55 protein-coding genes (2 of these 55 cut by a window edge) are annotated in these 57,107 nt (G+C 53.3%); 38 read left to right on the top strand and 17 right to left on the bottom strand.

All coding sequences use genetic code 11. The annotated features are described in order from the left end of the window. Together pgi and EYC87_RS15075 are read right to left on the bottom strand one after the other, a co-directional pair. Positions 1 to 626: the 5' end (the start) of a glucose-6-phosphate isomerase gene (pgi, locus tag EYC87_RS15070; protein WP_279253579.1), read on the bottom strand. The gene continues 1,009 nt to the left of window position 1, outside the view; only the first 626 of its 1,635 coding nucleotides appear in the window; it begins with the start codon at positions 624 to 626; the stop codon falls past the left edge of the window. Positions 627 to 770: 144 nt separating this feature from the next. Then, positions 771 to 1,733, bottom strand: a complete 963-nt coding sequence (locus EYC87_RS15075) for a polyprenyl synthetase family protein (protein ID WP_279253580.1) — start codon at positions 1,731 to 1,733, stop codon at positions 771 to 773. Positions 1,734 to 2,021: 288 nt separating this feature from the next. On the opposite strand from EYC87_RS15075, the gene rplU reads away from it, so the two are divergent. The 4 genes from rplU (at position 2,022) to proB (ending at position 5,046) form a co-directional block, all read left to right on the top strand. Further along, complete coding sequence (gene rplU / locus EYC87_RS15080; protein ID WP_040542694.1) at positions 2,022 to 2,333, top strand: 50S ribosomal protein L21; 312 nt, start codon at positions 2,022 to 2,024, stop codon at positions 2,331 to 2,333. A 15-nt stretch (positions 2,334 to 2,348) separates the two neighbouring features. Continuing rightward, positions 2,349 to 2,606, top strand: coding sequence for a 50S ribosomal protein L27 (rpmA, locus tag EYC87_RS15085; RefSeq protein ID WP_040542696.1), 258 nt, complete (start codon positions 2,349 to 2,351; stop codon positions 2,604 to 2,606). A 120-nt stretch (positions 2,607 to 2,726) separates the two neighbouring features. Beyond that, positions 2,727 to 3,923: an Obg family GTPase CgtA gene (gene cgtA, locus EYC87_RS15090; RefSeq protein WP_279253581.1), complete on the top strand. Its 1,197-nt coding sequence runs from the start codon at positions 2,727 to 2,729 to the stop codon at positions 3,921 to 3,923. A 1-nt stretch (position 3,924) separates the two neighbouring features. Further along, the gene (gene proB / locus EYC87_RS15095; RefSeq protein ID WP_279253582.1) at positions 3,925 to 5,046 is read left to right on the top strand and encodes a glutamate 5-kinase; all 1,122 of its coding nucleotides are present in this window, start codon (positions 3,925 to 3,927) and stop codon (positions 5,044 to 5,046) included. Between the two features lie 50 nt (positions 5,047 to 5,096). Here the strand turns inward: proB and EYC87_RS15100 are convergent, their stop codons facing one another. Continuing rightward, positions 5,097 to 6,638: an aldehyde dehydrogenase family protein gene (locus tag EYC87_RS15100; protein ID WP_279253583.1), complete on the bottom strand. Its 1,542-nt coding sequence runs from the start codon at positions 6,636 to 6,638 to the stop codon at positions 5,097 to 5,099. 179 nt (positions 6,639 to 6,817) lie between these two features. Between EYC87_RS15100 and EYC87_RS15105 the strand changes: the two genes are divergently transcribed. Continuing rightward, entirely contained in the window at positions 6,818 to 7,672 is an 855-nt protein-coding gene (locus EYC87_RS15105; RefSeq protein ID WP_279253584.1) for a ZIP family metal transporter, read from the top strand. Positions 7,673 to 7,683: 11 nt separating this feature from the next. Continuing rightward, entirely contained in the window at positions 7,684 to 8,139 is a 456-nt protein-coding gene (locus tag EYC87_RS15110; RefSeq protein ID WP_279253585.1) for a methyltransferase family protein, read from the top strand. Here the strand turns inward: EYC87_RS15110 and EYC87_RS15115 are convergent. Together EYC87_RS15115 and hemH are read right to left on the bottom strand one after the other, a co-directional pair. Then, positions 8,136 to 8,486, bottom strand: coding sequence for a rhodanese-like domain-containing protein (locus EYC87_RS15115; protein WP_279253586.1), 351 nt, complete (start codon positions 8,484 to 8,486; stop codon positions 8,136 to 8,138). The genes EYC87_RS15110 and EYC87_RS15115 overlap by 4 nt on opposite strands. Before the next feature lie 9 nt (positions 8,487 to 8,495). Continuing rightward, positions 8,496 to 9,530 (bottom strand): ferrochelatase, encoded by a 1,035-nt coding sequence (gene hemH / locus EYC87_RS15120; protein WP_279253587.1) that lies wholly within the window; start codon positions 9,528 to 9,530, stop codon positions 8,496 to 8,498. 404 nt (positions 9,531 to 9,934) lie between these two features. Between hemH and EYC87_RS15125 the strand changes: the two genes are divergently transcribed. The 3 genes from EYC87_RS15125 to EYC87_RS15135 are packed head-to-tail and all read left to right on the top strand — an operon-like array spanning position 9,935 to position 13,332. Then, positions 9,935 to 10,567, top strand: coding sequence for a glutathione S-transferase family protein (locus EYC87_RS15125; protein WP_007230706.1), 633 nt, complete (start codon positions 9,935 to 9,937; stop codon positions 10,565 to 10,567). Between the two features lie 40 nt (positions 10,568 to 10,607). Continuing rightward, positions 10,608 to 12,020, top strand: a complete 1,413-nt coding sequence (locus tag EYC87_RS15130) for an ABC1 kinase family protein (protein WP_279253588.1) — start codon at positions 10,608 to 10,610, stop codon at positions 12,018 to 12,020. Further along, complete coding sequence (locus tag EYC87_RS15135; RefSeq protein WP_279253589.1) at positions 12,007 to 13,332, top strand: ABC1 kinase family protein; 1,326 nt, start codon at positions 12,007 to 12,009, stop codon at positions 13,330 to 13,332. The genes EYC87_RS15130 and EYC87_RS15135 overlap by 14 nt, the downstream gene beginning before the upstream one ends. 8 nt (positions 13,333 to 13,340) lie before the next feature. On the opposite strand, the gene EYC87_RS15140 is transcribed toward EYC87_RS15135, so the two are convergent. Then, entirely contained in the window at positions 13,341 to 14,759 is a 1,419-nt protein-coding gene (locus tag EYC87_RS15140) for a WS/DGAT/MGAT family O-acyltransferase (protein ID WP_279253590.1), read from the bottom strand. Between the two features lie 274 nt (positions 14,760 to 15,033). On the opposite strand from EYC87_RS15140, the gene EYC87_RS15145 reads away from it, so the two are divergent. Then, positions 15,034 to 15,900: a glucosamine kinase nucleotide-binding domain-containing protein gene (locus EYC87_RS15145; RefSeq protein WP_279253591.1), complete on the top strand. Its 867-nt coding sequence runs from the start codon at positions 15,034 to 15,036 to the stop codon at positions 15,898 to 15,900. Here EYC87_RS15145 and nagB read toward each other — a convergent pair. From nagB to EYC87_RS15170, 5 genes are all read right to left on the bottom strand, one after another. Then, the gene (gene nagB / locus EYC87_RS15150) at positions 15,888 to 16,694 is read right to left on the bottom strand and encodes a glucosamine-6-phosphate deaminase (protein WP_279253592.1); all 807 of its coding nucleotides are present in this window, start codon (positions 16,692 to 16,694) and stop codon (positions 15,888 to 15,890) included. The two genes, EYC87_RS15145 and nagB, sit on opposite strands and share 13 nt — an antisense overlap. A gap of 18 nt (positions 16,695 to 16,712) precedes the next feature. Continuing rightward, positions 16,713 to 17,870: an N-acetylglucosamine-6-phosphate deacetylase gene (gene nagA, locus EYC87_RS15155; RefSeq protein ID WP_279253593.1), complete on the bottom strand. Its 1,158-nt coding sequence runs from the start codon at positions 17,868 to 17,870 to the stop codon at positions 16,713 to 16,715. Beyond that, a complete protein-coding gene (locus EYC87_RS15160) occupies positions 17,852 to 18,886 on the bottom strand; it encodes a LacI family DNA-binding transcriptional regulator (RefSeq protein ID WP_279253594.1) in 1,035 nt (344 codons plus the stop codon). Before EYC87_RS15160 ends, nagA begins: the two co-directional genes overlap by 19 nt. 75 nt (positions 18,887 to 18,961) lie before the next feature. Beyond that, on the bottom strand, positions 18,962 to 19,159 hold the full coding sequence (locus tag EYC87_RS15165) for a hypothetical protein (RefSeq protein WP_279253595.1): 198 nt from the start codon (positions 19,157 to 19,159) through the stop codon (positions 18,962 to 18,964). A 64-nt stretch (positions 19,160 to 19,223) separates the two neighbouring features. After that, positions 19,224 to 19,547: an MFS transporter gene (locus tag EYC87_RS15170; RefSeq protein ID WP_279253596.1), complete on the bottom strand. Its 324-nt coding sequence runs from the start codon at positions 19,545 to 19,547 to the stop codon at positions 19,224 to 19,226. Between the two features lie 409 nt (positions 19,548 to 19,956). Between EYC87_RS15170 and EYC87_RS15175 the strand changes: the two genes are divergently transcribed. From EYC87_RS15175 to EYC87_RS15210, 8 genes are all read left to right on the top strand, one after another. Further along, positions 19,957 to 21,630 (top strand): formate--tetrahydrofolate ligase, encoded by a 1,674-nt coding sequence (locus tag EYC87_RS15175; protein ID WP_279253597.1) that lies wholly within the window; start codon positions 19,957 to 19,959, stop codon positions 21,628 to 21,630. After that, a complete protein-coding gene (locus tag EYC87_RS15180) occupies positions 21,631 to 22,566 on the top strand; it encodes a winged helix-turn-helix transcriptional regulator (RefSeq protein ID WP_279253598.1) in 936 nt (311 codons plus the stop codon). 54 nt (positions 22,567 to 22,620) lie between these two features. Further along, positions 22,621 to 23,007, top strand: coding sequence for a hypothetical protein (locus tag EYC87_RS15185; RefSeq protein ID WP_007230812.1), 387 nt, complete (start codon positions 22,621 to 22,623; stop codon positions 23,005 to 23,007). Between the two features lies 1 nt (position 23,008). Beyond that, a complete protein-coding gene (locus tag EYC87_RS15190; RefSeq protein ID WP_279253599.1) occupies positions 23,009 to 23,974 on the top strand; it encodes a threonine dehydratase in 966 nt (321 codons plus the stop codon). Positions 23,975 to 24,083: 109 nt separating this feature from the next. Continuing rightward, positions 24,084 to 24,527, top strand: a complete 444-nt coding sequence (locus EYC87_RS15195) for an NfeD family protein (RefSeq protein WP_279253600.1) — start codon at positions 24,084 to 24,086, stop codon at positions 24,525 to 24,527. A 15-nt stretch (positions 24,528 to 24,542) separates the two neighbouring features. Continuing rightward, positions 24,543 to 25,538 (top strand): SPFH domain-containing protein, encoded by a 996-nt coding sequence (locus EYC87_RS15200; RefSeq protein WP_279253601.1) that lies wholly within the window; start codon positions 24,543 to 24,545, stop codon positions 25,536 to 25,538. Further along, positions 25,535 to 25,897, top strand: a complete 363-nt coding sequence (locus tag EYC87_RS15205; RefSeq protein ID WP_050756585.1) for a HigA family addiction module antitoxin — start codon at positions 25,535 to 25,537, stop codon at positions 25,895 to 25,897. Before EYC87_RS15200 ends, EYC87_RS15205 begins: the two co-directional genes overlap by 4 nt. Positions 25,898 to 26,262: 365 nt before the next feature. Further along, positions 26,263 to 27,756: an AsmA family protein gene (locus EYC87_RS15210; RefSeq protein ID WP_279253602.1), complete on the top strand. Its 1,494-nt coding sequence runs from the start codon at positions 26,263 to 26,265 to the stop codon at positions 27,754 to 27,756. A 108-nt stretch (positions 27,757 to 27,864) separates the two neighbouring features. Here the strand turns inward: EYC87_RS15210 and EYC87_RS15215 are convergent, their stop codons facing one another. After that, a complete protein-coding gene (locus tag EYC87_RS15215) occupies positions 27,865 to 28,311 on the bottom strand; it encodes an Lrp/AsnC family transcriptional regulator (protein ID WP_279253603.1) in 447 nt (148 codons plus the stop codon). Positions 28,312 to 28,475: 164 nt separating this feature from the next. Between EYC87_RS15215 and EYC87_RS15220 the strand changes: the two genes are divergently transcribed. The 4 genes from EYC87_RS15220 (at position 28,476) to EYC87_RS15235 (ending at position 33,691) form a co-directional block, all read left to right on the top strand. Next, positions 28,476 to 30,155 carry an aminotransferase class V-fold PLP-dependent enzyme gene (locus EYC87_RS15220; protein WP_279253604.1) on the top strand — a complete coding sequence of 560 codons (1,680 nt, stop codon included), beginning with the start codon at positions 28,476 to 28,478 and terminating at the stop codon, positions 30,153 to 30,155. Between the two features lie 52 nt (positions 30,156 to 30,207). Then, positions 30,208 to 31,701 (top strand): hypothetical protein, encoded by a 1,494-nt coding sequence (locus EYC87_RS15225; protein WP_279253605.1) that lies wholly within the window; start codon positions 30,208 to 30,210, stop codon positions 31,699 to 31,701. Between the two features lie 153 nt (positions 31,702 to 31,854). After that, positions 31,855 to 33,135: an aromatic ring-hydroxylating oxygenase subunit alpha gene (locus EYC87_RS15230; protein WP_279253606.1), complete on the top strand. Its 1,281-nt coding sequence runs from the start codon at positions 31,855 to 31,857 to the stop codon at positions 33,133 to 33,135. A gap of 1 nt (position 33,136) precedes the next feature. Continuing rightward, a complete protein-coding gene (locus EYC87_RS15235; RefSeq protein ID WP_279253607.1) occupies positions 33,137 to 33,691 on the top strand; it encodes an aromatic-ring-hydroxylating dioxygenase subunit beta in 555 nt (184 codons plus the stop codon). A gap of 39 nt (positions 33,692 to 33,730) precedes the next feature. Here the strand turns inward: EYC87_RS15235 and EYC87_RS15240 are convergent, their stop codons facing one another. Then, positions 33,731 to 34,900, bottom strand: a complete 1,170-nt coding sequence (locus EYC87_RS15240) for a MalY/PatB family protein (RefSeq protein WP_279253608.1) — start codon at positions 34,898 to 34,900, stop codon at positions 33,731 to 33,733. A 117-nt stretch (positions 34,901 to 35,017) separates the two neighbouring features. On the opposite strand from EYC87_RS15240, the gene EYC87_RS15245 reads away from it, so the two are divergent. Next, positions 35,018 to 35,713: a histidine phosphatase family protein gene (locus EYC87_RS15245; protein ID WP_279253609.1), complete on the top strand. Its 696-nt coding sequence runs from the start codon at positions 35,018 to 35,020 to the stop codon at positions 35,711 to 35,713. Between the two features lie 42 nt (positions 35,714 to 35,755). On the opposite strand, the gene EYC87_RS15250 is transcribed toward EYC87_RS15245, so the two are convergent. Next, complete coding sequence (locus EYC87_RS15250; RefSeq protein WP_279253610.1) at positions 35,756 to 38,020, bottom strand: TonB-dependent receptor; 2,265 nt, start codon at positions 38,018 to 38,020, stop codon at positions 35,756 to 35,758. Positions 38,021 to 38,147: 127 nt separating this feature from the next. Here EYC87_RS15250 and EYC87_RS15255 point away from each other — a divergent pair, with 127 nt between their 5' ends. From EYC87_RS15255 to EYC87_RS15300, 10 genes are all read left to right on the top strand, one after another. Then, on the top strand, positions 38,148 to 39,176 hold the full coding sequence (locus EYC87_RS15255; RefSeq protein WP_279253611.1) for a haloalkane dehalogenase: 1,029 nt from the start codon (positions 38,148 to 38,150) through the stop codon (positions 39,174 to 39,176). Positions 39,177 to 39,191: 15 nt separating this feature from the next. Then, a complete protein-coding gene (locus EYC87_RS15260; RefSeq protein WP_279253612.1) occupies positions 39,192 to 40,385 on the top strand; it encodes an acyl-CoA dehydrogenase family protein in 1,194 nt (397 codons plus the stop codon). Between the two features lie 22 nt (positions 40,386 to 40,407). Then, positions 40,408 to 41,571, top strand: a complete 1,164-nt coding sequence (locus EYC87_RS15265) for an acyl-CoA dehydrogenase family protein (protein ID WP_279253613.1) — start codon at positions 40,408 to 40,410, stop codon at positions 41,569 to 41,571. Positions 41,572 to 41,594: 23 nt separating this feature from the next. Next, entirely contained in the window at positions 41,595 to 42,257 is a 663-nt protein-coding gene (locus EYC87_RS15270) for an enoyl-CoA hydratase/isomerase family protein (protein WP_279253614.1), read from the top strand. Between the two features lie 72 nt (positions 42,258 to 42,329). Further along, positions 42,330 to 43,034, top strand: coding sequence for a hypothetical protein (locus EYC87_RS15275; RefSeq protein WP_279253615.1), 705 nt, complete (start codon positions 42,330 to 42,332; stop codon positions 43,032 to 43,034). Beyond that, complete coding sequence (locus tag EYC87_RS15280) at positions 43,034 to 44,068, top strand: phosphotransferase family protein (RefSeq protein WP_279253616.1); 1,035 nt, start codon at positions 43,034 to 43,036, stop codon at positions 44,066 to 44,068. Before EYC87_RS15275 ends, EYC87_RS15280 begins: the two co-directional genes overlap by 1 nt. A gap of 75 nt (positions 44,069 to 44,143) precedes the next feature. Beyond that, entirely contained in the window at positions 44,144 to 44,581 is a 438-nt protein-coding gene (locus EYC87_RS15285) for a DUF1330 domain-containing protein (RefSeq protein WP_279253617.1), read from the top strand. After that, the gene (locus tag EYC87_RS15290) at positions 44,578 to 46,254 is read left to right on the top strand and encodes a sulfatase (protein ID WP_279253618.1); all 1,677 of its coding nucleotides are present in this window, start codon (positions 44,578 to 44,580) and stop codon (positions 46,252 to 46,254) included. Before EYC87_RS15285 ends, EYC87_RS15290 begins: the two co-directional genes overlap by 4 nt. A 74-nt stretch (positions 46,255 to 46,328) precedes the next feature. Then, complete coding sequence (locus EYC87_RS15295) at positions 46,329 to 47,111, top strand: SDR family oxidoreductase (protein WP_279253619.1); 783 nt, start codon at positions 46,329 to 46,331, stop codon at positions 47,109 to 47,111. An 86-nt stretch (positions 47,112 to 47,197) separates the two neighbouring features. Beyond that, positions 47,198 to 47,995, top strand: a complete 798-nt coding sequence (locus EYC87_RS15300) for an SDR family NAD(P)-dependent oxidoreductase (RefSeq protein ID WP_279253620.1) — start codon at positions 47,198 to 47,200, stop codon at positions 47,993 to 47,995. A 4-nt stretch (positions 47,996 to 47,999) separates the two neighbouring features. On the opposite strand, the gene EYC87_RS15305 is transcribed toward EYC87_RS15300, so the two are convergent. Further along, a complete protein-coding gene (locus EYC87_RS15305; protein WP_279253621.1) occupies positions 48,000 to 48,638 on the bottom strand; it encodes a hypothetical protein in 639 nt (212 codons plus the stop codon). A 42-nt stretch (positions 48,639 to 48,680) separates the two neighbouring features. Further along, positions 48,681 to 49,724 (bottom strand): glutathione S-transferase C-terminal domain-containing protein, encoded by a 1,044-nt coding sequence (locus EYC87_RS15310; protein ID WP_279253622.1) that lies wholly within the window; start codon positions 49,722 to 49,724, stop codon positions 48,681 to 48,683. Positions 49,725 to 49,877: 153 nt separating this feature from the next. Here EYC87_RS15310 and EYC87_RS15315 point away from each other — a divergent pair, with 153 nt between their 5' ends. The 3 genes from EYC87_RS15315 (at position 49,878) to EYC87_RS15325 (ending at position 52,656) form a co-directional block, all read left to right on the top strand. Further along, positions 49,878 to 50,918 (top strand): glutathione S-transferase N-terminal domain-containing protein, encoded by a 1,041-nt coding sequence (locus tag EYC87_RS15315; RefSeq protein WP_279253623.1) that lies wholly within the window; start codon positions 49,878 to 49,880, stop codon positions 50,916 to 50,918. Positions 50,919 to 51,049: 131 nt separating this feature from the next. Then, positions 51,050 to 52,264 carry an acyl-CoA dehydrogenase family protein gene (locus tag EYC87_RS15320; protein ID WP_279253624.1) on the top strand — a complete coding sequence of 405 codons (1,215 nt, stop codon included), beginning with the start codon at positions 51,050 to 51,052 and terminating at the stop codon, positions 52,262 to 52,264. Between the two features lie 20 nt (positions 52,265 to 52,284). Continuing rightward, entirely contained in the window at positions 52,285 to 52,656 is a 372-nt protein-coding gene (locus EYC87_RS15325) for a DUF2147 domain-containing protein (protein ID WP_279253625.1), read from the top strand. On the opposite strand, the gene EYC87_RS15330 is transcribed toward EYC87_RS15325, so the two are convergent. After that, positions 52,653 to 53,747, bottom strand: coding sequence for a glutathione S-transferase family protein (locus EYC87_RS15330; RefSeq protein ID WP_279253626.1), 1,095 nt, complete (start codon positions 53,745 to 53,747; stop codon positions 52,653 to 52,655). The genes EYC87_RS15325 and EYC87_RS15330 overlap by 4 nt on opposite strands. 294 nt (positions 53,748 to 54,041) lie before the next feature. Between EYC87_RS15330 and EYC87_RS15335 the strand changes: the two genes are divergently transcribed. Together EYC87_RS15335 and EYC87_RS15340 are read left to right on the top strand one after the other, a co-directional pair. Next, positions 54,042 to 56,417: a TonB-dependent receptor gene (locus EYC87_RS15335; RefSeq protein WP_279253627.1), complete on the top strand. Its 2,376-nt coding sequence runs from the start codon at positions 54,042 to 54,044 to the stop codon at positions 56,415 to 56,417. A gap of 99 nt (positions 56,418 to 56,516) precedes the next feature. Next, on the top strand, positions 56,517 to 57,107 hold the start of the coding sequence (locus EYC87_RS15340; protein WP_279253628.1) for a tetratricopeptide repeat-containing sulfotransferase family protein. It continues 1,419 nt past the right edge of the window; 591 of the gene's 2,010 nt are visible here — the first part of the coding sequence; its start codon is at positions 56,517 to 56,519; its stop codon lies beyond the right edge, outside the window.

Genomic DNA, 57,107 nt, shown 5'->3' on the forward strand with positions numbered 1-57,107 from the left:
TCGGTGCGGAAGGATTTAGAACAGAGGATAAATAGCGTTGTTTCTGCCTGCAAGTTCAATAACGTGTTCTGCAGGTCGGCGGGATCTACATTGGCGACGTAGTGACAGGCGACACTGCCATGGAAGGGGCGGAGGGCCTCGGTCACCAGTCTGGGTCCGAGGTCGGAACCGCCTATACCAATATTGACGACATCGGTAATAACAGACCCGGAAAAGCCGCGCAGTTCGCCGGCGTTAAGCTGGTCGGCCCACTGGCGCATGCTGGCGCGAGCTGCGACGACTTCGTCGAACTTGCTTCCAAGAGAGCCCCCCGAGCTTGCGCGCAACAGTGTGTGCAGGGCAGGGCGCTGCTCTGTGTTGTTGAGCTCCTCCCCTGCCAACAAACCGGCAATGGCTGCAGGCAGTTTGGCCTCCTCAGCCAATTGCAATAGCGCCTGTCTCGCTTGAACGTCTAGCAGGTGCTTGCTGTAATCCAGTTGCAGGCCGGCTGCGGTGAGGGTGAATTCAGCAGCGCGGTTGGGTTCCTGCTCCAACATCCGAACGACCGAGACGGCCTTCAGAGATTGGGCGATTGTTTTAATAACCTCGTAAGAGGGCAGTTGTGATAACACAGGAGTGGCAGGCATTGCCGGTATCCTTCGAGTAACTGCAGTGAAAAAGTGGCAGCTAGCGCGCTGTGTTTTTGTAGTTACGCTAGCAGTGTGGTGCCGGGAAGGCACCGGTGAAGTATATTGACAGCTGACTGGTGGTGCAATCGCTGAAGGCTGGAATTAATGATCGCGGTTGATTGAAAGCGCAGTCACTGCCTGCAGAGATACCCTGGCGGGACTATCAGGTAGCGCGGCAAGCTCAGCCAACGCCAGGTTGTGATACTTGCGAGCCTGCTGCTTGGTATAATTTAAAGCACCACAGCGCTGCACCGCTGCCAGAACCTGCTCAATATCCTCGGCTGTTTTTTCGGTAATTGCCCTGTGCACCAGTGCTTGTTCTTCTTTAGTGCCGTGCTCCAGTGTGTAAATCAGCGGCAGGGTGGGTTTGCCCTCAGTGAGGTCGTCCCCCACATTTTTACCCATTGCTGCGGGGTCCCCCTCGTAATCCAGAATATCGTCGATCATCTGGAAGGCGATTCCCAGATTGAGGCCGAAGCTGTGCATGCCCTGGCACACGCTGCTCTCCTGGTCGCACAGCGTGGCGGCGCCGTAGCAGCCCGCGGCAAACAGAATCGCCGTTTTGCGGGTAATGACATCAAGGTATTGTTGTTCAGTGGTATCAGCATTGCCTGCTCGCACTAATTGCAAGACTTCCCCCTCGGCAATAGTATTGGTTGTATTGGCCATGTGCGTGAGAATGTCCATGTCACCGAGTTGTACCATTAGCTGGAAGGCGCGGGTATAGAGAAAGTCGCCCACCAGCACCGAAGGTGCATTGCCGAACTCGGCATTGGCAGTGGGCCTGCCGCGTCTCAGGCTCGAAATATCAACCACGTCATCGTGCAACAGGGTGGCGGTATGAATAAATTCTATGACCGCGGCAAATTTGATCTGGTCGGGCCCACAGCGACCAAAGGCAGCAGCGGTGAGCAACACCAAAAGAGGGCGTAAACGCTTGCCACCAGCGTCTACAATGTAGTGGCCAATATTTTCTACCATGTCCACGTCGGAGTGGAGTTGATCGATAATGAGGTGATTGACCTGCTCGAATTCGGCAGCAACAGCGGAACGTATATCTTGCATAGGAAGTCAGTAGTAGAGTGCCCCGGCATGCTATGGTCAGTCCTCGCAGCCTGTCAAGGCTTTGGGGTCTCAATCGTTAACCTCATGAATGCACGCAAGCTGTTGTTTTTAGGTAAAAATAATCCTTGCCGCTAGGGGGGGATTTGAGTAAAATCGCCGCCCTCTGACTCCTGCTGCACGTCTTGCAGGTGGCAGACACAATTAAATCAACTGTTTGTGCCTGGCTCTGCCCCCTTGATTTTAAAGGGCTTTTTAGAAAGCGAGCAGGCTAATTAAACGGAGAGAAAGATGTACGCAGTAATTGAAGCCGGTGGTAAGCAGCACCGCGTGATTGAGGGTGAAACCCTCAAGCTGGAAAAAATTGAGGCCGCGACCGGCGAGACCATCGAATTCGACAAGGTACTCCTGGTTGGCACTGGTGAAGACGTCAAAATCGGCAAGCCCGTTGTTGATGGCTCTAAGGTCACTGCCGAAGTGGTCGCTCACGGCCGCCACAAGAAAATCAAGATCGTTAAATTCAATCGCCGAAAGCACTATCGTAAAGAAACTGGCCATCGCCAGTGGTTTACTGAAGTCAAAATTACCGGTATTTCGGCGTAAAGGAGGAGTTGAAAAATGGCTCATAAAAAAGCTGGTGGTAGTACTCGTAACGGTCGCGATTCCGAAAGTAAACGCCTTGGCGTGAAGCGCTACGGCGGTCAGGAAGTCCTGGCAGGGAACATCCTCGTACGTCAGCGCGGAACCAGGTTCCACGCCGGTGAAAACGTAGGTATCGGCAAGGATCATACCTTGTTCGCAAAAGCAGACGGCAAGGTTGAGTTCGTTGTGCGCGGACCCAAGAGCCGCAAGTACGTTCAGGTGGTGAGCGCCTGATCGCACTTCTCGCGACTAGAAACTAAAAGCCTCGTCATTGGACGGGGCTTTTTTTTGTATACTGTTTTTAGGTGGTCCCCAGCACCGACCCTTAACGGCGCAGTCCGAAGGCAGATAAAGATGAAGTTCGTAGACGAAGCAAGCATCACCGTGTACGCGGGTAAGGGAGGCAACGGCGCTCTCAGTTTCCGGCGGGAAAAGTATGTTGCAAGAGGCGGTCCCGATGGCGGCGATGGCGGTGATGGCGGCAGTGTTTTTCTTGAGGGTGACGTCAATCTCAATACCATGGTTGATTATCGGTTTGTGCGCAGTTATCGCGCCGATATCGGCGAAGGCGGCAGCGGCAAAAACTGCACCGGCAGAAGCGGTGAGGACCTCATCCTGAAGGTGCCTATAGGCACAACTGTACTGGACGAGGATACCGGCGAGATTCTCGGAGATATTCAAGCTAGCGGGCAGCAACTTAAAGTTGCTCAAGGCGGTTTTCATGGCCTTGGAAATACCCGTTTTAAATCCAGTACCAACAGGGCCCCCCGGCAAATCACGCCTGGCTCGGAGGGTGAAGTCCGTTCGCTCAAGCTTGAACTGAAGGTTCTGGCAGACGTTGGGCTTCTGGGTTTGCCTAACGCCGGGAAGTCTACCTTGATCAGGGCAGTGTCTTCTGCCAAGCCGAAGGTAGCAGATTATCCATTTACTACTCTGGTGCCGAACCTGGGTGTAGTTAAGGTTGAAGCGCATCGCAGTTTCGTCATCGCTGATATCCCCGGTTTGATTGAAGGAGCGTCGGAAGGTGCGGGTCTGGGTATTCGCTTCCTAAAGCACCTCACCCGCAATCGGATACTGTTACACATTGTCGATATGGCGCCCTTTGACGGAACTGAACCGGCGGACTCGGCCGTCGCAATCGCGGGTGAACTGGGACGCTTTAGCGCCACCCTTGCAGAGCGCGAGCGCTGGCTGGTGCTCAACAAAACTGATCTTATAGACGCAGATATTTTCGCTGAACGCAAGACTGCCGTGCTGGCGGCTCTGGACTGGCAAGGGCCGGTCTATGAAGTCTCTGCGATCAAGGGTGAGGGCACGGATGCGTTGTGCGGTGACCTGATGAATTATCTGGAGGAGTTGCGAGAGCAAGAGAAAGCCGACCCGGAACTGGCCAATGCAGATGCCGAACTGCAGCAACGCATGCAGGAAGAGGCCAGGGAGCGGATTGCCGAATTGCGTTCCCAGCACAAACGCCGTGCTGATCAAGAGGCTGAGGACGACGATGACTGGGATGATGATGAATACGATGTCGACGTAGAGTATGTGCCCTGACATGGCTGAGCGAAGCGAAATAGCTGCCAGTCGTCGCTGGGTCGTTAAGGTTGGCAGTGCAATGCTGACCGACGACGGGCGTGGCCTGAACGAAGCGATTATTAACGATCTGGTGAACCAATTATCACGGTTGCGTGAAGCGGGCTGTGAGGTGGTGCTGGTCTCCAGTGGAGCAGTGGCTGCGGGTATTGTGCGTCTCGGGATGAATGCGAGACCTCATCTGCTACACGAGTTGCAAGCTGCAGCTGCCGTCGGACAGTCGGTTCTGGTGCAGAGCTATGAGAATGCTTTCAAGGCACACGGCATCGTTTCTGCGCAGGTTCTTTTGGGGCACGATGATGTCATCGCTCGGGATCGGTATTTGAACGCTCGCGGCACGCTCAATACTTTGTTGAAACTTGGCGTCGTTCCGGTGATCAATGAAAACGACACCGTGGTGACCGATGAAATTCGTTTCGGTGATAACGATACACTGGGTGCGCTGGTAGCGAACTTGATTGATGCCGATGCACTGCTCCTGCTGACCGACCAGCAAGGTCTGTATGAGGAGGATCCTCGGCAGAATCCTGCGGCGAAGTTGGTAGCAGCCGCTGATGTCAATCTGCCTGCGCTGGACGCCATGGCTGGAGAGGGCGGTACTTTGGGGCGCGGTGGTATGGTCACCAAGCTGCGCGCGGCCCGCCTGGCAGCACGCTCGGGGACCGAGACTATTATTGCCAATGGTCGAGAAGAAGATATCGTGGCGCTGGTAGCCGGTGGCGCCAATGTCGGCACTTGGTTGCGTACGGGCAAGGAGCCGCAGAATGCCCGTAAGCAGTGGCTTGCCAGTATGGTGCAAATTCAAGGCAGTGTAGATCTGGATCAGGGCGCTGTTCGAGTCTTGCGGGAATCGGGGCGCAGTCTGCTGCCCGTAGGTGTGAGCGGGGTGCATGGCGCCTTTTCTCGCGGCGACATGGTCGCCTGCCGGGATAGCGATGGGCGGGAAGTTGCTCGCGGCCTGGTCAACTATTCCGCTGATGAAACCCGTCGTATTATGGGTTCAGCCTCAACGGAAATTGAACAGACGCTGGGCTACGCCGGAGACGTAGAATTAATACACCGGGATAACCTGGTGCTGTCCTAGCAACGTAAGCCTTGCAGCGCGGGCGCGGATCGCCTAAGCCGCCGGTCTGGTCAGCTCAGCCATTTTCCGATCGGGGTTTTTAGCCACAGGAAATCCATCAGCTTTTTCATTCCTTCTGCACTTTTGGCGCTGTACGGGTAACCGTTCTGCATTTTGCCGCCAAAACGATCGATCACAATGGGCATCTCATGGCAGTAGCCGCGAAGGCCTTTTTTGCCGTTAACCTGTCCCAGACCAGAATTCTTCTTTCCGCCAAAAGGTGCGGCAGGAATGCCGTAGCTCACTGCCATATCGTTGACTGAACAAGCGCCTGTGTCGATTGCTCGGGCGAGCTCATAGCCTTTGGTTTTATCCTCAGTCCAGACATTACCGTTGAGTCCGAATTCAGAATCATTGGCCAGGCGCAGTGCTTCTTCTTCCGATTCTACTTTCTGAATACACAAAATGGGTCCGAAGGTTTCCAGTATCATGATGTCCATGCTGTTTTCTACTTCGGTGATGACGGTCGGCTCATAATACAAGCCCTCCAGGTCCGGGTTGCGGCGCCCGCCCATTAAAATGTTAGCGCCTTTAGCTCTGGCGTCTCCGACATGGGCTTCGATAATAGCCATTTGGCGATCCCAAAAGACGGCGCCCACATCTTCATCCCAGCCGTGCTGTGGACCCTGGCGTAAGCCTTTTCCTTTCTCCAGTATCAGGCCCAGAAATTCGTCATAAATCTCTTTAACCACGTAAATGCGTTCGGTGCCGCAGCAGTAATGCCCGGTATTCATGCATGAGCCCACCCACGCGCCATCGGCAGCCCGGTCAAGGTCAGCGTCGGCACAGACAATCATGGCGTCGTTACCACCGAGTTCCAGTGTGCAGGGAATAAGTTGTTCTGCCGCTGCTACCGCCACCTTTTTGCCGGTCGCCACGCTGCCGGTAAAAGACACTTTATCGACACCACCGCTAACGATTGCCGCGCCAGTTTCTCCATCGCCCAGCAGCACCTGCAGTACACCTTCGGGCAGGCCGGCTTCGCAAAAAATATCTTCAGCTAATTTGGCAGAAAATGGCGTGACCTCGGAGCCCTTGGCGACCACAGTGTTTCCAGCCAGCACGGCCTGACAAGCCTGATTCATGACCAATACGAAAGGGCCGTTCCAGGGTGTGATTAAGCCGACCACACCCAGTGGTTTGTAAACGATGCGAACCTGTTTCATTAGGCCCAGTAAGCCGTGTGCCTTGCGCTTGCGTGGCGCCAAAAATTTGCCTGCATTCTTGGCGTAGTAACAGAGTTGGTCGGCGACGGAAAAAACTTCCATGCTCATCGCATCTGTTCGCGCCTTGCCGGTCTCCTTCACCACGGTATCGATGACTTCGTCCTGTCGCTGTAGCAGTATCTCCAGGGCGCGCTCGACGATAGCGGCGCGCTCTTTCATGCTAGTGGCGGCCCAGGCAGGTTGCGCCTGGCGAGCTTTGGCAATTGCCTCGGCAACATCCTCCTTATTGGCGCAGATTAGTTCACCGATAGGTTGCAGGGTCACTGGGCTGCGCAGTTGCAGATGACGGCGTGAATCGCTGGACTCGAGGGGCTCATAAAGTGACATGCTGGACTCCGTGTTATTGCTTGCAGTGGGCTTAAACTAATGGTCATTAGTCTTGGCGTCAATGACACTTATCGCCAGTGGGCACTGACCAAATCAATCATTGGACTCAGGCTTTGCTAGTCCTTGGTGTACTGAGTGTGAAATAATTGGCCGCTTTGCCATCGGGACACTACCTCGTCATGTCTGCGTCACCCACGCTTACCCTGTTAGCCTATTCAGTCGCTATAGCCTGCTTTTCACTGGTGGGAGGGCTGCTGCCTAACTGGGTACGTATGACTCATACCCGCACCCAGTTGGTGATGAGCCTGGTCTCTGGGTTGATGCTGGGCGTTGCTTTTTATCACTTGCTGCCCCACAGCATTGCTATCTCGGGGCAGGCGGGTGCAGTGGACAATAGTGTCTGGTGGTTGATGGTTGGTCTGATCACCATGTTGCTGTTGCTACGCATGTTCCACTTCCATCAGCACGACTTCAGTGGCTCGACGGACGAGCATCATGACCACGGTCATCATCACTCCCATGACCATCAATCGGCCGCTCACAGCCTGAGTTGGGTGGGTATTGCAATGGGTTTGGCCTTACACACCCTGATTGACGGCGTAGCCCTTGGGGCGGTGATGCTGGGCGAGAGTGCTGAGGGCAGTACCGCAGCGCTGGCCGGTTTTGGTGTTTTCCTGGCTATATTGCTGCATAAGCCGTTGGATGCCATGTCTATTACCACGGTTATGGAGGCAGGGGGATGGGACAGGGGAGCTAGGGCGACTACCAATCTTTTGTTTGCCTTCATGTGTCCGCTGGGTGCCTTACTGTTTTTCTTTGGCGTGGATCTTGTCGGTTCCGCTCGTGACGCTATTGTCGGCGGAGCTCTGGCATTTTCAGCCGGCGCGTTTATTTGCATTGCTTTATCCGACCTTTTACCAGAGGTGCACTTTCACAGCCACGACAGGGGGAAATTGACCCTGGCGTTTCTGCTGGGTATTGTCATTGCCTATGGCATCGGCGCTCTGGAGCCCGCTGCAATCCACCACGGTTAGGGACATATCTAATGGCCAGCGTTAAGCGTGTAATCTATCCACCCATGTGGTTGGCGTTCGGTATCGTCACCCAATTTGTTTGCAACGAGTATCTGCCCGGCGCGAGATTCACCAGCACGGCCGGACAAGTGGCGGGAAGTGTGATTTTACTGGCTGGACTGGCAATGCTGGTGGTCGCGGGCGGTTTGTTCAAGCAGGCCGACACCGACTTGATACCTTTCAAGGATGTGCGTGCCCTGGTGACCTCGGGCGTCTATCGATTCACCCGCAACCCGATGTATCTCGGGATGGCGCTGGTGCTGCTAGGCTGCGCAGTTGTCGTTGGAGCTGCCACTGCATTTCTGGTGCCAGTAGTGTTTGCGGTGATTATTCAGTTCCGCTTTATTCTCCCCGAAGAGCAGATGCTGATAGCGCTATTTCCTGAGGAGTTTCCCGCATACTGTCGGCGAGTTCGGCGCTGGATTTAAGGCTGCTCTTCAACTGGGGCGAAAAACGCTTGTGCATCGCTCATGCCTCCCAAATTGATGACCTTGGTGTAGCCGCGGTATTCTAACCTCTCGCGGGCGACCTCAGCGCGCCTGCCACTCCCGCAATAAAGATAAACTGGTGTGTCCTTTGATGCCGACAATTTCAGGACGCCCGCTTCGATCGTGTCGTAGGGAATTAACAACGCGCCTTGTATATGTCCTTCCTCGTACTCTGCGGGTGAACGGGTATCGATTAGCAAGACGTTGTTTTGCGCCTGCGCCCAGGTGCTAGCGATGAAAAGTGTCCCAAACCAGAAGCTGAGTGAATAGATACGGCTTTTAAACATGTACGAACCTCAACTGGCTCTTTCCAGCCAGCCCCGGAGGTTTTCAACGGCAAGTTGGGTCAGTGCTTCAATGTGCCCTTGTTCGTCGTTCAAACAGGGGATGTAGTGAAAGCTTTCACCACCGGCTTCGATAAAGTAGTCGCGGTTTTCAATTCCGATCTCTTCTATGGTTTCCAGGCAATCAGCGCTGAAACCCGGGCAGATGACCTGAACGGACTTGGTCCCGTTGCCGGCCAACTCCTTCAGGGTGGCATCTGTATAGGGTTTTAACCATTCTTCACGGCCAAATCGTGACTGAAAGCAGCTCAGGTACTCATCGTCTGCTAATCCCAGTATTTCAGCGACCAGTCTTGTCGTTTTGAGGCACTGGCAATGGTAGGGATCTCCCTGCTCCAGATAGCGCATGGGTTCACCGTGGTACGAAAATACAAGCTTTTCGGCTTCACCGTGTTCCGCCCTGTAAGTCTGTATGCTCGCCGCCAGCGCCGCAATATAACCGGGATGGTCACAGTACTGACTAATGAAACGAAGCTGCGGTAGCCAGCGCCTGTGCTTAAAGTCTGCTGCTATGGCGTCGAAGGTAGAGCCAGTGGTGGGTCCGGAATACTGCGGGTAGAGGGGCAGTACCAAGAGTTTGCGAACGCCGCGCTCCAACATCGACTGCAGCACGCTATCAATAGAAGGCGAGCCATAACGCATCGCAAAATCGACAACAATGTCCTCGCCGTAAAGCCCTTCCAGCGAATGCTTGAGTTTTGTCGCCTGCGCTTGGGTGTGCACCATCAGGGGTGAACCTTGTTCAGTCCAGACGCTAGCGTACGCCTTGGCAGAGCGGGCCGGTCGCAGGTTGAGGATGATGCCGTTGAGGATAAACCACCAGATCAGTCGCGGAACTTCCACTACCCTGGGGTCTGCAAGAAACTGTTTTAGATAGGTGCGCAGGGCTGCCCTCGTTGGCGCTTGGGGAGTCCCGAGGTTGGTAACCAGTACGCCCACCCGAGCAGGCTGGTCGTGGTCAAAGTTTTCGCTGCCGATATATTTCATGGTCCGCCAATATACGGAGATATACGCAACGAACCAAGCGTTGGATGGGATTTTTGCGAGATAGCAGAAACTCTTTACGGCGCGGCCCTACGATTAGTTTCGATATTGAGATAGGGTTGTTTATCGCCAAAACCTGAGCATTGCGCCCTGCTTGAGTCTGAGTGCACAGTTTGAGCTGCCTGCTTAACTAGCCCTGCATTTGGTAAGTTTTTATTGTGTGCAGGAGTACCGATTAACTAGCAGCGATCTGGTTGTTTTGATGGGGCTTGTTCGTCATTGCGGCTTCCAGCGCACAAATATAGCCCAGTAGCATGAAAATATTGACTAGTCACACTGTACTCACAGTGAAGCACTCCGGTAGTATCCGCTCCCCTTAATTTTGTTTTTTTGAGCGGAGACTTTAAATGAAGCTTTGGCACTGCGCTGGGTCGCGTTCGCTGCGGCCACTCTGGGCACTGGAAGAAATGGGGCTGGATTACGATCTTGAAATCCTGCCGTTTCCGCCACGGGTATTTAAGCGAGATTACCTCGACGTGAACTCATTGGGCACCGTACCGTATTTTGTGGATGGTGACGTGCACATGACTGAGTCCTCGGCCATCTGCCAGTATCTCGTGGACCGGTATCAACAGCATGATTTTGGTCTGCAACCAGACCATCCTGAATACGGTGCATATCTCAACTGGCTGCACCACGCTGACGCTACCCTTACTTTTCCGCAAACCATCTCCATGCGTTATTACTACCTCGAGCCAACGCCTGAAAAACAGGCGGTAGCTGATGATTACGCCAAGTGGTTTATTGCACGTTTGCGGCGCCTCAATGCACACCTTGAAAATCATGAGTATTTGGTAGACAACCGATTTACTGTTGCGGATATCGCCATTTGTTATGCACTGATATTTGCCAAAGCTCTGAAGTTGGATGATCGCATCAAGCCGCAAACACTGGCATATATGGAGCGACTTATCGAGCGGCCTGGTTATGTCCGAGCTCATGAGTTGGGTGAAGCTCATCAAATGCCTGAGCAGGGTTGAGCTTGCGCTGACTCTGGGTCGACAGTTGTAGAGGTAATTCGTGGCCAAGACGACAAAAACATTGTTTCCCACCAAGGCCCTGGGTAGGGGTCTCTCCGTTTCCATGGCGGGCTTGCGAGCTGGTGGTGCCCTGGCGGTGGATTCTGCCGTTTCACGAGTGATGGGGCGCACCGATGAGGACCCGCAGTCCGAATTTGCCCGACGCGAGGCGCAGCGCTTTACTGCTGAGCTTGGCAGGTTGAAAGGAACCTATGTCAAAATTGGCCAGATGCTGGCTTTGTTTGGCGAGCATTTTCTTCCACCTGTGTTAGTGGACGCGCTACGCGATCTGTCAGACCAGACCGAGCCCCTGCATTGGGATGCGCTGGAATCTTTTGTGCGCGACTCACTGGGGGAACGTTTTCGCGAGTTGGAAATTGAGCCGGAGGCAATAGCGGCGGCCTCACTTGCCCAGGTGCATCTGGCCAAAGTTCGGACCACTGGCGAATGGATTTGCATCAAAGTGCAGTACCCTGGCCTGGCGGACATGATCGACAGTGACTTCGATGCTGTTGTGAAGATGCTGGTATTGGCCCGCTGGGTGAAATCTGGACGCGACCTGGATAACTGGATGCAATCCCTGCGGTCGCATCTGCACAACGAAATCGACTACCAGCGCGAAGCGCGACTGACCGAAGAAATGGCAGGCCTTGTGTCTAGCCTAAATTCCAAAGGCGTTCACTACCATGTGCCCGACCTGCACCGTGACTACTGTTCTGTGAATGTGCTGGCTATGGAGTATATCGACGGTTGCTCAGTGCTTGACCCGAATGTGACCGGCTTGTCCCAGCAACGTCGAAATGCGCTGGCCAAGGCAATGCTGGAGCTGTTTTTCCGTGAGCTCTATGACTGGGGTTTGATGCAGACTGACCCCAATTTTGGCAATTACCTTTTGCGACTTGATGACCGACGAAAGAAGGAGGCCGAGGACGATCTCACACTGCTGGACTTCGGTTCTGTAATGGAGTGCACCGATGACTTTCTTTACTACCTGCGAGAAACTATCGCTGCCAGTCAGCAGCAGGATGTGTCACGCATTGTTGACGGCCTGATGGGGCTTGGTTGCCTGCAACCCGATGCCAGCGACGAGGCTAAGCAGTTATTTGCCGACTTTTGCGTGCATCTGTTGGAGCCTCTTCGCCCCGCCCATTTACTGCCTCAAGAGTACCTCAACGAGGATGGCCAGTATTGTTGGGGGCGGTCGCGGTTGATGAAACGTGCGGGTAAACAGGCCGCCGTTTCAGCTGCCAGCCGACACTTCACTCCGCCATCTCGTGATTTTGCACTGATCGCTCGCAAGCTAACCGGCGTATTTAACTTCATCGCGGCGCTGGATGCGCAGTTCAATGCCTGCGAGATGATAGATGCCCACGTAGCAGCATGGCAGGAGCGGGAAAAAATTGGCAAAGCGTGACAACTCGAATGACGACCACAAGGCGATACCAACTTCTCGGGTAGGACGTTTTGCCCGGGTGGCTCGCATGGCGGGAGGCGTGGCAGGGGGTATGCTGGCCGAGGGTACCCGGCAACTTCGTGCCGGCAAGCGACCCAAAGCCCGGGACATGTTGCTCACCCCGGCCAATGCCCGCCGTGTGGCCGATCAGCTGGCGACCATGCGAGGGGCGGCGATGAAAGTCGGGCAAATCCTGTCCATGGATACCGGCGATTTTTTGCCCCGTGAACTGGCTGATATTCTCGCGCGCCTAAGATCTGACGCTCGTTATATGCCCCCTGGTCAATTGGACCAGGTCATGTCGGAAGCCTATGGCGATAACTGGGAAAGCCAATTCTATGGCTTCGAGCACAAGCCCCTGGCAGCCGCTTCCATTGGTCAGGTTCATCGGACACTCTCTCCCGATGGCAGGGAGATTGTGCTCAAGGTGCAGTACCCTGGCGTTGCGGGCAGTATTGATGCCGATGTGGACAATATAGCCTCGCTACTTAAAATTTCTGGTTTGCTGCCTTCGGAGTTTGATATCGCGCCATTGCTGGATGATGCCAAAGCGCAATTGCAGGATGAAGCTGACTACAACAAAGAGGCCGAGTTTCTCGCGGCTTTTGGCGACCTACTCGCGGGTGATGAACGGTTTTTAGTGCCGGAGGTCCTGCCGGAACTGACGTGCAAAACTGTTCTGGCTATGACTTACGTCAACGGGCAGCCTATCGAGTCCATAGGAGCTCTGCCGCAGGTGGAACGCGATGCGGTAATGACGGCGTTAATCGAACTGATGTTCAGAGAGTTGTTCGAGCTGCGGATGGTTCAAACCGACCCTAACTTTGCCAATTACCAGTACGACCGCTCCAGTGGCAAGATCGTATTACTGGATTTCGGTGCCACTCGTCGCTTCAAAGCCAGTTTTGTTAACGGTTATCGAAGTCTGGCCAAGGCCGCGATCGCGGGGAACCGAAAGCGACTGATAGCGGCGGCTGAACGCGTTGGCTATGCGATGGGGGATGAGGACAGCGAATACCGGGAACTGGTGCTGGAGCTGTTTCTAATGGCCCTTGAGCCTTTGCAGCAGGATGAGTTATACGATTTCGCGGCTTCGGATATGTCCAGACGGATGTCGGAGCGCGCAGAGGAAGTCACTGCTTTTAGAGACTTCTGGCAGGCTCCCCCCACTGACGCAGTTTACTTTCACCGCAAGCTGGGTGGAATGTTCCTGTTGGCCACTCGGTTGAAGGCAAGAGTGAATGTACATCAACTGATTTCCAAATTTCTCTAGAGCGAGCCTCAGCCGACGGTTGCGGCATAAAGCTCGTCAAACGACTGTTGCAGGCACTCGGCATAGAAGCCCGGGTCGGGCATCATGTCACGACAGGCGGTGAAAGAAAGCGTGACTGTACCTTTTTTGTCTTGCACGGAACTGTAAACAATCTGGAATAGTCCCACGTTGGGCAACAGTGGGCCCAGACTTATGGAATCAATTAGCTTGGCGCCGCACATGTAGAGTTGGAAGGGCGCGCCGGGTACGTTGGTGACGATGGTGTTGGACATCACGCTCGCTTCAGCGAGTCCTGTTGCAGAGGCAGTGCGCACCGCCAGTGACAATACATTGCCCGGAAGCACATCGGTAAGGTCCACTGCGAACCGGGGGCCGAGAGCTTCGGCATAGGCTTTTGCTGATTTTGATTCTTCGTGTATCGCGGCCAGGCGTTCAGCGGGGTCCTCAATATCCGAGCGCAAACCCAAATTCATGAAGCCGACCATATTGCCACCCGCTGCCCGCTCCTCTGGCGAGCGAACGTCAACGGGGCAACCGGTGACCAGGGTTTCGTCGGGCAACTCGTCCTTGTCTTTGAGGTATTTGCGCATGCCGCCCGACACAATGGCGAGCATAGCGTCATTGATGGTTGCGCCCGGACATGAGTTCTTGATGGCGCGTATTGCCTCAAAGTCGAACTTGCGTGCCCCGACCACCCGGTGGCGAGAAATCTTACCCTGGAAGCGAGTCGATTGCTTACCCTCCAGGAATTTTACATCACCGATTTTGCGGGCTTCCCTGATTCGCAGGAATGCAGGTATAGAGTCTTTGATAAACCCCAGGGCCTGGCCGGGCTTGCGCCAGGCATCCAGGTAGGCTCTGCCAAGCATGCGGGTTCTGGAAGGGCGCTCAACCATCCAGGGAGGTGGTTCACCCGGGTCACTGGTCTCTGGCGTCATATCGTGCACGATGTTCATGAACTGGGTACCGGTGGCTCCGTCCATTGCGCAGTGATGAACCTTCAGTAACAGGGCAAAACAGCCATTCGGATAACCCTCCACGTTATTCAGGCCTTCGATGACGTACATTTCCCACATTGGCTTGTCGCGGCGCAGTGGTTGCGAGTGTATGCGTGCCGCCAGAATACACAGTTGGCGCCAGTCGCCGGGTTTGGGCAGGGCGATGTGGCGCACGTGATACTCTATATCAAAATCAGGGTCTTCGACCCAGTAGGGGCGGCCGAGATTGCCTGGCACGAAAGCCAGCTTGCGCCGGAAAATGGGCGAGAGATGCTGCCTGCGCTCCAGCATAGAGAGGATTTGTTTGAACCGGACCTCGCCGTCAGGGGCTGTCGACTGGTCGTAGATACTCACTCCACCGATGTGTTGGGGGAGCCCGTCTATTTCTGAGTGCAGGAACATAGCGTCCTGTCCGGAAAGTTGTTGCATGATTGAAGTCCGGGTTTTGTCTTAATTTCGCGAGATTACTCGAATCACGGGCTGGGTCAATCAACTTTTTTAATGAAGTCAATTGCTTATCGCCAGGTGACTAGGCAGGAATACCGAACGTAACAGGGTCGTGTCGAAAGAGTAATACAAAATCTTTGACAACCTTGTCCCAGGGTCACAGGGTGTATGGCGACAACGTTGTCATAGTTGCTCGAAAAATGCAACGTTGACGTAAAAATGCAGAGCCGAATGATGACCGAAGAGACAGAAAAAAATGTCGGGACCCATGTTCCTAGGTATCGATGGTGGCGGCAGTAAGTGCAAAGCACGATTGGCCAATGGCAACGGTAAACTTCTTGGCGAAGGTGTTGCTGGCCCTGCAAATGTGTTCCAGGACCAGCTGCAGGCTCCTCGCTCTATCGTGGAATCAGCCCAGCGAGCCTTGGCTTCAGCGCACCTGCCCGACACAGACATCAAAAAACTGGTGGTGGGCGCTGGTCTCGCTGGAGCGAATATTCCCAGAGTTGCCCGCGAGACAGAGGAGTGGGATCACCCGTTCGCAAAGTTCTATGTGGGAACGGATATTCACATCGCATGTCTCGCTGCCCATGGGGCTGCTGACGGCGCTGTTATCGTTGCCGGCACTGGTTCAGTGGGTTATAGCACTATCAATGAAATCAGCTATGGAGGCCATGGCTTTCCCTTTGGTGACAAGGGCAGTGGTGCGTGGCTTGGCCTCGAAGCGGTAAAAGCTGTGTTACAGGCTGATGATAGTCTCGCTCCCGAAACTGCGTTATCCCGGGCTTCGGAGTCGCAACTGGCTGCCTCTGGCCTGGGCATTGCTGACGCCATGGTTGGAGCTTCTTCTAGGGATTATGGAGCGCTGGCTCCGCTGGTGCTTGAGTGTGCCCAGCGTGGTGATCCCGTGGCATTGGAAATCGTGCGTGAGGGAGCGGCTTACCTCAGTGATATGGCCGAGAAACTTCTGGGGACGAGCGAGGGCGGGCTCTGTCTGTTAGGCGGGCTGGGCGAGAGGCTACAGGCCTGGATGCGCCCGGAGATTGTTGCGCGCGTTGTTCCTGCGCTAGGCCAGCCTGATGAGGGAGCGGTGCGTTTCGCAATCCAGTGCTATGACGGGTAGCGCCGCGATTTGAGTCGGGCTAACAGGGCCTGGTTCTGCTGCTCGATGTGTTTGAAAAAATCTGGATCGCTGAGTTCGCTGGCCGCTTCCTCATCGACGATGACGACAGTAGACGGGTGCATCTGCAAAGCCGATGCAGGACACCATGCTGATACCGGTCCTTCCACCATGTCCTTTATGGCTTTGGCTTTACTCTTGCCTGTGGCTAGCAGCATGACTAACTTCGCCTCCATAATTGTGCCTATACCCATGGTAATAGACAGTTGTGGCTGGAACTCGCCTGCGTCGAAGAACCGGGCGTTATCGTCGATAGTTTGCCGCGTAAGGGTTTTCACCCGGGTCCGCGATGCCAGGCAGGAGGTGGGTTCATTAAAGCCGATATGGCCGTTGCGACCTATACCCAGCAACTGAATGTCGATGCCGCCAGCCGCTGCAATGGCATTTTCATATTCGCTGCAGGCAGTCAGCGGATTGGCCGCATCACCCGGTGGAACCATGGTGTTCGCTGTGTCGATATCGATCTGGTTAAAGAACTCCCGGTCCATGAACGCTCTATAGCTCTGGGGGTGCTGCGGTGCCAGATCCATGTACTCGTCGAGATTGAAGCTGCGCACTTGGGAGAAAGAAATTTCTCCCCGCCGGGTACTGTTGATCAGTTCCCGGTAAAGGCTCAGTGGTGTCGAACCGGTTGCCAAGCCGAATACCGAGGCCGGCTGTTTTTGTAGCTGTTCGCGGAATATGTAAGCGCCATAGCGGGCGACAGCGGGCGAATCATCCTGTATTACAACCTTCATGGGTAGTTGTTTCTCTCTTCAGGCGCAGCGCTGGTGTTGCCCTGCAACCCAGGTGTCACTCACGCAGTACTTTTTATCAAAGGCAAGCATATCTGCACGATACCCCGGCTGCAGCCGTCCCAGTTGCTCATCCATGCCCAGGAAAGTGGCGGGATAAAGTGAAGCCATACGCAGGCATTCCCCCAGTGCTATCCCGGCCTCCTCGTGCGCGATGCGCACCGCATCAATAAGAGCTATAGCGCTGCCCGCCAACTTACCCTCGGCGTTGACCAGGCGGCCATTTTTTGCGCTGATTTGCTCGCCATAGATTTCGAAGTGTGCAGGTCCGCCGACCGTGGACATTGCATCGCTGACCAGTAGAAGTTTACCCGGGGCCTTGGTGCGATGTGCAAGCCGAATGCTGGTCGGATGAACGTGGTGTCCATCGGCGATGATTCCAGCCCAGGTCGAGTCGCTCTCAAGAGCGGCCCCAACCGTGCCCGGCGCACGCGCTTCTAGCGGGCTCATGGCGTTGAACAGATGTGTGAAGCCACGCAGGCCATCGTCAATCGAAGTCTGTATCTGCTCATAGGTGGCATTGGTATGTCCGGCACAAACTATTAAGCCAGCAGCGGCCAGTGCGTGTATCTGTCCGGGAGCGGCATGCTCGGGAGCGAGCGTCACAATAACCGGGAAGTCTTGCAAGCTGGTCAGCCAGGACAAGTCACTGTCAGAAATGGGACGAATCATTTCCGCCTTGTGGGTGCCGCGTCGTTGCGGCTCAAAATGAGGGCCCTCAATATGCAGTGCCAGCACACTCATTTCGCCAGCCTCCCGAGCCTGGGCGACGGCTGCCGCTGCGGCACGCTGGACCTTTGGGGTATCACTTATCACAGTGGGAGCGAGCCCGGTAGTGCCGAACTGGCGATGAGCTTGCACCATGCAAGCTACGCCCTCCGCAGAGGGATTGTTGTTCAGCATGACCCCTCCGCCTCCGTTGACCTGAATGTCGATCAATCCGGGGGCCAGGCTCAAGTCGCCCAGATTATTGTGGGGGATGTCTCTGGGAATGTCTGCCCGGGGGAGGAGTGCCTGAATGTTTCCGCCTTCTAGTAACAGGCCATAGTTGTCCAGCCAGATTTTTCCATCGAACACATGCCCCGCCGAAACAGCGCTGCTCATGTCGCGGCCGGGCATGTGGAGTCTCTAACCACTATCTCTGGTTGAAAGCCCATTCTGGCGGGGTCCTTGTCGGTGTTGCCCTGACGTGAAGAACGGATGCTTTCGATAAGAATTCTTGCAGCGTTGGCGGCAATTTCGCTATTGGGTTGATGTGCTGTGGTCAGCTTGGGCCAACTTTGGCGAGAGAATGGACTGTCCTCGAAGCCAGCAATAGAGAGCTGTTGCGGAACTGCTACCTGCTTTATACGTGCAGCAAACAGCGCACCGGAAGCGATCTCGTCATTGCATGCGAAGATCGCAGTGGGCGGCGGTTGTTGACCGAGAAGCGTTGAGGTTCTCTCGCTACCTGAGTTGAATGTATATTCCCCGGGTACGACTAAAGATGCCTGCGGCTTAATATCGGCATCCGTCAGTGCAGCGTGGTAGCCTCGCTGGCGATTTTCGCTGGATGTGTCGTGTTCGTGGCTGCCTGCCAGAAAGGCAATGTCCCTGTGCCCCAGGCACACCAGGTAACGGGTGATTTCGTAAGCCGCGCGGTAGTCATCAATTAAAATGCAGGGGCCAGGGCTATCGGATTCCATATCGCCCGAGAGAATCCGAACGTGACGTATGTCTCGGTCGTCCAGTGTCTCAATGAGTTCTTTTGACTCTGAAAATGGAGGTGTAAGAATCAGGCCGGCTATATGACCATTGCTAATCAGGCTGCGAAGCTCTTCCATATATGCACCATCGACAGAGTCGGCTGGGTGGATGAGAAGTTCAAAGCCCTGACGCTTGCACTCTTCGAGAATGCCATGTTGCATTTCTATCACATAGTCGCTGTTAGGATTGTCATAGATGAAGGCGAGAAAGCTGGGGGAGCCACGCAGTTGCCTGGCCGACAGGTTGGGCTGGTAGTTGAGCTCCTCGATTGCTGCCCACACTTTCGCTTGCAGCGCTTCACCCACTGATGGCTCTCGATTGATGACTCGAGATACAGTTTTGAAAGAGACGCCAGCGAGTTTTGCCACATCTTTAATAGTCGGTTTCATAGCGACCATCCTAACTGGATATCGAGTCATAGACAACGTTGTCATTGATTTCTCTCGTAAAAAAGATACCGCCCTTTAACAGGCGGCAGCTTGCGTCGAGGCTTGCAGGGCTTCCTCGGCTTTTTCCCGGCGAATACGAACCACCAGTGGAACCAAAACCAACCCCATTAATGGAGTGAAGATCGCCAGCAAGCCCAGTAGCGTTGCCTGCATGCCCTGTGTATCCAGGGCTATTCCAAGCAGTGGTCCGGTCACAATAAATGTGGATCGCACGCCAAGGCTCACCAGCGAATTGACGGTTGCGCGGAACTCGCCAGGTACTCTCTGGTTTAACGCCTCATAATCCCACACCCAGAATAAACTCGTAGATCAGGAAATCGACGAAGCTATCGGCCCATAAAAGGGAGAAGACCCCCAACGCGTTGCACGCACTGCCAACCAGAATAGCGTTACGTCGTCCCCATATGTCTGCGATGTAACCGGAGGGCACTTCACATAGTGCAATGGTGAGTGCGAAAAGTGCCTGGGTTTGCATTACCTGGCTCATGGAAAGTCCGTAGCCCTGCAAAAGAGGCACGAATACGGGCAACACTACTAAAAATCCGGTGAAGAATCCCAGCAGGTAAATTGCTCTGATGTTGTTTTCCAGTGACCTTTTCACGGTTCTATCCTTATTAGTAGAACCTTGAACCGGAAGTGCTTTTTGTTAGGAAATAAAAAAGGCCTCCGGAATCAGTGTTCTCGGAGGCCTTTATCTAAATCTTGATTATCTCAAGTGCTTCCTAAAATCACCTTGCGTGTCCATAGACATACAGCTGCGACGCTATACATAGCGTCACGCTTACTGATTGATGTCTGGTGCAGAGTGATCATGAGTCTTGCTCTCGAAAAAATGATGTCGCAATTTCTTAAATATGGGTCGCAACAAATGCTAAAAATACCCTTTGTGCCCGCAGGCGCCGAGCTATACTGCGCCTGCAGTGATAGCGGGTCAATGGATGAAGCGCGAACTGTGAAAAAGTTCACAGTGACTAAAGCAGTAACTAATAATTAATAGCTCGAGGATAGCCATGAAGTCCGATATTGAAATAGCGAGAGAAGCTTCCATGCGACCCATTGTTGAGGTCGCGAAGGAGTTGAATATCCCCCACGATGAACTCGTGCCTTATGGTCATAGCAAAGCCAAGGTAAACCTGGGTTATCTGGAATCCTTGTCCGATAAGCCCGACGGTAAGTTGATTCTCGTGACTGCCATTAGCCCTACCCCGGCAGGTGAGGGTAAAACCACGACTAGCATTGGATTGGCAGATGCGCTCAGACGCACTGGCCGGAATTCGTCTGTGTGTTTACGCGAACCTAGTTTGGGTCCCTGCTTTGGCATGAAGGGCGGTGCGGCGGGTGGCGGTTACTCGCAGGTGGTGCCTATGGAAGATATCAACCTGCATTTCACGGGTGATATGCATGCTATTGGAGCGGCGCACAATTTGCTGTCTGCCATGGTTGATAACTACATTCACTGGTCTAATGAGCTTCGTATTGACTTGCGTCGGATTACCTGGCCCCGAGTGGTCGACATTAATGACCGTCAACTCAGAGAGGTAATTACAGGCTGTGGCGCCCCGGGCAATGGCTTTCCCATGCAGAGTGGATTTGATATTACGGTGGCTTCAGAAGTCATGGCGATATTTTGCCTGGCGAATAGTTTGGAGGATTTACAGCAGCGCCTAGGGCGCATTGTGATCGGTTATACGAGGGGCGAGCTGAAGCCAGTTACCGCCGATCAGGTGAATGCGTCCGGAGCGATGACTGCGCTACTGCGCGATGCCCTTGCACCTAATCTGGTGCAGAGCCTGGAAAATACTCCTGCCTTCATTCATGGTGGTCCGTTTGCCAATATTGCTCACGGTTGCAATTCCGTCATCGCCACCAAGTCGGCACTTAAGCTGTCCGACTATGTAGTGACGGAAGCCGGCTTTGGTGCTGATCTGGGTGCAGAGAAGTTCTTCAATATTAAATGCCGTAAGTCTGGGCTGCGTCCCGATACGGTAGTCATTGTGGCGACGATTCGTGCCCTTAAAATGCACGGAGGGGTTAGTAAAGACCAACTGGCCACAGAGGATCTAGGTGCATTAGAAAAAGGACTGCAGAACCTGGGTCGTCACATTCGCAACGTGGGGCGGTTCGGGGTCCCCGTCACCGTTGCCATCAATCACTTTACCACTGATACAGACGCCGAAATTCAGGCGGTGAAAGCTTATGTGGATTCATGTGGCTTGCAAGCTCATCTTTGCACGCATTGGGCCGATGGTGGCGCTGGGGCTACGGATCTTGCTGAGGCGGTAGCAGATTTGGCTGATGCAGGAACTGCCCAGTTTCATACCTTATACGATGACGATGTCAGCTTATGGGACAAGGCGCGGACTGTGGCTCGGGAGATATATGGAGCCGACGACCTGCAGGCGGACAAAAAAGTCAGGGATCAGTTTCGCCAGTTTCAGGAGGAGGGCTATGGGCACTTCCCTGTTTGTATGGCGAAAACGCAATACAGTTTTTCCACTGACCCGCTGCTAATGGGGGCTCCGTCCAATCATTCGGTGAAGGTTCGAGAGCTGAAGCTTGCTGCCGGGGCAGAGTTTTTGGTCGTTGTTTGTGGCGATATCATGCGCATGCCGGGATTGCCTCGGACGCCAGCCGCGAATAATATTTACGTTAACGAGCGGGGTCAAATTGAAGGTTTGTTTTGAATGAGTGAATTGATCACCAAGGCCAGTTCCATTAACCGGGCCCTGGATCAAATTGGCGATAAGTGGTGCCTGCTAATTATCCAGGAAGTGTTTTGGGGTATTAATACGTTTAACGAAATGATGAAGGCAATGGGTGTTTCCAGAGGCGTTCTCTCGAATCGCCTCAAATGGCTGCAGGGAGTTGATTGCCTAAGGCGCGAAACGAGCCGCGGAAACAAGCGGCCTGTTTATCAGTTGACTTGCAAAGCAATAGGCCTTTATGACTGCGCGTTAATGGCCATCCGCTGGGAGAGAAACTGGTTTCAGAATACTGAACTGGATAGGGTTGAGTTAACCCATATGCTGTGTGGCGAGACGTTTCAGCCAATCATAGAGTGCGCAAATTGTGATGGAGAAGTGGCGTTCTCCAATGTGGCTTACAAGCCAGGTCCTGGTGCGGCTATTGATATTAGAGGAAAGAAGGTGCGTCGTCGCTCGTCTATCGCAGCCGCTAGCGTTCCCTCGCAGCATGCGCTGTATAAAAATTTGATTAATCTTGTCGGTGATCGTTGGACGGCGAATGTCATCGCTTTGGCCTTGCATGGGTTGACTCGCTTTGAGGAGTTTCACAGTGAGCTGCCTGTGGCGACAAATATTCTTTCGGACCGGCTCAGATTCCTCGTAAGAGAAGGGGTTTTTGAACAACTCGCTTATCAGCAAAAGCCTGTGCGTTATTCCTACCAGCTGACGCCCAAGGGAAAGGACTTGCTTCCGTGGTTTCTTGCCTTGTTGCATTGGGGGGATCTATGGTGCGCTCCGAATGCCCTCGGTCCACCGATGATTGTCATGCATGACGATTGTGGCCAGGAGCTTAAGGCTCCGGTCCGCTGTAGTCAGTGTCGACAGGAGCTGAAGGCTCATGAGGTAAACTTTGCTTTGGATGGCGCCGTTGCTTAGAGTCTGCCTGTACTGGAGTTATTTGTGTTAAATTCGGAGGCGCACTAGGGGAAAATGATGTTTACGAAAGTGAGAAACAAGCTGGCGTTAAGTGGGTTGCTTTTCTTCGTTGTCGGTAATGTGGTCGCCGGCGATCTGGACAGCGCTGCCTTTGATCTTTGTGAAAAGGTGAAGGCCTGCTCAATAGCGCAAATTGCAGAGGCTGATTTAACGCCTGAGCTTAAGCAAATGATGGAACCCATGCTAGAAAGCGTGTGTGACACTATGCGGGCAGGCGTGCAGGAAGTTCCGTCAGATCATCCACTGCACGGTCCCGCTGTGGATTGTATGCGCAGCATGGCTGCGCTGAGCTGTGAGGATTTTCAGGATGAGCAAAAAGTAGCTACGCCTGACTGCAGGGCGTACCAGGAAACTGCTGAACAGTTGGCACAGGACACCTGAGTTGCAAGCGCTTTCCCTGGCTGACCTGGAGTCGGCCGCCGACATCGCCTATCAGGTGCTGTCGCCTACACCTCAAATTAACTGGCCTCTGCTCAGTGCCCGCTGCGGTAATGAAGTGTGGGTAAAACACGAAAATCATAATCCTACCGGCGCGTTCAAGGTTCGCGGTGGGCTAGTCTATATGAGTCGCCTGGAGCAACGGGACCCTGATTGCCCCGGTGTTGTAACAGCGACTCGTGGTAATCACGGTCAGAGCGTTGCCCTGGCCGCCGCGCGCAGTGGAATCCCCGCTGTTGTGGTAGTGCCCCACGGTAATAGCGCTAGTAAGAATAGCGCGATGGAGGCCCTGGGGTGCGAGTTGGTGGTCTACGGCCGGGATTTCGATGAATCCGCGGCGCATGCAGGCAGGCTGGCTAAAAAGCGCAACTTGCATCGTATGCCATCGTTTCATCTAGATCTCGTTGCAGGTGTCGCTAGCTATGCCCTTGAATTTTTAAGGTCAAAACCGACGTTGGAGCGCGTTTACGTGCCTATTGGTCTGGGTTCTGGCATCTGCGGAATGATCAGTGCGCGTAACGCCCTGCAATTAAGCACCGAGATCATCGGCGTGGTATCGTCAGAGGCGCGCTGTTATCAAAAGTCGTTGGCAGCGGGACACTGTGTCAATACCGATTCAGCTAATACGCTGGCAGATGGGATGGCCGTGCGTGTACCTAATGCTGAGGCGTTGCAGATGATGTCAGGTAATGTTGCCGAAATCGTCGCTGTGAGTGACGAAGAAGTGCTCCAGGCCATGAGTTGTTTTTTTCACGATACCCATAACGTCGCAGAAGGAGCGGGCGCAGCTGCGTTGGCTGCGCTTCTGCAGCAGTGTGATCGCTATCGAGATAAAAAGCTGGGGGTGGTTTTGAGTGGTGGTAATGTGGACTCATGTGTCTACGCTCGAGCGCTGACTCTCCAGGCTTAACATTAAATTCTATTGTTAGCCGTGCTTCTACTGTACGTGCGATTGATCGATTTTTTGGAAAAAATATTGGATAATGCCTACACGAGTAATATGCAAGCGTGAGAAATTTATGGGGTCAATTGGACTGGAGTTTTGGCATCTTTGGCTGATCCTCGGAGCGATGTTGTTAACCGCAGAGATATTTGTTCCAGGCTTTGTTTTGGCCGGTCTTGGTGTTGCTGCGTTTGTTGCTGGCTTCGCTCACTTTGCTAGCGACAGTTTGGGTTGGGCCATGCTCGCATTTTCGGTGGCATCGCTGGTGTTTTTCTTCGGTATCCGGCCGCTCGCTGTGCGCACCTTTATGGATGATAAGCCCTCACCTTTTGGTGTTAACGCCATGATTGGCAAGCGCGTTGTTATCAGTGATAGCCCTGATCTCGGCGGCGGAATGCAAACACATTTTCGCGACACCCTGTGGTCGGTGCAATCAGATGATGATCTCATGGAAGGCGATGAAGCAGAGATCATCGAGGTTAAATCCACCGTGTTGGTAGTCAAGCGAATTAACCATTAATCAGGAGTAGGGAATATGACTGAAGCACTAATGATAGTGATAGCGACCATTGGGGTGTTTATTATCACCCTGCTCGTTAAAGGCATTCGTATCGTTCCGGAGCAGAGCGCCGTAATGATAGAGCGGCTTGGTAAGTTTCGCGGTCAACTGAATGCCGGGCTGAACATTATTATCCCGGTAATTGACAAGCCTCGCAGCGTTCCCTGGCGCGTTACCGTAAAGGAAGCAGGCCAGAAGTTTTATATGGTTTCCCAGATCACCAATCTGGATTTGCGTGAGCAGGTATATGATTTTCCCAGCCAATCTGTAATTACTCGCGATAACGTGGGAATTCAGGTCGACGCAGTTGTTTATTTTCAAATTATCAATCCGCAAAAGGCCGTCTATGAAATCTCCAATCTACCAATCGCCCTCGAAACCCTTACCCAGACAACTCTGCGTAATGTGATTGGTGAAATGGACCTTGATGACACCTTAACTTCGCGAGAGACAATCAATGCCAGCCTGGTTGAAACTATCGACAGTGCAGCTCAGGCCTGGGGCGTCAAGGTTAATCGGGTGGAGGTTCAGGACATCACGCCGCCTCAGGATGTACTGGCGTCAATGGAACAGCAAATGAAGGCCGAGCGAGAACGTCGCGCAAGAGTGACAGAAGCGGAGGGTTTTAAAAGCGCTGCTGTATTGAGGGCTGAGGGCGAGAGAGATGCACGAATTGCTGAAGCCGATGGCGAACGTGAGGCGCAAATTCGCGAGGCGGAAGGCCAGGCGCAGGCGATTGAACTGTTGGCAAATGCAGAAAAGTCAAAGCTGCTGCGGGTGCAGGAAGCGTTGGGAGGTGATACCGGTGATTATTTAATCGGCCTTCGCTATATGGAAACTCTCGACCAGATGGCAAGCAACCAGAATGTCGTGTGGATGCCGCACTCTGCAACCGATCTGGGTTCTTTTATCGGCGGCTACAAAACGCTTTTGGGGCAGTCCACTGCTAGCGAAGCTGAGACAACCCCGTGAGTAACGGCTTCATTCCGCATCCAGGCTCTTTGCTTGACCCTCTCATTCTGGTACCGGGTGAATTGTCGCAGTCTATGCTGGCCCGTCAATTAGGGTTTAATCAGCCCCAGCCGGTGAACGAACTGGTGAAGGGTAAGCGGGGCATCACACCAAAAATGGCCTTGCTGCTAGAGCGGGCCACCGAGGGAAAGTACCCTGCAGAATTCTGGTTGCTGGCTCAATTGCGTTGGGAGTTATCCCAGGCCCGACAAAGTACGCCGCCTGGGCGTCTTGCCATGGTGCAAACCGTAGAGGCGGGCCGCTTAGCCAATGGAGAGCTCGGTCAGTTACTCAAGTTGAGTAGCAAATTGCGCGTTTAATCAACGTGAAATTGTTAGCACCGATCTAAATTAGTTTAATAACGATTAGAGTTCTGAGACTCACGTTCTTTTAAGTATAGATGGGCCTGCCTCGTGTATGGTCCAGAGGAAAGCAGTCGTTTTCTGAGCTTGTAAAGTTACTCTGGAGTGGCGGATGTTTCGAACTTTTTGAATAAACCATGAAAAAATAGCCTTGGGTTGCACACTGATCGCGATTGATAAAGGAAAAGCGCATGGGTCAAAATTAAAAAAGTTGTTAGGCGAGTCGTAAAATTGGCTTACCTGCTTATTATTAACAGTGCGCTGCAGCTGAGCCTGACTCAGGATTTGGTGAACATGATTCGCCCTGCAAAGTTCCATGTCTCGTGGAGAACGCCTGGAGTTTTTATCCGTTTCGCGTGCACGCGCGGGGTATTTCGGTAAACGGGCAGAGCCGCTCTCAGCAGTGGGAGTTACAGGCAAGCTCTGGCGCTGGCTCGATTGCCCTGCTGCCGCTGATTTTCAAAGTTGTGCATGTGTCGGGGATTCGAGCCGAAGACGTTGATTATCGCCAACGTCCTCGCTTTAAGCCCGATCGCAACTACAGCGATAAACTGGCTTATTTTCCATCTATCACCGGTAGAGAGATTGTTCCAGTTGATACGTCAGTGCTCAAGAAGAGGCGCCCCTGGAAGGTGCGGTTACGCGATATGCGCGCTAGCGGACAACACAGTTTCTGGATATTCAACATCAAGGGCAGCGGCGCCGGTACTGCAATGGCGGACTTAAATATTGAGACCAGAGGTGGAGCTTTTAGCCTGGACGCCAGGGACATTAACCTGAGACTAGGGCCCGCTTACGTTAACAGCGACACCGAGCTCTTCAAAGGTGGCGATGTAAATGGAAAACTGGGTTTTGCACCGTTTGTGCCTCGTGAGAACAAGGGGCTGCAAATGCTGCCCTTTGCTCATGTCGATACACAGCTGGATCTGACAGTGGGTAGTTTGGGCTTTATCAACCTGTTCACTGCTAATCTGGGAAATGTAGTAATCAGTGGGGCGGGGCGGGTCAAAGGCCGTCTCGTTGCGAGTGAAGGTTACATGCATGCCGGTACAGACTTTAGCGCAACCACTGAAGACCTGAATGTGGTTATTCGGGAATTGGATGTTTCGGGTCGGGGGGTGATTGCTGTTCACACTCCAGACGACGCCGATAAGCCAATGGGTTTGGACATCAATTACGATTCCCTGGTGATCTCTCGCCTGGGAGAAAGTGAAGCTTTTCTGCAGGGGGATAGCCTTAAGCTGCAATATCGTGGGTCAAATCTTATTGCTCTCGACCCGGGTATGAGTATCAAAGAGCTGCTTAGCGATGAAAGGGCCATTGAGCGCCGTAAGAGCAGCGCGCTTAATCTGCTGGTAAAGGACGCATCGGTGCTGAATATGTCGGTACTGAATTATTATCTGCCGCCTGACATGCCCTTTAGTTTTACGGGAGGTTCGGCGAACCTTGATGCAGATGTATTCCTGGGCGCAACAGATATGAAAGGATCGATAAAGCTCGACTCCGGCGATGTCAAGGAGACGCTGGATGACCAGAATTTTGAGGCTGACCTGGCGGCTGATATCAATATTAAAGGGGGTATGCCGCTAGAGTTCAGGGCAGATATCAGTGGCTCAAGCTTGCTTATGGACAAGGTGAGTGTCGACGGGGAGCATGAGAGTTTTGACGGCGACTATTGGTCTGCGTTGCTTGAGTTGACCGAGGCCGAGGGCGTCTTTCAAAAGCCTTTAAAATTTTCTGCGAAAGCGGACCTGAGTGTTAGTGACACCAGGCCATTAGTGGCCATGTTTGACAATCGAGGCGATCCACCGCCGTGATTTAGACGTGATCAAAGTGCGTGACAAGTTTGATCGGTATCAACTGCCCTCTATAAACTGAGGGCTGAAATGTCAGAGTGCACCTTAACGCAATGAGTGCTCAGTGCGCTATAGAGGTAACTCTGTGGTCTGCTTAAGCGCTTCCATAACGAAGCTGGCACTGACATCAAAAAGGTCGGCTTTGATCAATTCCTGATAGAGGGCGTCATAGTCAGGCATGTCTTTGACAACGGCCTTTATCAGATAATCCACGTCGCCCCCCATACGGTGCACCTCCAGAACGCCAGGAATACTTTGTGTGACCTTGGTGAACTGGCGCACCCATGACTGATTATGCTGGTTAGTCTTGATTGCGATGAAAACGGTCAGGGAAAGATCTACCGCAGTCGGGTCCAAAAGGGTGACGCGGTTACGGATGACGCCCTGTTGTTCGAGCTTTTGAATGCGCCGCCAGCAGGCCGATTTGGATATGTCAGCTAATTCTGCAAGATCGGCCACAGACAGTGTGGCGTCGCGCTGCATGTGGCGCAAAATCTTTTTGTCGGTCGCATTCATTTTTACATTTGATCCGGTATTTAGCTAATTAATGAAAAAAAGTTTCGAAAATAACAACATATTCGAAATTATTTTACGATAAAAGACAAGATATAACTACAAATAGAAACAATGTTTCATCCTGAATGGCCTATTATCCTGTCATTGAATGAGGTGTCACAAGCATGAATCAACTGATTGAAAAAATTCGCGAAGCCGTTATTGGTTCCCAGCAGCTCTTTAACACTCCCTTTGGTGAAAAACCGCTGGTATATGCAGACTACACCGCTTCCGGACGCGGCCTCGCCTTTATCGAGGATTATATCCGCGAGCAAGTATTGCCGTGGTATGCGAACACCCATACAGAGACTTCGTTTACCGGAGCGCAGACCACCGCATTGCGTGAGCAGGCCAGGCAGCAAATTCGCAGTGCCGTAAACGGCAGCGCAGATGATCAGGTTATTTTTTGTGGCCCCGGCGCCACCGCTGCTATCAACAAAATTATTGATATTCTCAATTTACGTCTACCTCGTGATTTATCGGACCGCTACCAACTGGAGTCGCAGATTCCCAGCGCCCAGCGCCCGGTCATATTTATTGGTCCCTACGAGCATCACTCCAATGAACTACCCTGGCGCGAGTCCATTGCGGATGTAGTGTCTATACCGCTCACTGACTGTGGGCAAATTGATACAGCTGAGTTGGAATCGCAACTGCAGGCTCACGCGGAGCGACCCCTGCGCATTGGTAGCTTTTCGGCAGCTTCTAATGTGACCGGGATAAAGAGTAACGTCGAGAAAGTCACGCAAATATTGAAGCGTTATGACGCGCTGGCCTTTTGGGATTATGCCGCGGCAGCACCTTATGTCGGTATCGATATGCAGGGTGAGAATCCTTTGGATGCTGTCTTTATTTCACCGCACAAATTTGTTGGTGGCCCAGGCACACCCGGTGTGCTCGTGGTTAAAAAGAACGTACTTGGTAACAGCGTTCCCACCGTCGTTGGTGGCGGTACTGTCATGTATGTAACGCCCAAAGATCATCTTTACATCGAAGATCATGAGCGCCGGGAAGAGGGTGGAACCCCTGCGATTATTGAGTCAATTCGCGCAGGCCTGGTGTTCAAACTGCAACAGGAAGTGGGGACCGATGAAATAGAGCGTCGCGAGCAAAGCTTTGTCGAGCGTGCTATTAAAAGGTTTAATGCCGTTTCCAATATTGAAATTCTGGGCGGAGACACCGCTCCTCGCCTGTCGATTATGTCGTTGCGCTTCCGGCACGGCCACAGAGACCTCCACTACGGATTCGTCGTATCATTGCTCAATGATTTATTCGGTATTCAAGTCCGCGGAGGTTGCTCCTGTGCTGGACCCTATGGCCACAGCTTGCTGGGTATGGATATGAATTACAGTCGCGATATTGAGACAGAAATCCAAAACGGTGCCATAGTGCTCCGACCGGGTTGGGTGCGACTCAATTTTAACTACTTTATTGGGGAGCAAGAGTTTGAGTTCTTGTTAAGAGCCATAGAGTTGGTGGCTGAGCATGGCTGGCGCTTACTGCCTTATTATCAGTTCAATGATAAATCCGGCGTTTGGCAATTTCAGGGACAAGCAATGGGCTTAGTGAGTAGTCTTGAAGGTTGGCGTTTCGCCGAGTTCGTGTGTTGCAAAACAGCGTCGATCGACACCCTGCCCATACTGCAGGATATTTTTGATCAGGCTAAGGCCGAGTTGACCAGAGTCGATCGGCAGGAAAACAAGTATGAACTGCAATTAACCGAGGCAGGAGAGCGACTGCGCTGGTTCCTGTTGCCGCAGGAAGCTGCCGGGGACTTGTGCAAGACAATTGCTAGAGCCTCATAACTAATTAGAGGGCTGAGTTTCTCCCTCAACTGGAGTTAGAGAGCATGGCGGTATGAAGACTGTTATTACTCTATTCATTTTATTGCTGGGCCTGTGTGCCCTGGGCTGGACTTACCTGGAATCAGATCCTGCCAGACCGACGCCTTCTGGTGTGATTGACGTGCCCGCTTACATAGGTGTCCCAGCAAGCGCAAATCCGGTAACAGAAGCGTCGAACCGGTTTCAACATCCCTTCCTTGCTCCGGCAGGGTTGAACAGTATGCATAACGACGCAGCTCAAAGTGACAGTTATACCTGGGCCGGCCCTTTGGGGATAAATCCAAAGATTAGTACCTTGCAATTTCACCGCTTGCTCGGTAGTTGCGTCGCCCAGACATTTAACAGCAGTGGGCAAATGATCGGTACCTGCGTCACGCCCTTTGGCGTAACGCTGGTGGCTCGCGACCCAGAGACTCTGGAAATTCTTGCCAGGCAGGTCATCACGCGCTGGCTGCCGATAGGTCAGAAATTTAGCGGTGGCGTTTACTTCCATCTGGATAGTCAGGATAGGGTGCTGCTGGCCACCAACGACATGGCGATTCAGTTGTGGGAGTTGACGCAGGAGAGCGGCGATTACCAATGGTCGCTGCAAGAAAGCATTCCTCTGGCCAATTTGCTGGATTCTGCTGGCACCAGACCTCATCGGATAATCGATGTGGTGCCCGACTGGCAGGGTAACTACTGGTTTGTCACGCGAGCAGGTGTTGTTGGCCTGGTCGGTGCCGATGGCGAAGACGGTGCTGCTGTGTCCCTAAATATCGATGGCGAGCAGGAAGGCGTCGATAACGCTCTCGCTGTTGGTGAGAAGGGCGTATTCGTGGTGTCCAGTCACGCCATGTATAGTTTCCGGCGCAGTGATGAAGGTGAGTTGGTCACCCAATGGCGACAAGCATATGACCGTGGCAGTGCAGCCAAAGAGGGCACCATGGGTTTCGGTTCTGGCACCACTCCCACCTTGGTGGGGCGAGATTACGTAGCGATTACTGATAACGCCGATGGCCGTGTGAACATCATGGTCTATGATCAAGATGACGGGACAGTGGTCTGCAAGCATGGGATCTTTCCAGCTGATAAAGGCACTACTGAGAATTCTTTGGCGTCGGTAGGACGTTCACTCATCGCAGAAAATAATTTCGGCTACTATGGCCCCAGAAATGTGCCGACATCAGAGCCTGGGCTCGCCAGAGTTGACATTCTTGCAGACGGCAGTGGTTGTGAAACCGTGTGGGAGAATCTGGCGATAACGTCACCGTCAGCGGTTCCGAAAGTTTCTGAAGCCAACGGACTGATTTATCTTTACACACGCGATGAATCTAACCCTGCAGATTTGCATGCCTGGTACTTCACGGCAGTGAATGTTCACACGGGCACGCTGGTATACAAGTTACTCACGGGCACGGGTTGGTTGTTCAATAATCATTACGGCTCGATCTCAATTGGGCCCGATGGCACGGCCTATGTGGGAATTATGGGCGGTTTGGTAAAGATCAGCGATGGCGCTTTTTAACCATTTGAATAGCCTTCGTTGGGCAGTAAAACGGCGACAGCCTATGTCCAGCATGGAGCAGCTGTTAGCAGAGTTTGAAATTTAAATTAACGATGATAATTTTTGTGCTGGCAGAAAAATTACCGTTTGTAGGAAATCAAGGAGAGTCCAGCCGTGCTAGTTAACGTTTGTGAACTGGTGAACGATGATGCCACCCTGGTCAGCCGCCGCTGCTGGACTGACAGGGACGTATATGAGCTTGAGAAGAAGGGCATATTTGGTAAGGCCTGGTTGTTTCTTGGTCATGATAGCCAGATTAAGGAGCGGGGCGACTTTGTGCAGGCCTATATGTGCGAAACTCCTATAATTTTGGCCCGCGGCAGCGATAATGAAGTTCATGCCTCGATCAATAGTTGCACCCATCGCGGCTTACCGGTGTGCCGTGCCGATCACGGTAATACCAAGCGCTTTGTCTGCCCTTATCATAATTGGTCTTATACCGTTGAGGGCGAACTGGTCACCATCCCCCAGGAACGCGAACTTAAATCGCGACCGGATAAGAGCCTGCTGGGTTTGAAGCAGGTGCCCCGCCTCGAAAGCTGGCGCGGTTTTTATTTTGGCAGTTTCGATAAAGACATTATTCCATTGGAAGACTACCTGGGTGATCAACGCTACTACCTGGAGGCTTTTCTGGACCGTTTCGAGGGTGGAATAGAGTTTGTCGGTGCGCCCCATCGCTGGGTGATCGAGGCGAACTGGAAGTTGCCCATGGAGAACCAATTGGGGGATGTTAATCACGGCCCCTTCCTGCATGCCGCAGTAATACCTCTGGAGGCTAATCAGGAGATCATTGACTATGGCCTCAGCGCAGTGACAGAGGCGGGCCACGGTGCGACCTTTCGCCTGATGCCTGAAAATGCTCCCATCGACGATGTAGCATGGGGTATGGAGGCTCCCGGATCTATTCTGGGCGGCCCTGAGGTTCACGATTACTTGCGAGCCACGCAGGCAAAAGCTGAAGAGCGTGTTGGCGCATTGCGCGCACGAATGAAAGGTCTGACTTACGGTGTTTATCCTAACCTGTCTTTTCTTTGGTCGAACGCTTCCTTCAAGGTGTCGCATCCCAGGGGCCCGGGAAAAGTAGAGTACTGGAGTTGGTCGGTAGTGCCTGCAGACGCGCCGGAAGAGATCAAGAAAACTTTACGCACTAACTACACCTCCTTGTTTGGTCCGGGTGGAATTCTTGAACAAGAGGATTCTGAAGTTTGGTCACAGCAGTTCAGAGGCAGTAATTTTGATTTCGCCGACGACAGACCCTACTTTTATGGCCTGGGACTAAACGAAGAGAGGCCGCACCCCGACCTGCCCGGCATGGTTGATGTTACAGCGAATGAACACTATGCCCGTGCATTTTTCACCCGCTGGCGGGATGCACTGTTAGCGGTGGAAAAATAGTATGAGCGAATTCAGTTTAACGCCCCAACTACAGTTATCGGTGGAGCAATTTTATTATCTTGAAGCCCGCCTGCTTGACAGTCGTCAGTATCAGCAATGGTTTGAGCTCGTCAGCGAAGACCTACGCTATATTGTGCCTTCCCGGGTTAACGTGATGGTCAATAATCGCGACCGCGGAAATGAAGATATGATCAGCATAGAGCGTGAGCTTGAGGGTGCGGAATCGGAAGGTTGCCCTATCCGCGAAGAAGGCTACCTGCAAATGATGATCCGCGTAGAGCGGGCATACAAGATGAATTCCTGGTCGGAAAACCCTCCCGCCCGCACGCGGCGACTGGTGAGCAACGTTGAAATCCTTGCCGACGAAGACGAATCCTTAAAAATCATTAGTAATTTCCACCTGCATTATGCGCGCCCTGGTAATGACAATTACCTCTATGCCGGTCAGCGGCGCGACACCCTGCGTAAGGCTGAGGGCAGCTACAAGATTGCTCATCGTGAGGTGGTGCTGGATTACGCTAATATCGACTATCCAACAATCGGGCTATTTTTCTAAGTTGATAAATGTTCATCGTGTGATGCCTGGGTGCTGGTATCAGGCAGCTGCAACTGCTGTATCAATGCGCTTCAGTATTTCTTGCAGCGTGGCGCGAGTGCAGCCAAAGTTTAATCGCTGGTAGTTGGGATTACCCATCGGTGCGCCGTCTGACAAGGCCAAGCCATGTGCAAGAAAATGCTCAAATGGGCTTTCCAGTGCCAACTCCGACACGTCAATCCAGGCAAGAAAAGTGGCCTCCACATGAGTCATGGACAAACCGGCTGTGGCCGCTACTTTTGCCTCTAGGAGGTCGCGATTCTCGCGCAAATAGTCCAGTTGCTGTGCTAACCAGCCGTCACAATCGCGATAGGCAGCTAGACCCGCAGCATAAGCCAACGAGCCGGGCTCAGTGGCAATCCCATGAATTTTCGCTTTGAAATCCTCGCGCAGTTCAGAGTTAGGAATAACGGCGAAAGCGAATCCGCCGATGCCGGGTAAATTGAACGCCTTGCTGGGTGAAAGCAATGTAATAGTGTTATCCGCAACTTCCGGGCAAAGAGTTGCAATAGGAATATGCGACTTGCTTTCATCCAGAATAATTTCCGCATGAATTTCGTCCGAACAAATCATCAGGTTATTGCGTATGCATGTATCAGCAATCGTTTCCAGTTCTTTGCGCGTTAGTATTCGGCCCACTGGATTGTGCGGATTGCAAAGCAGTAGGCTTTTGGCGCCGGTCGCAGCGATTTCCTCTAGCTGATCAAAATCCATCTGCCACTGTCCGCAGACAATGTGGTTATCCAGTTTCAATAGGTGACGGTCAGAGAGCTGCGCAGCACCAAAGAAGTGGTGGTAGTTTGGACTCTGGGCTATCACCCCATCCCCCGGCCCGCTTGCTGTGCGCGCCGCGCCGAATAGGCCTGGTACAACGCCCGATAAAGGCACGATAGAAGAGGGTTCAATCTGCCAATTATAAAGGCGTTGCATGCGTTGCAAAAATACTTCAACAAGCTCGGGGGGAAGGTCGCAATAGCCCAATGGCCCGCCTTCTAGCCGTGCGCGAACAGCATCGATCACAGGCCCCGGCGTGAGGAAATCGGTATCGGCGACCCAAGCGGCGATCACCTCTTTGTGTTCACTGGCGTAGCGGTTCCATTTGAGGCTATCACCACCGCGTCGGCAGGGCGATCCGTCAAAGTCGATTATCGAGCTGGGTGCTTTGTTCAAAATTTTCCTTAATCATCAGGTTTGATCTTCTTAGAAAAGGTATAGCTAATACCTCGCTCAGTAAAGTATGGAGCTGTTCAGTTCACAGCCTGGGGGTTGATGCGCTAAGGTATCGGCATGAGTGAAACTAAAAGTTACCGTCAGCAAAAATTTGTTAGGCCAGTGGGCGCGACAGAGATACTACTAATACGCCATGGCGAATCCAAGGCTGCCACTGAAGGTGAGCCCTTTCCGCTAGTCAATGGTCAAGGCGACCCAGAGCTGGCTCAAACAGGACGCGAGCAGGCAGAAAAGTTAAGCCAACGTCTCGCTGATCAGGTTATTGACGCGGTATACGTGACCAATCTTCGGCGAACTCATGAAACGGCTGCTCCACTGTGTGCACGTAAGGGCATGACGCCTAAGGTGGTGGCGGACTTACGTGAAGTTCATCTGGGTGATTGGGAAGGCGGGCTCTTTCGAATAAAGGTTCATCAGGATCATCCGAAAATTATCGAGATGCGCGAACAGCAGGAATGGGGGAAAATTCCAGGCGGGGAGACCAATGCCGAGTTGGACGCGCGGGTCGCGCGGGGTCTCAATAGCATCATTGAAAAACACCCGGACCAGGTGGTTATGGTTGTTGTTCATGGCGGGGTTATTGGCAGCGTATTGTCACAAGCGACCAACTCTGAGCCCTTCGCATTTGTCGGTGCCGATAACGGATCTATCAGTCATCTGATTGCTTATCAGGGTCGCTTAAGTGTCAGGCGCTTTAACGACACCAGTCATTTGTCTGCAGCGATCAGTGCGGTAGATTCCCTGCCAACTTGAAATGTGACGGGCAACGCAAGAGTTGCCCGTCCTGCAGTTCCGTTAGAAGTCGTAGCGCAGTGTGGCTCCGTAGGTTTTGGGCGGCGCCAGGAAGTAGGCATCCATATTAGATATGGGGTAAGGGACCAGAGTCTGGGCGGCATACTCCTCGTCAGTGAGATTTTTGCCCCATAGGCTGACGTTCCAGTTATCGTTGCGCCAACCCAGAGCCACATTGAGGTTCTGGCGGTCCTGCTCGTCCTTGGCTTGCAGCTGCGCTGCGCTGGCGGTATTGGTGGTGTGGTCGCCCATGAAGCTGTAATCGCCACGCAGATAGACGCCCCCGTCTGCTATTGGAAAAACCAGAGTCGCGCCCAGGTTGCCGCTGAGCTCGGCCGCATAGGCCAGGTTCAGTCCCTTGTCGGGCCCTGCGGTAAACTCATACTTGTCCAGGTACTGCAGGCCCAGAGTCACAGTCAGATTAGGCATAGGCAGGGCATCCAGTTGAAAATCCAGCCCCGCTACTTCAGCCTCACCCTGGTTAGAGGTGAACTGGCCTAAGCCGCTGGTTGCCTGCTGGTTGGTCTGCATATCTGTGATTTCGGTTAAGAATAGCGTGGAGTTGATCCGCAGCCGTGAATCCAGCAGGGTAGTTTTGATGCCCAACTCATAGCTGGTAGTCTCTTCGTCATTAAATTCCCGATCCCCCGGTTCACCGGCCACGCCATTGAATCCCCCAGACTTGGTTCCCGTAGAGGCGCTAGCGAATAATAGGGTGTCGATGCTGAGGTCGTAACTGACGCTGCCGAGCCAGTCGACATTGTCGCTACTGCGGTTAAAGGAATCGTCGATCTCCGGGCGTGCTGATGACAGCAGTGAGAAGGGTGGAAAGATACCATTTTGAGCCAGCAGGGCAAGGATCGGCGGCGGGATATTTTCCGGGTTCTGGGCGGTGATTGCGGTAGATTCTACATCGACAAACAGGTCCGCGTCTTTCTCTTCGTCGCTCCATCGCAGGCCGCCCGTGAGGTGCCAATTGTCGCCTATATGCCAGGTAGCGCGGCCGAATAGGGCCATGGTTTCGGTTTCAAAGAGGCTGTCCTGGATCCCATAATCTCCCGCCGCAACGATCAACGGCAACTGTGCACCAAAGATCAGTCCCCCGATACTTATGTCAGAGCCGATTTCGGCGCTTATCTTGCCCTTGCCTTCAAATTCACTGGTCTCTTGCGTGAAGTAATAGAGGCCCGCCATGTAATCAATATTATCGGTACTGTTGCTGAATCGCAGCTCCTGGGAGAAGCTGTCGCCCGACTGGGGTTGGCTCAGGAAGGTTAGATCGAGTACCGATCGGCTGGCCTCTTGGGAAGATTCGAGGTCGTAATCATCCCAGGCCGAGATCGATTCGATGGTGCCCCAGCCGGCGTCATAATCAATGTGCACTGAAGCTGCCGTGGACTCTTGCTCGAACGGGCTTGGGATATTCTGAGAGGTCACGTGATCATAGGGGTCATTACCCAGGGGCGCCTGCCCGCGCGCGATTATCGCCTGGTCTGCGATCGGATCGTGAACGGAATCAGGCGAACAGCAATTCATGTCCCGCTCTACGCGGCTGGCCTTGAGCAAAACAGACAGTTCGTCATTCGGTTCCCATTGCAGCTTACCGACTACGTTCCATTCATCGGCATCATTGAGGTCAGGGCCTGCGAGATTCTCAAGATAGCCGTTGCGTTCGTGGTAACTACCCGCCACGCGGTAGGCGAAGGTATTTGCTATTGGGCCAGACAGAGAGCCGGTGACCCGCTGCATGGAATAGTTGCCGGCAGTGGCTTCCAGGTGGCCCTCGGTCTCTTCGAAATTGGGCCTCTTGGTGGTGATGCTAATGGCTCCGGCGTTGGTGTTCTTGCCATAGAGCGTCCCCTGGGGTCCCTGCAGTACCTCGATGCGCTCGATATCCAGCAGGTCAGACACAGCGAGGCCAGTGCGATTGAGATAGACACCATCGACAAAGGTACCAACAGACGGCTCAAGGAAGGTGGAGCCTGCCGTGCCGATGCCGCGTATGGTCATACGGGCGCTGAAGGGACTGATATTGGTATTGATATTGAGTGAAGGTGTCAGCACCGCCACATCGCCGGCATCGCGGATGTTGGCTTCCTGAATCGTATCTGCACTGAAGGCGGTTACGGTGACGGCGATATCCTGCAGGCTCTCAGCGCGTTTGGTTGCAGTTACGATAACTTCTTCCAGCATCGGTGTTTGGGCAAGAGCGCTTGCGCAATAGGCAGCCAGGGTTAGAGCGGATGCGAGCGGCTTCAACTTAATCATTGTATAAGTCCCTTAAAAATAATATCTTGTAATGGCATGATCTATGCCATAATGTAATGACACAAAATATGCGATATTAAGAAAAAAATCAAGCGACCTAACTAGCACAGGAAGAGCCTTTTAAACGATGGAGTTCAAACGAACACCCGACGAGCGATTCGACAAGCTACCCGATTATCCCTTCAAGCCTAATTACTTGGAGGTAGATGACACCGAGTGGGGAAAGCTGCGGATCCACTACCTGGACGAGGGTCCAGCCGATGGCGAGGTGGTTTTGTTACTGCACGGACAACCCGCCTGGAGCTACCTGTATCGCCACATGATTCCACCGCTGGTGGAGGCAGGCTTTCGGGTGATTGCGCCGGACCTGGTGGGCTTTGGCCGCTCAGACAAGCCCACGGAGATCGAGGACTACACTTACGCCCGCCACGTGGCCTGGATGAGTGACTGGCTGACCCAGTTGGATCTCAGTGGTATCACCGTATTTTTGCAAGACTGGGGCAGCCTGATTGGCCTGCGTCTCGTAGCAGCGTTCCCGGAGCGCTTTGCGGGGGTAGTGCTGGCTAATGGCGCGTTACCTGCCGGGATGGTTCCTGAGGAGTTCGCGGCCCTCGCGAAAGAAGCCTATAAAACGTTGCCGGTGGTAAAAGCATCGGAGCTGGATGCTTGCTTCCGCGGAACCTACGAGGGCGGTGCACCCGGCGTCCCCGGGTTTTTCTACTGGCGCAAGTTTTGCGCCGAAAGCGAGGAAATCCAGCGTCCTGGCGATGCGATCGATAGTATTGGTAATGCTTCGTCGCTGACGGATGCAGAGAAAGAGGCCTTCAATGCACCATATCCAGATGCCTCCTACGTGGCGGGCGCGCGTCGTTTTCCTTCGCTAGTGCCGGTGTTCCACGATGAGCCGGAAGTCGCGGAAAACAAGGCCGCCTGGGAGGTGCTAAAACAGTTTGATAAGCCCTTTATGTGTGCCTTTTCTGATGACGATCCGGTGAGTGCAGGCGGTGACAAGCCGTTTATTAAATTAGTGCCGGGCTGCGCGGGTGTAGAACACAGAACTATCGGCCCCGCTGGACATTTTGTGCAACAGGATCAGCCTGAACAGTGTGTTCGGGCAATTTTAAATATAACCGGCGGACGTGAGTCCGCGCCGTAGAATCAGGAGTTTTTTATGGACACGCGCTTTACTGAAGAGGAACTGGGCTTTCAGGCTGAGGTCCGCCAGTTTTTTGCAGATATATTGGATGAGGAATTATTGTCCAAACTGCATGGGGCAGAAGCTTCGGCGAATTTGAAAGATGGCATGATTGAATATCAGCACCGCCTGAATGAAAGGGGCTGGATGGCGCCCGGGTGGCCAGTGGAGTACGGAGGGCAGGACTGGAGCATGACCCAGCACTTTATTTTCAATGCGGAGCGGGGCAAGGTCGGCGCCCCTGCGCCAATCCCTTTTGGTGTGACCATGGTGGCGCCTGTTATTTACAGCTATGGCAGTGATGAGCAAAAGGCGCACTTTTTGCCTCGTATTCTCAACAGTGATGACTGGTGGTGTCAGGGTTATTCTGAGCCCGGCGCCGGGTCTGACCTTGCTTCTCTTGCGTGCAAGGCAGAGCTCGATAGCAGTGGTAGCAATTACGTGGTTAACGGTAGCAAGATCTGGACTAGCTTTGCGCAGGCAGCTGATTGGATTTTCTGCCTGGTGCGCACCGACAATAGCGGTCGTAAACAAGAGGGCATCAGCTTTTTGTTGATTGACATGAAAAGCCCCGGGGTAACGGTGCGTCCGATAAATACGATTGATGGCTTCCATCATCTCAATGAAGTGTTTTTTGAAGATGTGAAGGTTCCAGTGGAAAACCGCATTGGCGAGGAGGGCAAAGGTTGGACTTATGCCAAGTCGTTGCTGGTGCATGAGCGACTCTCCATTGCCGAGGTGGCGGAGTCTAAACGCAATCTGGAGCAGCTACGCGAACTGGCTCGTGCTGAGGTTAATGGCGGTACTTCGCTGTTGCAGGATCCGGCCTTTGAAAGGCGTTTGGCCGAGGTAGAAATTGACTTGATGGCTTTGGAATTTACTGAGCTGCGAGTACTGGCATCAGCTGCTGAAGGCAATATGCCCGGACCTGAGTCATCGCTGTTGAAACTTCAGGGCACCGATATTCAACAGGCGATTCAGGAGCTGCGTATGGATGTCGCTGGCTATTATAGCCAGACTTTGCAGGGTGAATTGAATGCTGCCCAGCTTGGTCATGATTTTGCCGATTTTGCACAGAAGCAGTATTTCCGGGGGCGCGCCTCATCGATTTACGGTGGCTCCGATGAAGTACAAAAGAATGTTACCGCCAAGCATGTGCTGGGCCTGTAGGTAGAACGCAAGGAGAAATGCAATGAATTTTAATCTTTCCGAAGAACAGATCATGATCCAGGACAGCGTTGCTCGCTTCGTTCAGGAAACCTACGCCTTCGACCAGCGCAATGAAACGGTAGCGCTGCAGCATGGGTTCAGTGCGGACAACTGGCAACAGTTTGCGGAACTGGGCTGGCTGTCCATTCCCTTTGCCGAGGAGTACGGCGGTTTTGGTGGTGGCCCGGTCGATACTATGGTTATTACGCAGGAATTTGGTCGCGGCCTGGTGGCGGAGCCTTTCCTACCGACAGTATTACTGTTTGGTGGATTGCTGCAGGCCGGCGCCAGCGAGGAACTGAAAAGCGAACTGATACCGCAGATCGTGGCCGGTGAGCTGCAGGGTGCTTTTGCCTTTGCCGAGCGACAAAGCCGCTATATGATCACCGACGTTAAAACCCGCGCACGTCAGGATGGTGTGAACTGGGTACTCAATGGAGAGAAAACAGTAGTACTCAACGGCGGCGCCGCGCAGAAGCTTATTGTACTTGCGCGCAGCTCCGGTGAGCAGTCAGATGAGAATGGCCTGAGCCTGTTCCTGGTTGATGCGTTCGCTGAAGGAGTTAACACTACTGCCTACCGCATGACTGACGGGCGCGAAGCGGCGAATGTTTCGCTGGATAATGTCACCGCAGACGCCGTTGTCGGTGGGCTCGGAGAGGGCTTCGCATTGATGAATCCCGTGTTAGACCAGGCCATGCTCGCGGTTGCTGCAGACGCCTTGGGTGCTATGGAATCACTCAATACCCAGACTTTGGAGTATCTGAAAACCCGTAAGCAGTTCGGCACCCATATTGGTTCGTTTCAGGCCCTGCAACATCGCATGGTTGATATGTTCGCCGCCTGTGAGAATACTAAGTCGCTGCTCTACCGCGCGGTATGCGCACTGGATGCCGGGGATGAGGACGCCCAGCGCAGCCTGCTGGCGCTGAAAGTCATGGTGGGCCGCGCAGGCCGCAAGATCGGCGGTGAGGGCATCCAGATGCATGGCGGCATGGGTATGACCGAGGAACTCTCGGTGGGCTCCTATGTCAAGCGCCTGATGATCGCCAACACGCTGTTCGGTGATGCCGATTATCAACAGCAACGCTTCTCCGCGTTGGTTAACGCCGAGGAACAAGAGCCGGCGGCTGTCGCCGCAGCCTAAACCTCTCTGCAGGAAATTCAACAATGATTGATTACACCAAAGATGGCGACCTTCACCTGGTGACCATGAACGCGGGTCCTAACGTGATTTGCCCAGAGTGGCAGCAGCGTATGCTGGATATTCTCGATACGGTGGAGACGGATTGTGGCAAGGGCGCTGCGCTGATTCTGACCGGAGAGGACAAGTTCTTCTGTAATGGCCTGAATCTTGAGGTCGTAACGCATTTGGCACCGCAAGAGATGGTCTTGTTCGGCAGTCGCATGGCCGAGATTCACCAGCGATTCCTGGTACTGCCATGCCCTACGGTTGCCGCGATTAATGGCCATGCTTTTGCCGGGGGTGCATTTATGGCGCTTTCCTGTGATTACCGCATCATGCGAGAGGACAGGGGTTGGTTTTGTGTGTCCGAGGTCGATGTGGGCGTGCCCATCCCGGCCCCCATGATGGGAATACTGCAGGGTAAACTGCCCGCCAATACCGCCCGCGATGCGCTGCTAACCGGCAAGCGTTATACAGCGGATGAGGCAATCGAGGCGGGCATAGCCGACGCTAAGGCACCTCTGGAACAGCTGCTGGAGCAGGCCAAGACCCTGGCCAGCCAACTGGGTACCAAGGAGCCGGGTATCTTCAAGACCCTAAAGCAAACCTGGTTCGGGCCCATGGCCGACGCCCTGGTGGCAAGCTAGCGTGCACGCATCTGCGTTATTCCCGCGAAGGCGGGAATCCAGTACAACTAGTCCGAGGGAAATCGTGACTCTATGATCAAGAAAATACTCGCCACCCTTGTCGTGATCCCACTCTGCCTGTTTCTCTTTCTGTTCTGGCTGGGATACTTTTCTTCTCGCCCGCCACTGACCACGGACCCCGCCACCCTGGCGGGTGACGGTAGTACTCTGGATTACTGTGATCTGCCGGAACTCGACGGTAGCGGCAAACTGGCCGCAGATATCCCCAAGGGTAATACCCCGGGCTGCGGCTACTCGCATTTTCCCCTGCCGGTCCTGGCCCAGTGTACCGAGCCATTACCAGAGGGCGCGGAAGATATCCGGGGCCTGTGGTTAGGGGTAAAGGGCGGCCATGTGGGACACGTGGAACGGGTGGAGCAGTGCGGCAGCCGTGTCGTGGTGACTACAAGCGGAGTTATTCACGACTATGGCCCCAACAGTACGGCGGGCTTTAATACTGACGATACCGATGGTTCTGTGCCGTTCACTATCGGCAACAACGAATACTGCATGCGCTCCTCGGCCAGCATGATCTGGAATAACGGGGTGCTGGATTTTCACGTCTTTGGCTGGGGGCCGGTCATCGTGAAGCGCTACATGGAGGGTGACCAACTGGTATGGGAGTATGCGGATGGCAGCACCACTCATATGGGCAGGCTCTGCAGGCTGCCCGAGGAGTACAAAGTGCCGAGCCCCAGGGGCAAGCGTATGGCATTTTTCAGCAGCGAGGATTCCTGATGTCTTCAGTAACAACACTTGATGAAGGAGTATTGGCCGCATACCTGCAAGCCAATGTGCCTGGCTTCAAGGGACCGCTGAGCGCCAGTAAATTCCCTGGCGGCCAGTCAAATCCAACCTTCAAGATCGACGCTGACTCCGGTACCTATGTGTTGCGTCGGCAGCCGCCTGGAAAGTTGCTCAAGTCGGCCCATGCGGTCGACCGTGAGTATCGTGTCCTTGCCGCGCTGCGGGACACCGATGTGCCCGTCGCCGAGGTCTATCACCTGTGTGAGGATCCTGCGGTAATCGGCTCCATGTTCTACCTGATGGAATATTGCGACGGCAACGTCTATTGGAATCCGGTACTCGGCGAGATAGACGATCCCAGCACCCGCGGGGCCATGTATGACCAGATGGCGCGCACCCTGGCGAGCATACACAGTGTCGATCTCGAAGCGGCAGGGCTGGCCGACTATGGCCGTCCGGGAAATTACTTTGAACGACAGGTGGGACGGTGGAGCAGCCAATACCGGGCGTCGGAGTTGGAAAAAATTGGTTCAATGGACCGGTTGATCAGCTACCTGGAGGCGAACCTGCCTGCGGATGATGGCCAGGTGACCCTGGTGCACGGTGACTTCAGGCTGGATAACGTGATGTACGCCCAGGACAACAGCCGGTTGATAGCGGTGCTGGACTGGGAGCTGTCAACTATCGGGCACCCCTGTGCTGACCTGGCCTACCAATGCATGGGTATGCGCCTGCCGGCGAGCGAACAGCAAAAAATGGCCCCCGGTGGCCTTGGAGGACTTGATCTGCAGTCGCTTGGCCTGCCGAGCGAACAGGAGTACATCGCAAGCTATTGCCAGTACAGAGGGATAGATCGCATCGACAACTGGAATTTCTTCCTGGCGTTTAGCTTCTTTCGGTTGGCGGCAATCGCCCAGGGCGTGGCCAAGCGTGCAAGCCAGGGTAATGCGTCCAATGCATCGGCGGGTGAAGTTGGTGACATGGTGGCTCCGCTGGCGGAGATGGGGCTTGAAATTATCGCCTGAGGAACTTGCAGGCACTGCGCTGTAGCGGCGAGCAGATGCCGCTGGCGAACACGAATATCATTAGAGGAAATCAAGATGGAAGTCGTCAACAAAGTGTACCCCAATGAAGAGCAGATAATGGGTTTTCTCGAACCCGGCGCCGAGGGTCCGATCTGTATGGTCAATCTGCTCAAGTTCAAGGAAAAAGCGGAGTATAAAGATGGGCGCGAAACCGATCTCACCGGACGGGAGGCTTACGAGCTATATGAAACTGGTGTAAAGAAATTACTGCAGGGCATTGGCGGTGGTATTGGTTTCAAGGGTGACGTGGAACGCCTGGCCCTGGGTGAGGTAGAGGAGTTGTGGGACTTGGTGGGGCTGGCGGTCTGGCCCTCGCGCCAGGTCATGCTCGAGGTGATGCAGTCACCTGAGATGCAGGAAATTGGGGTTCACCGCAGCGCCGGATTGGCGGGTCAGCTCAATATCGAAACCACTGGGTTCACCGGCCAATGGCTTGGGGATAAGCTCCAATGAAAAAGTTTCTGGCCTCTCTGCTGGTTGTCGTGCTGGTCGGTGTTGGAGTCGCCTGGTCAAAGAGAGCCGATATTATATTGGCGCTGGCCAAGTACAAGACCAGTCAAAAATACGCCGACGTTGCCCCTACTCGGGAAATTCCCTGGCAGCAAGGGCCTACCGAACAGACATTGGCAAGCGGTGAGCAGCCACCTAATATCATCCTGATTGTGGCCGATGATCTTGGCTATAACGACATCTCCACCTTCGGCGGGGGAGTTGGCGGCATGCAGACGCCGGGCATTGACCGGCTGGCTGCCGAAGGCGCGGTATTCACCCAATCCTATTCCGGTGCCAGTACTTGTGCTCCGTCGCGAGCAATGATGATGACCGGTCGCTATCCTACGCGTACCGGCTTTGAATTTACCCCTACGCCTGCAGGCATGGCTAAAATAGTCGGTGTGGTCGCCGCATCTATGGACAGCGGGCTTCCTGTCAGTGTTTATGATGAGGCGCTGGAGGAAAGCCAGCCGCCCTATGAGCGCAAGGGTTTACCGGCTTCCGAGGTGACCATCGCCGAAACCCTCAAGGAAAAGGGGTATTACACGGCACACATTGGCAAATGGCATCTGGGGCGCGAGAACGGCATGGCGCCACACGATCAGGGCTTTGACGACAGCCTGCTGATGCAAAGCGGTTTGTATTTGCCGGAGGACGACCCGAATGTCGTCAACGCCAAAGTTCCTTTTGACCCGATAGACAAATTTCTCTGGGCGGGCATGGGTTTTTCGGCTTCTTATAACTCTGGTGATGCGAATAAATTCAAACCCGCAAGTTATCTTACCGACTACTGGACTGACGAGTCTATCAAGGTCATCAAGGCCAACAAGAATCGCCCGTTCTTCCTCTATCTCGCTCATTGGGGACCGCATACTCCCTTGCAGTCGACGCGAGAAGATTATGACGCTCTCAGTGGCATTGAACCTCACCGCAAGCGAGTTTACGCGGGCATGATTCGCGCAGTTGATCGCAGTGTCAGCCGCATACTTGATACGCTGGAAGCAGAAGGCATCGCGGATAACACCGTAGTCGTTTTTACCAGTGATAACGGTGGCGCAGGCTACATCGGTATCAGGGATGTAAACAGTCCGTTCCGCGGCTGGAAAATCACTATGTTTGAAGGTGGGCTTCGCGTGCCGATGTTTGTTAAGTGGCCGGAGAGAATTGCCGCCGGTAGTTCTGTGGATACTCCCGTTGCGCATATTGATATGATGCCGACGCTCGCTGCTGCAGCTGGCGCTTCAAAGCCACAGGGAGTTGCAATTGACGGCGTGAGTTTACTGCCACTTGTTACCGGCGAGGGAGCGCAAAGCTGGGATCGTGACACCCTGTTTTGGCAGAACGGGCACTATCAGGTGGTGCGCCATGGCGACTGGAAATTACAGTTGAATGACCGCCCCACCGACGGTCTGCAGAAGTGGCTATACAATCTAGCGGATGACCCCACGGAGCAGAATAACCTTGCAGCTAGCTACCCTGATAAACTGAAAGAACTGGAGGCATTGCTTGCGGCACATCAGGCCGGTTCTCGAGGTCCGCTTTATGAGTCAGTCACGCAAATGCCGGTGATGGTCGACAAAACCCTGGCCGAGAAATTTGTGGAAGGCGACGAGTACGTCTATACCCCCAACTAAAAATATCGTGGGCAGGCAGTGTCTTTTGACGACTCGAGACAGACCTGCCCCCACTACTGAAGGGTGCGGTGAGCATGATTGAAAATCTTTTTTCGATGCAAGATAAAGTATGTCTGGTGACAGGTGGCTCACGCGGGCTGGGTGCTTTTATGGCTCAGGGTTTTCTAGAGGCTGGCGCCAAGCGAGTGTATATAACGGCAAGAAAAGCAGAGCCCTGTATTGAGGCTGCGAAGGAGCTGAGCCAATTTGGAGAATGTATTGCGCTACCGGGCGATGTATCGACTGCCGAGGGGCTCACCCAACTAGTGACCGAACTGAATCAGCGAGAAAGTTATCTTGATGTGCTCGTTAACAATGCAGGAACGGCCTGGGCAGCGCCTTTTGGTCAGGTCCCTGAGGTGGGGTGGGATAAAGTGATGGATGTAAACGTGAAGAGCCCGTTCTTTCTCACTCAGGCACTCGCGCCTTTGCTGAAAGCCAGGGCGAGTGCAGAACAAACCTCTGTGATTATTAATATTGGTTCTGTAGCAGGTATTGTGGGTAATGGCCTGGACACGTTTAGTTATGCGGCTTCAAAGTCTGCAATACACCAGCTAACCAGAATTACGGCAACTGAACTGGCGCCTTCACATGTTCGAGTTAACGCGATTGCGCCGGGTCGGTTTTATTCCAAGATGACGGAATTCCTTAGCCAGGACCAAGCTGCGTTTGAAGAGGAGCTTCAAACCATTCCAATGCGTCGTTGGGGCGAGCCCAGTGATATAGCGGGCGTGGCGCTCATGCTTGCTAGTCAGGCCGGTGCTTTTATCACCGGGCAAGTCATTCCCGTGGATGGCGGTACCACTCTGGTCAACTAAATTAGCTGAAACGGCGAAAGATGTTGCGACTGTTAGTATGATGGCAGGCGTTGAAAAATTTATTAAACGAGAAAGTTAAGGTATTTATGAAAAATCTATTTAATGTGTCGGGCAAGGTGGCAGTGATAACGGGCGGTTCTCGCGGCATTGGCGCAATGATGGCAAAAGGTTTGTTGGAAAATGGGGCCAAAGTTTACATAACGGCGCGTAAAGAAGCCGAGCTGCATGCCGCCGAGGAGACGTTGGCTGCATTTGGCCAGTGCATTGCTATTCAATCTGATTTATCCAGCTATGAGGGTGTGGTGGCATTTGCCGAACAGGTGAAAAATGCTGAGGGGAAAATTGACATATTGATCAACAATGCTGGAGCGTCCTGGGGAGCCAGCTTCGATGATTTCACCGAATCCGCCTGGGACAAGGTGATGGACTTGAATGTGAAATCCTTGTTTTTTCTGGCTCAGCAGTTAGCGCCTGCGTTAAGAGCAGCCGCTACAAATGACGACCCTGCCAGAGTGATCAATATCGCTTCGATCAATGGCTTTACCCACCCTGGAATGCCAACCTATTCCTATTCCTCCAGCAAAGCGGCAGTAGTTCATCTCACTAAGCATTTGGCCGTTGATCTGGCGCCCGAAAATATTAATGTGAATGGCATTGCGCCAGGATTTTTCCCCAGCAAGATGACCGCTGTCCTCGTCAATGATGAAAAAATCAGCGCTGGACTGAGGGAAGTTATTCCCCGTGGCAGGATGGGTGATGCCGAAGATGCGGCAGGTGCGGCGATTTATTTATCGTCTCGTGCAAGCGCATGGATGACAGGTCACACGCTGGTGCTGGATGGTGGTCAAGTGGCAGCCGCAGGCTCAAATGACGTTGCGATCTGAGCCTTTAGTTATTCAGCTGCCGTCGTGAAAGCCGCCAACCGTCAACCAGTGCGGTTAATGCCAGGAGAATAAGCCCCAGCAAAAGCCTGGGGTCGCCGAGATACAAGCTGGTTTCAATGGGATAAGCGATGGTCTTATCAAGCGCCGCGGTCTTAAAGTGATGTTTTCCGTTGAATGCGGGATTGGTGACGATTTCGAGTAAGGCACGGCGGCTGCGATAACGAAACAGTGCCGCCTGATCCCAATCTTCAGCGCCCTCGATACCGACCAGGTCCATGGTGGGGTAGACAGCAGAGCCCATAAGCACTGGGTGGCAGGCGCGGGCCAGCAGCGCAGGTATCATGTGTGCCATGTAGCGACCCATGAGCTTAGACGCGCTTTCGCCCGGTTCGGCGCCTTCCACGTTCGGCGGGCTCTCGTTCATGTCGATATTATTCACCATAAGGAACTGGCGCCCGCTGTCTTGCCGGGCGAACTTTTGAATGAAGGCTATGGTTTCTGGTTCGCTGCCGTTGGCTTTCATGGTGGCTACGAACTGATCGACCTCATTGTCGCTTAACGGGCCACTAAAATCGGTATACCAGAAAACGAAAATACCATAGAGAAGGGCCGGCACTAGCCAGAGTTTGGTTCGGGTGGACATGGTGAATTCCTGTCGTGTGGTAAAACCGTGATTGTTCCTGGTTTAAGCGAAGTAGTATTCCAGTATGCCGCGTTCGGAGAACAGGGCTTTTACTTGCCTATTATCGGCCGCTCCTGCTTTTAATAGTTCATCTTGCACGTGCATCCTCGCCACATTCAATCGTTTCTGGGTGCGGGCACGCGTGGTTCCGAACCCGTAGTTGTATTCGTAAAACTTCTCACCGGCGAGGCCAGCGGCAATGTTAGCAGGCGCTGATTGGTAGTAGCTGCCCTGCAGGTAGTCCAGTAAAGTCGATAGAGTCTTAGGCACCCGGTCATCAGCGGGCCAGGGCGCAAGTTCGCCCTGCCAGTCGCCGAAAAATTGATTCGTGTATTTGTAGAGCATATCGCGATGTTGCCCCAGCCAGCTTTCTGGTTCGGGGTCGCAGATGAAGTGAGCCTTGCTGGCGCCTGCCAGAGCGAAGTCGGCCAGACAGGGTCGGTCACCCAGTAGAAAATCGTTGTCAGCGAAATGAGTGGCAAGCGCGTCTAGCATGTTTTTGAAATCTCCCTGTACTGCCGCCGCCTGCTGCGGACCCACTCCATTGGCCTCGCAAACCGCTTTGCCAAATCCCTCGTACATCATGGGGCCAATGGGAGCCAGTTGCTCCAGTTCTGTGGCTGAAAGGCCTTCATCGATAGAACGGTCGAGCATCATATTGGCGCCAAAACGAGGGCCAGCCCAGGCTATGTTGTCGGGATAGCACCAACGGGAGTGCACGCAAACTCTGCCCAGCCAGTGATTAAAGGCATCCTCAAGAATAAAACAGCAGGCGCGCTGCAATGGTGTCGTGGGTATCACTGCTCTTTTTTTGAAACGCTCGCTGAGCATGGGTCCGATGGCGATGGTGTCATGGATCAGCCATTTATCAGGCGTCATCAACAGGGGGATGAAGTGGGTGCCGGCTTTCGCTTCCAGCTCTGCCTTGCGTTCTTCGGTCTTGAACAGGTAGCGCCACGATATCTGTTGACACCGTAATTGGGCTTCCAGTTTGCGGGTGAAAAAACTCAGCTCGCTGCCGATGAGTTGATAGTCGCCTCTGTACATGGGTACCTCTGTGCGCTTTTGCTGCCGCCGAGCATTCGCAATTTATTTATCACCTTGGTAGGCTTACATAATGGCAGTTTATGTGTCAATATGTTTCGGCAAAGGCTTAAGTCAGATTCGCTAATTTTTCTGGAGTGTAGAAGAGGAGTTCATATGAGCGCACAGGAACCAATCCGGTTGGTGGGGGGCACCGCCTCTCCCTACACTCAGAAGATGGTAGCTCTGCTGCGATATCGACGTGTGCCTTACTCAATGACCTGGGGTCAGCCAGACCAGATGTGTGACCTGCTGGGAGTAGAAAAACCCAAACCCATTTTCATGCCTACCTTCTTTTTTGAGGAGACGGGAGAGCTGAAGGCGATAACTGATTCCACTCCTATTATTCGCCGTCTTGAGGAGATGTACACAGAGCGCTCTGTGCTGCCCAATGATCCGTCACTGGCCTTTATCGATTACTTGATTGAGGATTTTGCCGACGAATGGTGCACCAAATACATGTTCCATTATCGCTGGTACCCCCAAGCGGATGCCGATAATGCGGGCACCCTGTTGCCGCTGGGTATGGATGTTAGCCTGCCACCGGATACGCTCGGGCAGTTCAAGCAATTCTTTACGGATCGTCAGGTCGGTCGGTTGTATGTTGTGGGCTCCAATGACATCACTGCGCCGGTGATCGATGCCAGCTATCGCCGCTTTCTTGCAGCTATGGAAAACCATTTGGCGAACCAGAAATTTATGTTGGGTAATCGGCCCGCCGCTGGCGACTTCGGCCTTCACGGTCAGTTGACCCAGCTAGTGGGTTTTGATCCGACCCCCCGGGCTATTGCCCATGAGGTGTCGCCGCGCACTGTGGCCTGGGTCGATCAGATGAATGATCAGAGCGGGCTTGACCCGCAAGAAGAAGACTGGATTGGGCTCGATAATCAACCGGAAAGCCTGCGCGGCCTGTTGCAGGAGATTGGAAAGGTATACGCCCCGGCACAGCTGGCCAATGCCCGCGCCGTGCAAGCGGGCGAGAAGGCCTGGGAGTCCGAGATCGATGGTGCGCCCTGGACCCAGCAGACCTTTCCCTATCAGGCGAAGTGTTTACAGTGGACCAATGAGCGTTACCGCGCCCTTGGTGATGATCACCGTGCGCGTGTTGATGCGCTGCTGCAGGGCACGGGTGTAGAGACAATGCTGTCATTGGCCTGATCGGAAATACGATTCAGGATGACTTCCATGGCCAGCCAAACAGAGCTGTGCATGTGTGAGTGAGTCAACGGTAAAAGTTTAAAGCGCGGTCATAAATACGACCGCATCGAATACACAGAGAGGTTTTGCATATGGGATATGAAGTCAGCGAAAGAGTCGCAGAAATAAAAGTCAGACTGGAAGCTTTTATGGAGGAGCACGTTTATCCCCGTGAGCACGACTGGAACGAATTTACTTTAAACCAGGATAATCTGTGGCAAACGCCGGACTGGTTTGATGAGCTGCGAGAGCTGGCAAAAGCAGAGGGTCTGTGGAACCTGTTCCTGCCCCATGAGTATGAGCCTTGGAGCCCCGGTCTTACGAATGTAGAGATTGCTCCATTGTTTGAAGTGATGAGCAAAGTGATTTGGGCCCAGGCGGTATTTAACTGCAATGCACCTGATCGCGGCAACATGGAAGTGCTGGCGAAATACGGTACCGAGGAGCAGCAGGAGCAGTGGTTGAAACCCCTACTGGCCGGCGAAATTCGCAGTGCCTACGCCATGACCGAGCCCCAGGTAGCGTCTTCCGATGCCACCAATATGGAACTTGAGATAACGCGCGATGGGGACGAGTACGTGCTCAATGGCCGCAAGTGGTGGACCACCAATGCGGTGAATCCACGCTGTAAAATTATGTTGGTGATGGGTAGGTCTAATCCGGAGAATGATCGCCACCGCCAACATTCTACGATTCTTGTACCCCGGGATACCCCTGGAGTGAAACTGGTTCGAGAGCTGCGCGTATTCGATAACCTTCACTCGCCTGGTGGCGAAGCGGAGTTTTTGTTCGACAATGTTCGTGTGCCCGCAAGCAATATGATTAAGGGTGAGGGCTGCGGCTTCGAAATTGCTCAGGGGCGCCTCGGCCCGGGCCGTTTCCAGTACGCCATGGGGTTGGTGGGTGCTGCGCAGCGTTGCCTTGAGCTGATGTGCGCGCGAGCTGATGAGCGTGAGGCCTTCGGCGAAAAGTTGATCAAGAAAACCAGCGTACAGCATGAAATTGCGCGCTGTCGCTGTGATATTGAGCAGGCTCGCTTACTGACCATGGAGGCTGCTCATGTGATGGACACGCAGGGCATGAAGGCAGCTATTCCTTACATCAGCATGGTGAAGATTGTTGCGCCGAACATGGCGCAGAATGTCGCTGACCGAGCCATGCAGGTATTCGGCGGTGCAGGCGTCTGCCAGGATACGCTAATTCCTGAGGTATTCACTCTCGCCCGGTTCTCGCGCATAGCCGATGGCCCGGATGAGGTGCACATGTCGCAGCTTGGGAAAATGACGGCTCGTGAACTGAACAGCTAAAGGCTGGAGGCTGGATAACGATGATTAGAATTATGCTGAGTGTCGCTGTCTTGTTGTTCGCTCAACAGGCTGCCGCTGATGATATTAATGGCGTTTGGAAGCATGCTGATGAACCGGGGTGGATCGAGATTCAGCTGGAAAGAGGCAGTGGCACAGTCGAGCGCAACGACAAGTTTCCAGAGCGCGTTGGCCGGGAAATTCTCAAGGACCTGGCGACAGGCGGCGAGGCTCAGACCTGGAGCGGGCTAATCTATGTTGAGAAGATGGGCGAATATAAAAATGCCGACATCATATTAGCGTCACCGGACCGTATGAAGATCACGGTTAAAGTGGGTTTTATGAGTCGCACTATAGAGTGGCAGCGAGTCGATGAGGTGCCTGCGGCGCCCTAGCGCGGCGGTATGCCGTCGCCAAAGACACAGATAGCTCTGTTGAAAGGAGCTTTTCTCTCGCTGTCATAATTCGATAGTTTGAAATTTTCCTGATTCCAGATGATGGCCGCTTCAGCTGCCGTTAACACTGCTTTAAGCTGAGCTTGATTGGCTGCATTCAGGCTCGCCCATGCCCGCTGCAGCTCTTCCAGGCACCACACCCGATATCGGGAAGAGGGCGCGTTACTATAAGTCGATCCCTGGATATTCAGTTCGAAACGATTCTTGCCGTCGCTCCATGCCTTGGCGTTCTGCTGTAACTGTGCCAGATGGGTTTCACTGATTTCCCGCAATAAACTGATCAGCATTGCGTCGGGCTCAGTTAATAAATCAGGCGTTTTATCGCCTGCCTTGGAATTCCACATGCGCGCCACCCATTCGAATACATTTGGAGCGGTTTCGCGCATTATTTCCGCAGGGACGGGATCCTGGCTAAAGTGTCTGAACATCGGACCCATCAAGCCTACGTCAGCGATGGTAGGAGTATTTCCCAGGATGAAAGGGCGCTGCTTGAAAATGGCTTCCAGGAGCTCTAATGATTTGGAATATGTAGAATCAGCGTGGCCTCTGCTCTGCTTGTTGACCCCGTCGCCCTGTACAAAACCAAAATACTGGCGTGCTTTTAGTATACGCAAGGCGATAAACCGTGGAATGTATCGATTGGGATTGTCCCTGATGAGTTCGTCATACAAAACTTCGGCCGCATACTGGCGACTCACGCGGTAGCTCCAACGAAAATGCATGGCCGGTCGCCATAGCCATTCATCGGCATAGTCCTCAATCAACAGCGCGATAATGTTCATGAGAGGGCACAAGGGGTAAATGCTGGCAGCGCTTTGTTCAGACTCTAACTGGGCAATGATCGGGGTGGTATCCGTCATCCACCTGCCGCGATTGTCCTGAACGACGGGCATTTGCACTACACCGGTTTCTGCAATCAGTGTTTGTTCATTGCCGACAGTGGGAAGGACCTGATAATCAATAGAACGATAGCGTAGGTAGGTCTCTAATTTTCCAGTGTAATACGAGATTTTGCAGCCGTAGACAATCACCTTGATTTGCTCTGTGGTAAAGGATTCTCAAAGTTACTTGATTACTCAGATGAGTAAAACCTTGGTTAGCCCTTTATTGTCAACCGAGCATCAATGACAACGTATATTGAGCGCCCTATTTTAGTGCGAGAAGCGACGCAAACGCCGACGTTTGGCCTTGTATTAGCCGTCTTCATTAACTACTATGACAAGGCGTGAAAATTATAAGAAGACCGCAATCGATTGATGATTAGAAGGGTAAATAAGAAAGCGTCTGCACACTATCAAAAAATAACCGATTTGAGGGAACGTGCCATGTTTAAAAAGAAAAGATTAAGCCACTCTATTGCCGCCGCTGTGGGCGCCAGTGCTATTGGTATGAGCGGTGTGCAAGCCGCGGTACTTGAAGAAGTCATTGTAACGGCGACCAAGCGTGCTGAGAGCGCGCAGGATATCCCGATCACCATTCAGGCTCTGGGCGAAGAAACCCTAGAAGACCTTGGTATTGGCAATTTTAAGGATTATATTCGTAATCTCGCCGGGGTCACCTCCGGTGGTCGAGGTCCGGGCCGAAACGAAATTTTCATCCGCGGAGTATCGGCGGGCAAAGGCGGCCTTAAAATCGCTGGCGCAGTCGGCCTTGAGCCCAATGTTGCCCTGTATCTCGATGAGGCGCCTATCTCTATGGGAGGTCGTAACATCGACCCCTACATGACCGATATGAATCGGGTAGAAGTACTCCCAGGCCCGCAGGGTACGTTATACGGAGCCAGTTCTCAGGCTGGTACGGTTCGACTGATCACTAACAAGCCAGAGTTCAATGACTTCAGTGCTGGCTTCGATGCGTCCATTTCCGATACCAAAGATGGCGACCAGAGCAATGCACTGGAAGCTCATGCCAACATCCCTCTGATCGACGATACCCTGGCAGCTCGCGTGGCCATTTATAACGTCAAGGAAGGCGGATACATTAACAACATCCGCAGCACCAAGCAGATTAGCCTGGCTAACCCTGGCTTTGGTGGCACTGTCCCGGATACTCGGGCTACTGCGCGCAATGACAGTCTCGTCAAGGATAACTTCAATGACGCAACCTATCAGGGCTACCGCATTGGCCTGCGCTGGGCGCCCAATGAGAACTGGGATCTGCAACTGCAGCACACCAATCAGGAGATAGAAACTGACGGTGTATGGGATTACGACCCACTTCTTGGCGACCTGAATTCAGAATCTTTCCAGCCAGACTATGCCGATGACGAGTTCGATCTCACCGCTTGGACTGTCAGTGGCAGGATCGCCAGCCTGGATCTTCTCTACACCGGTTCTTACCTGGATCGTACCGTAGAGGGTATCTCCGACTACTCAGGTTATGCCGACTCCGGCCCCTTCATTCCTTATTACATTTGTGATTATCCTGGCTATGCCAATTGCGGCGAGCCGGCGTTCTTCCTGGACCAGTACTACAACACGGAACGTACCACCCATGAGTTCCGCCTGAATACCGATGCGGAGAGGCGGCTGCGTGCACTGGTGGGTGTGTTCTACGACGATACTGAAAACGTTGAGCGTGGTGACTGGAACTATCCCGCCACAATTGAACAGGGCTTTGCGCCGAACGCGCCAATCACCGGATCTACAGCCAGTAATCCCAACGCCCGAAACCCGGGGGTAGCATTCTTTAACGACTTCACCCGCGCCAAGGAGGAGCTCTCCTTTTTCGGTGAGTTGTATTTCGATATTACTGATGACCTCACATTCACTGCGGGCGCCCGTCGCTATGACATTGAAATCGGTCTGAAGGGTAGCTCGAACTTTGCCAACCGTGATTACGGAAGCGGTGATGCTGATTGGGGCAGAAATGTTGACGAAGTTCTCAAGGATTCCAGCCCGGCTGACTTCCAGGATACTATTTTAAAATTCAACCTGCAGTGGAATCTGAACGACGACATCATGGTGTATGGCACCTGGTCTGAGGGCTATCGCCCCGGCGGATTCAACCGCAACGGCGGCTCCAGTGTTGTTCCGGGTGAACCACCCTTCGTACCGGATTTTTACCAGTCGGATGAGGTCACCAATATAGAACTTGGTTGGAAGATGTCACTCTTTGACCAATCACTGCGCTTCAACGGTGCCATCTACAATGTGAAATGGGAAGCCATGCAGATCGGGGTGCTCGATTTCGATATTTCCAATCTCACCTTCATCGACAACGTGTCAGATTCTGAGATCAATGGTATAGAAATTGACAGCGTCTGGGTGCCTACCGACAACCTCAGCCTGTTTGTAAACATCTCTTACAACGATACAGAGTTAACCAAGGTGCCGGCCAATATTGTTGGTCTAGAGCCAGAGGGTAGTTCTTTAGCGCTTGCGCCAGAGTTACAGTATGTTCTTCGAGGTCGCTACGACTGGGATTTAAGTGCTGATAGCGCAGCGTTTGCGCAGCTCGCATACCAGTACACTGACGACCAGATCAGCTCTATTGTCTCTGGATCATCTTTCGCCATGGACAGCTACGGCACCTGGGACGCAACGCTGGGTTACAGTCGTGATAACTGGGTAGTTACCTTGTTTGGAGAGAACCTGACTAACGAGTTGGCGGACCTCTTTATCAGTAATGAGGATGACATTGTTAAGGTCACTCCTAATCGTCCGCGCACGTACGGCTTGAGACTATCGTACAAGCTTTAATGTACGCGATGCGATGCTAAGCGAAGATCGCAAGCCACAGAAGGCGTTCCTACGGGAGCGCCTTTTTTTGTTCACTATGACAGGACTTTTCTACCGGTAATGACAGCTCAGGACCAAACAGTATCAGGCACGCCCGATGAAGTACTGAGAGAGGCGAAGTTACAGCTGCAGCGTGGCCAACTACAGGCGGCTATAAGCACTTTGCAGCATTTTTTGGTGGAGCAAGCTCAGCATCGGGAAGGTCTTTATTACCTCGCCGTTTGTTATCGCCAAAATGCCAACAATACCGCCGCCGCAGAAGTGCTAGCCCGCTTGATAAGCGCTCATCCGCGATACGGTAGGGCTTATCAGGAGAACGGGCACAACCTGGCTGCAATGCAAGAGGCGGATGCCGCGACAACAGCTTTTGAAAAAGCGGTAGCGCTCAATCCTGCGTTACTAGGCAGTTGGCGCGCACTGCAGGGTAGATATCAGTACATCGGTGCGACACAAAAAGCCGAGGAAGCGGAGAACCACGTGCGTTGGCTAAGTGGCATGCCGCCTCAGCTGCAGACGGTCAGCAGTCTACTTTACGAAGATAAGCTGTATGTTGCAGAACAAATCTGTCGTCAGTATCTCCAGCAGGAGCCGCACCACAAAGAAGCGATGCGTCTGCTGGCAGAAATCGGTAATAAGCTTCAAATCCTTGAT

It is taken from the genome of Candidatus Seongchinamella marina, assembly GCF_026262685.1.
Taxonomy (GTDB): Bacteria; Pseudomonadota; Gammaproteobacteria; order Pseudomonadales; family Halieaceae; genus Halioglobus; species Halioglobus marinus.

Excerpts from the sequence above, each read along its gene's own strand:
- EYC87_RS15235 (WP_279253607.1), top strand. The coding sequence starts at position 33,137 with ATGAGCGAATTCAGTTTAACGCCCCAACTACAGTTATCGGTGGAGCAA.
- EYC87_RS15220 (WP_279253604.1), top strand. The coding sequence starts at position 28,476 with ATGAATCAACTGATTGAAAAAATTCGCGAAGCCGTTATTGGTTCCCAG.
- EYC87_RS15175 (WP_279253597.1), top strand. The coding sequence starts at position 19,957 with ATGAAGTCCGATATTGAAATAGCGAGAGAAGCTTCCATGCGACCCATT.
- EYC87_RS15140 (WP_279253590.1), bottom strand. The coding sequence starts at position 14,759 with ATGCAACAACTTTCCGGACAGGACGCTATGTTCCTGCACTCAGAAATA.
- EYC87_RS15265 (WP_279253613.1), top strand. The coding sequence starts at position 40,408 with ATGAATTTTAATCTTTCCGAAGAACAGATCATGATCCAGGACAGCGTT.
- nagA (WP_279253593.1), bottom strand. The coding sequence starts at position 17,870 with ATGCCCGGCCGCGACATGAGCAGCGCTGTTTCGGCGGGGCATGTGTTC.
- EYC87_RS15320 (WP_279253624.1), top strand. The coding sequence starts at position 51,050 with ATGGGATATGAAGTCAGCGAAAGAGTCGCAGAAATAAAAGTCAGACTG.
- EYC87_RS15285 (WP_279253617.1), top strand. The coding sequence starts at position 44,144 with ATGGAAGTCGTCAACAAAGTGTACCCCAATGAAGAGCAGATAATGGGT.
- hemH (WP_279253587.1), bottom strand. The coding sequence starts at position 9,530 with ATGAAATATATCGGCAGCGAAAACTTTGACCACGACCAGCCTGCTCGG.
- rplU (WP_040542694.1), top strand. The coding sequence starts at position 2,022 with ATGTACGCAGTAATTGAAGCCGGTGGTAAGCAGCACCGCGTGATTGAG.
- EYC87_RS15260 (WP_279253612.1), top strand. The coding sequence starts at position 39,192 with ATGGACACGCGCTTTACTGAAGAGGAACTGGGCTTTCAGGCTGAGGTC.
- EYC87_RS15160 (WP_279253594.1), bottom strand. The coding sequence starts at position 18,886 with ATGAAACCGACTATTAAAGATGTGGCAAAACTCGCTGGCGTCTCTTTC.
- EYC87_RS15275 (WP_279253615.1), top strand. The coding sequence starts at position 42,330 with ATGATCAAGAAAATACTCGCCACCCTTGTCGTGATCCCACTCTGCCTG.
- EYC87_RS15310 (WP_279253622.1), bottom strand. The coding sequence starts at position 49,724 with ATGTACAGAGGCGACTATCAACTCATCGGCAGCGAGCTGAGTTTTTTC.
- EYC87_RS15325 (WP_279253625.1), top strand. The coding sequence starts at position 52,285 with ATGATTAGAATTATGCTGAGTGTCGCTGTCTTGTTGTTCGCTCAACAG.
- EYC87_RS15225 (WP_279253605.1), top strand. The coding sequence starts at position 30,208 with ATGAAGACTGTTATTACTCTATTCATTTTATTGCTGGGCCTGTGTGCC.
- EYC87_RS15255 (WP_279253611.1), top strand. The coding sequence starts at position 38,148 with ATGGAGTTCAAACGAACACCCGACGAGCGATTCGACAAGCTACCCGAT.
- EYC87_RS15105 (WP_279253584.1), top strand. The coding sequence starts at position 6,818 with ATGTCTGCGTCACCCACGCTTACCCTGTTAGCCTATTCAGTCGCTATA.
- EYC87_RS15110 (WP_279253585.1), top strand. The coding sequence starts at position 7,684 with ATGGCCAGCGTTAAGCGTGTAATCTATCCACCCATGTGGTTGGCGTTC.
- EYC87_RS15180 (WP_279253598.1), top strand. The coding sequence starts at position 21,631 with ATGAGTGAATTGATCACCAAGGCCAGTTCCATTAACCGGGCCCTGGAT.
- EYC87_RS15100 (WP_279253583.1), bottom strand. The coding sequence starts at position 6,638 with ATGTCACTTTATGAGCCCCTCGAGTCCAGCGATTCACGCCGTCATCTG.
- cgtA (WP_279253581.1), top strand. The coding sequence starts at position 2,727 with ATGAAGTTCGTAGACGAAGCAAGCATCACCGTGTACGCGGGTAAGGGA.
- EYC87_RS15300 (WP_279253620.1), top strand. The coding sequence starts at position 47,198 with ATGAAAAATCTATTTAATGTGTCGGGCAAGGTGGCAGTGATAACGGGC.
- EYC87_RS15295 (WP_279253619.1), top strand. The coding sequence starts at position 46,329 with ATGATTGAAAATCTTTTTTCGATGCAAGATAAAGTATGTCTGGTGACA.
- EYC87_RS15245 (WP_279253609.1), top strand. The coding sequence starts at position 35,018 with ATGAGTGAAACTAAAAGTTACCGTCAGCAAAAATTTGTTAGGCCAGTG.
- EYC87_RS15335 (WP_279253627.1), top strand. The coding sequence starts at position 54,042 with ATGTTTAAAAAGAAAAGATTAAGCCACTCTATTGCCGCCGCTGTGGGC.
- EYC87_RS15200 (WP_279253601.1), top strand. The coding sequence starts at position 24,543 with ATGACTGAAGCACTAATGATAGTGATAGCGACCATTGGGGTGTTTATT.
- proB (WP_279253582.1), top strand. The coding sequence starts at position 3,925 with ATGGCTGAGCGAAGCGAAATAGCTGCCAGTCGTCGCTGGGTCGTTAAG.
- EYC87_RS15115 (WP_279253586.1), bottom strand. The coding sequence starts at position 8,486 with ATGTTTAAAAGCCGTATCTATTCACTCAGCTTCTGGTTTGGGACACTT.
- EYC87_RS15145 (WP_279253591.1), top strand. The coding sequence starts at position 15,034 with ATGTCGGGACCCATGTTCCTAGGTATCGATGGTGGCGGCAGTAAGTGC.
- EYC87_RS15290 (WP_279253618.1), top strand. The coding sequence starts at position 44,578 with ATGAAAAAGTTTCTGGCCTCTCTGCTGGTTGTCGTGCTGGTCGGTGTT.
- EYC87_RS15125 (WP_007230706.1), top strand. The coding sequence starts at position 9,935 with ATGAAGCTTTGGCACTGCGCTGGGTCGCGTTCGCTGCGGCCACTCTGG.
- rpmA (WP_040542696.1), top strand. The coding sequence starts at position 2,349 with ATGGCTCATAAAAAAGCTGGTGGTAGTACTCGTAACGGTCGCGATTCC.
- EYC87_RS15195 (WP_279253600.1), top strand. The coding sequence starts at position 24,084 with ATGGGGTCAATTGGACTGGAGTTTTGGCATCTTTGGCTGATCCTCGGA.
- EYC87_RS15315 (WP_279253623.1), top strand. The coding sequence starts at position 49,878 with ATGAGCGCACAGGAACCAATCCGGTTGGTGGGGGGCACCGCCTCTCCC.
- EYC87_RS15075 (WP_279253580.1), bottom strand. The coding sequence starts at position 1,733 with ATGCAAGATATACGTTCCGCTGTTGCTGCCGAATTCGAGCAGGTCAAT.
- EYC87_RS15215 (WP_279253603.1), bottom strand. The coding sequence starts at position 28,311 with ATGAATGCGACCGACAAAAAGATTTTGCGCCACATGCAGCGCGACGCC.
- EYC87_RS15305 (WP_279253621.1), bottom strand. The coding sequence starts at position 48,638 with ATGTCCACCCGAACCAAACTCTGGCTAGTGCCGGCCCTTCTCTATGGT.
- EYC87_RS15280 (WP_279253616.1), top strand. The coding sequence starts at position 43,034 with ATGTCTTCAGTAACAACACTTGATGAAGGAGTATTGGCCGCATACCTG.
- EYC87_RS15185 (WP_007230812.1), top strand. The coding sequence starts at position 22,621 with ATGATGTTTACGAAAGTGAGAAACAAGCTGGCGTTAAGTGGGTTGCTT.
- nagB (WP_279253592.1), bottom strand. The coding sequence starts at position 16,694 with ATGAAGGTTGTAATACAGGATGATTCGCCCGCTGTCGCCCGCTATGGC.
- EYC87_RS15250 (WP_279253610.1), bottom strand. The coding sequence starts at position 38,020 with ATGATTAAGTTGAAGCCGCTCGCATCCGCTCTAACCCTGGCTGCCTAT.
- EYC87_RS15270 (WP_279253614.1), top strand. The coding sequence starts at position 41,595 with ATGATTGATTACACCAAAGATGGCGACCTTCACCTGGTGACCATGAAC.